Origin of the sequence: Aeromonas sp. 600774, from assembly GCF_049175075.1 — a bacterium.
Taxonomy (GTDB): Bacteria; Pseudomonadota; Gammaproteobacteria; order Enterobacterales; family Aeromonadaceae; genus Aeromonas; species Aeromonas veronii_A.
Window position 1 is genome coordinate 114,942 of sequence record NZ_JAAKUJ010000013.1, and the last position, 48,837, is coordinate 163,778.

The following is a 48,837-nucleotide window of genomic DNA, read 5'->3' on the forward strand; positions in this document are numbered from 1 at the left end:
GGGGGATATGCTCGACTCCTGGCAGATCCTCGGTGTGGATGAGGGGCGCAGGCTCGATCTCTTGTTCAACATGAAGGCCCCGGGCGTCGGGCGGCTGGAGTTCAACATCCTGCCGGAGGAGTCCGGGTTGACCCGCATCCGGGTCACCGCTCACTGGCACCCGCAGGGCGCCTGGGGGCTGGCCTACTGGCTCGCCATGCTGCCGTTCCACCTCTTTATCTTTCAGGGCATGACCGAGGCCATCGCCCGTCAGGCCGAGGTGAGGGCAGGTATCCCGGTGATGGATTAACCCTCTTCACATCATTCCCGCTGATAGAGTGCCCCGTTCGGGGCACTTTTTATGCGGCGGCCATGCCCGGTTATGGCAGATAGTGGTAGTCGCCTCATGGCAAAGGCTGGCATCATGCCGCGGTCTTGTTTACCGCGGATAGATAATCAGTCAGAAAAAGAAGGAATTATGAAGAAAAAACCGTCAATTTTGGGGGGCGCCTGCATCATTGCCAGCGTCTGCGTGGGAGCCGGCATGCTCGGTCTGCCGAGTTCGGGGGCGGGGGCCTGGACCCTCTGGTCGGTGTTGGCACTGACCGTCACCATGGTGATGATGACCCTCTCAGGCTGGATGTTGCTGGAATCCTTCCAGCACCACGACATGCGGGTCTCCTTCAATACCGTGACTCGCGAGCTGCTGGGGGAGAAGCTCAATCTCCTCAACAACCTCTCGGTCTACTTTGTTGGCGGCATTCTGCTCTACGCCTATATCACCTCCTCCGGTGCCATCCTGCAGGGGATACTGGGGATCGACAGCAAGCTTGCATCCGTGCTGTTTGTGGCGCTCTTCTCTGCGGTGGTGTGGCACTCGACTCGCGCCGTTGACCGCATCTCTGTGGTGCTGATCGCCTTCATGATCCTCAGCTTCGCCCTCGGTGTGGCCGGGCTGCTCGGCAGTATCAAGCTGCCGACCCTGCTCGATCTGGCGGGCAGCGAGAGTCGCTACGCCCCCTATGCCATGGCGATGCTGCCGGTGGCGCTCACCTCGTTTGGTTATCACCACTCGGTGGCCTCCCTGCGTGCCTACTACCAGAACGAGCAGCAGGCCAGATGGGCCATTCTGGGGGGAACCCTGATCGCGCTGGCGCTCTACGTACTCTGGCTGTTGGGGATCTTCGGCAACCTGCCCCGTCAGGATTTTGCTCCCGTGATTGCCAAGGGGGGTGACGTGAGTGTGCTGCTATCCGCGCTTTCAGGGGTGATCGAATCGGAGAAGGTGGCCAGCGCCATCAACGGCTTCTCCATGGCGGCCATTCTCTCCTCCTTTATCGGGGTGGGGCTCGGGGTGTTCGACTATCTGGCTGATCTGTTCAAGTTCGACAACAGCCGCGCCGGTCGCTGCAAGACCTGGGCGGTCACCTTCCTGCCGCCGTTGGTGCTCTCCCTGCTCTTCCCGTTCGGCTTCCTGCTGGCCATCGGCTATGCCGGTGCCGCCGCCACCATCTGGACCTGCATCATCCCGGCATTGCTGGTGCTGCGCACCCGGGCGCGGGCCGAGCGGGGCGAAGTGACACCCCACTTCGTCACCCCCGGCGGCAAGCTGATGGCCTGGCTGCTGATCCTGTTCGGATTGGCGACCGCGCTGTTCCACTTCCTGTCGATGGCAAATCTGTTGCCGGTCTATCTGGGCAACTGAGTCAGGTCTACAGCACTGACAGAAAGGGCGGCAAGGCCAACTTGCCGCCCTTTTTGCTCCATTTTCATCCCATGCGGCAGAATCTATAACTAAAGTGGTATGTGTGGGTGGGGTAAGGTGCTGAAATAACTGGTCTGATCTGGCTGATGGCAGCATGATCTGCTGGGCATGCCCACCGCTTTCTTTTATGATCCCCGCCCTTCTGCGTGCCCCCTGTCGGCACCTCATTTGCACCAACCACATCGGGGTCCCCCATGTCCGATCTGCGTCAAGAAGCACTCGATTACCACGCCCAGCCCGTACCGGGCAAAATTGCCATCGCCCTGACCAAGCCTGCCGAAACCGCCCGTGATCTGGCGCTGGCCTACAGCCCGGGTGTTGCCGAGCCGGTGCGCGAGATCGCCGCCAACCCGGCCGATGCCTATCGCTATACCGGCAAGGGCAATCTGGTGGCCGTCATCTCCAACGGCACCGCTATTCTGGGGCTGGGTAATCTGGGGCCGCTGGCCTCCAAGCCGGTGATGGAGGGCAAGGCCCTGTTGTTCAAGCGCTTCGCCGGTATCGACGCCATCGACATCGAGGTGAAGCACGAGACCAGCCAGCAGTTCATCGACACGGTGGCGGCTATCGCCGATACCTTCGGCGGCATCAATCTGGAAGATATCAAGGCACCTGAGTGCTTCGAGATCGAGCAGGCGTTGATCGAGCGCTGCGATATTCCGGTGTTCCATGATGACCAGCACGGCACCGCCATCGTCACCGCCGCCGGGCTGCTCAACGCGCTGGAAGTGCAGGGCAAGCAGATCAGCGACAGCCGCATCGTCTGCATGGGAGCGGGGGCTGCCGCCACCGCCTGCATGGATCTGCTGATCAAGTGTGGCGCCAGGGCGCACAACATCTTCATGCTGGATCGTCAGGGTGTCATCCATACCGGCCGCAGCGATCTCAACAAGTACAAGCAGCGCTTCGCCAACGAGACCCCGCTGCGCACCTTGATGGATGTCATCGAAGGGGCGGATGTGTTTGTCGGTGTTTCCGGCCCCGATGTGCTGCCCGCCGAGGCGGTCGCCCTGATGGCGCCCAATCCGGTGATCTTCGCCTGCTCCAACCCGGACCCGGAGATCAAGCCGGCGCTGGCCCACGGGGTGCGCAGCGACCTCATCATGGGCACCGGTCGCTCCGACTACCCGAACCAGATCAACAACGTGCTCTGCTTCCCCTTCATCTTCCGCGGTGCCCTCGACGCCCGTGCCAGCCGCATCAACGATGCCATGAAGATTGCTGCGGTCGAGGCGATCCGCGCGCTGGCCAAGGAGCCGGTGCCAGCCGAGGTGCTGACCGCCGCCGGGGTTAGCGAGCTCGCCTTCGGCAAGGATTACGTCATTCCCAAGCCGATGGATGCCCGTCTGCTGCCGCGGGTTGCCCGCGCCGTGGCGCTGGCGGCGGTGGCCTCCGGCGTCGCCCGCATCGAGCTGCCTGCGGACTACATGCTGTAATCCGGCATTGCAAACGGCCCCTTTATCGGGGCCGTTTTTATCTCTGCTTCTGGCGACAGTCGGAGGCGTAACCCGGGTAACAGGTTGGGGCATATGGAGGCAAATCGGGTTCAAAGGTGGTCAAACAGCGCTCTCCTCTGACACAATATTGCCACTATGACGCTAACGAGAATCAAGATGCAGCAGCCTGTCAGCGGCCGTTTGGCCCACGCCCTCTCCTTCTTGCGCCATGATGGTCGCCACTTTGCCCAGTTTGTCTGGGGCCGTTTCCAGCAGGACAGATTGACGGTTACCGCCGGTTATCTGGCCTATGTCACCCTGCTTTCACTGGTGCCGATGATCGCCGTGGTCTTTGGCATGATGTCCGCCTTCCCGGTGTTCCAGAGCCTCAAGCAGGCGATGGAGCAGTTCGTCTACCACAACTTCGTGCCGACCGCGGGCGATATGCTCAAGGAGTACATCGACGGCTTCGTCGCCAATGCCACCAACACCACTGCTGTGGGGATTGGGGCGCTGGTGGTGGTGGCGTTGATGCTGATCTCCGCCATCGACAAGAACCTCAACTACATCTGGCGCTCGACCCAGGGCCGCCCGCTGGCGCAGGCCTTTGCCATGTACTGGATGATCCTGACCCTGGGGCCTGTGCTTATCGGGGCCAGTATCGCCATCTCCTCCTATATCTTCTCGCTGCGGCTGTTTGGCGCCGAGAGCCTGTTCGGCATCGGTTATCTGCTGTTGCGCGGTTTGCCGTTCCTCTTCTCGGTGCTCACCTTCCTGCTGGTCTATACCGTGGTGCCGAACTGCAAGGTGCGGCTGATCCACGCCTTTATCGGTGCGCTGGTAGCGGCGACCCTGTTCGAGCTGGCCAAGCGCGGCTTTGCCATCTATATCACCAACTTCCCCTCCTATCAGGCCATCTACGGTGCGCTGGCCACCATCCCGATTCTGTTTGTCTGGGTCTATTTAAGTTGGCTGGTGGTGCTGCTCGGTGCGGAGACCACAGCCTGCCTCGGTGAGTACGAGAAGCCGGCGAGCGAGGAGCTTGGCTAAGCCATCGCCTTGGCCACCGGTTTATTGGTAGCATCGACGACCGCCCCTGCAATCGAGCCGGGGCGGTCGTTCTGTTTTGAGAGGAGAGGGATGTGATTGCACTGATTCAGCGGGTCAGCGAGGCCAGCGTGACTGTCGAGGGGGAGGTGACCGGCGCCATCGGTCAGGGATTGCTGGTACTGCTCGGAGTAGAGCAGGGGGATGACGAGGCCAAGGCCGACAAACTGCTGCACAAGGTGAGCGGCTATCGGGTCTTCAGTGACGAGAATGGCAAGATGAACCTCAATGTCGGTCAGGTCGGCGGCAGCCTGCTGGTGGTCTCCCAGTTTACCCTGGCGGCCGATACCAAGAGCGGGATGCGCCCCAGCTTCTCCTGCGGTGCCCACCCGAGCGAGGCCGAACGCCTCTATGACTACTTCGTGGCGAAGGCTGCTGCCAGCGGCATCCCGACCGCAACCGGGCGTTTTGCCGCCGACATGAAGGTGGCGCTGGTCAACGACGGCCCGGTTACCTTCTGGCTACAGGTCTGAGGATGTCTCGTCCCGCGGTGTGACGTGGACGATCACGTTGATAAGCCCCGCAACCGGATAGGGGGTAGCGGGGCCAATCCACTGTTCTATCAGTGTCAGGGCGTGGGTTAGCTCCAGTTCTGTTCGCGGCAGCAGGTTGATCACCAGGGTGCCGCAGAGGCGGGGAGCCAGCGCCCGGTAGAGCCGCTCCTGAAACAGCAGCAGCGGGTTGCCATCCTGACTGAAGAGATCGAGCAGGATGAGGTCGTACTGCTGCTCGCTCTGCTCGAGAAAGGCGAGGGCATCGGCCTGATGGAGTGTCGGAACGGCTTGCCCATCGTGCGCCTGATGCTGGAAAAACTGCTGATAAACGGTCAGCACCTCTTCGTCGAGGTCAACGCACTCGTGGCGAGCATCGGGCCAGCGCTGACTCAGATGGCGGGTGAGATCGCCGCCACCCAGCCCCAGTTCGAGGATTTGCTCAGCCCGCTCCGGTAGCAGGCAGGCGATGACCCGCTGATGGGGCAGACAGAGGGTCGCGGGGTCGGCGAGCGACATGGCGGATTGCACCACGCCATCTATCTCCAGCCAGCGGTGCTGGTCATTTTCCTGTACCGTGAGGCGGCGCAGGGGTTTGACGCTGAGGTGCAACAAGTGATCGGCTTGGTACGCTTGCAGATTGAAGTCCATGAATTTGCACGGCAAGATGGTTTCCGACCAGTGTAACTCAAGGATGAAACTATGTACCGGGTAGTCACCCCTCAGACAGTCGCCGAGCTGGGTACTTACTGCAAGCTGCGCTGGAAACGTCTGTGTAAGCCCTTCCATCTGCTAGTCGGCGCAAACTCAAGGATCGCTTTATGTATCGGGTAGTCACCCCTCAAACGGCAGCCGAGCTGGATGCCTACTACCAGTTGCGCTGGGAGCTTCTGCGTAAGCCCTTCAATCTGCCCGTCGGTTCCGAGCGGGACGAATACGATACGGTCGCCATTCACCGTCTGATGTTGGCTCCCGATGGTACTCCCATCGCTGTGGGCCGCCTCTTTATCGGCGGCGACGAGGCGCAGATCCGCTTTATGGCGCTGCGTCCCGAATATCGCGGCCAAGGGCTGGGCGCCCGAATGGTGGAGGATCTCGAGGAGCTGGCCCGCAGCGAGAAGGTGAAGCGACTAGTGATGAACGCCCGTCAGGAGGCGGTGGAGTTCTATCGCAAGTGCGGCTTTCTCGAAGTGGGGGGCGGCCCCGTCTCCTTTGGCCGGATTCCCCATCGCCAGATGATCAAATCCCTGAGCCCGTTGCAGACTATCCAGTATCGGCCGGAGTGGTGTCAGGATCTCACCACCCGCTGGTCACGCGGGGTGCCCATCAGCGAGAAGATGGGGATGCACATCAGCCACTACGATGGCCAGACTTTCCACCTCAAGGCCAATCTGGCGGCCAACTTCAACGTGCATGGCAGCATGTTTGCCGGCAGTGTCTACAGCCAGTGCGTGCTGGCAGGCTGGGGGTTGATCTGGTTGCAGCTTAAAGAGGAGGGGCTGGTGGGCGAGCCGGTGCTGGCCGAGAGCTCCATCAAATATCATGGCCCGGTCGATGAGGAGCCCGAGGCGCGGGTGGCCCGCGAGGGGATGCCTGCCGTGCTGCAGCCGCTCAAACGGGGGGAGCCTGCCACCTTCAGCCTCAAGATCCAGCTGTTCAGTGGCAGCAAGCTGGCGGCGGAGTTCCTCGGTCACTACGTGGTGCAGCCGCCCCGCCGTCCGGGCCAGTAACCGCGCCGTTTCCCCATCAAACAACAAGGCCTCATCATGAGGCCTTGTCTGTTTTTACCCTTGCAGGCTGTCGCTTGTCTGCCCGGCTTGGGTCTGCACTTGTGCCTGGTTTTGGGCTTTCGGTGCGGGAGCCGGTCGCCAGAGCGGGGCGCTGTTGCCTTGCGGCGGATAGCGTACTCCCACTTCCCAGCCGCAGGCGTCCTGCTTCTGCGGGAAGCTCCAGGCCAGTGTGGGTTCCGTCAGCGGCCCGCGCCACTGGCCGAGCAGCTCGGCGCAGCGGTTGCCGTTGAGGATCCCCAGATCGAGCTGCCACTGCTCGTTGACCAGATCGATCCCCCCTTGCAGCGCCAGCAGATGAGTGATGGTGGAGGCGCCAGCCTGCTCGACTTGTAGTTGCCCCTTGTCGATCTTGCCCTGCAGCTTGATGCGGTAGAAGGGGGTGTCACCCTCCTGCATCGCCTGCCACAGCTGATCCGGCGTCAGGGTGGGCGGGGTCGCGCCCTTGAACCACTCATCCAGCAGCGGATCTATCTTTACTTTGTCCCAGAACGGCTCGTCGGCATCGAGGGCAAAGCTGCCCTGCAGGGTCTGGCGCCACTCGCCCGCCGTTTTGCCGTGTTCGGCTTGCAGGTCGGCGCTCACGTCCGCCTTGCCAGCGAACGAGACAGGGAAGTGGAATATCTTGCCCCATTGCTGCAGATCCAGCTTGGTCGCCTGCAGTTGGAGGCGGCTGTTCTGGCCCGGTTCGCGGCCCCACTGGCCACTCAGGCTGAGAGTGCCCTCATCCGGCAGCGAGCTGGTGAGTTTGCCCAGTTGCCATGAGCTGGGGGTCAGCTCCCCATCCAGCTCGCCGTTGCGGGCGCTGAGGCCATCCCACACCAGCTCGAACCATTTGCTCTCGATACGGGCACGGCCTAGCAGCGGGCCTGGCTGGTTATCGCGCAGGGCGAGATCGCTCAGATAGAGCTGCCAGCCGGTCAGCGACAGGGGCAGGGTATCGTCGAAGGAGAGCACCTTGAGCTTGTCGAACGCCAGCTTGCGGATATCGACCTGCTGCGGGCGCCAGCTCTGCCAATCCTGCCACCAACCCTGCGGCAGGCTGATATCCATGCCGCTTAGCGCCACGTCTTTCAGGGTCAGCTTCTGCTGCTGGGTATCGAGGGAGAGCTCGACATTGAACTCCCCTTCATAGGCCTTGCCCTGCAGTTCGCCGTCGATCTGCTGGGGCGAGAAGGCGAGCTTGCCCTTGATCTCCTCCAGCTGGAACAGGCCACGGCCCATGTCCCCCAGGGTGCCGCTCAGATAGCCGGTGGGCTGGTTGCCCGCCTGCCAGTTGAAGGCGGTGAGCTGGCCGCTGAAGTTGTTGAAGGAGAGCTCCTGATTGATGTCGTTGAGGCTGACGCCGTCCAGCTGGCCGCGATCCAGCGACACGCTTTGCAGCGGGAAGCGCTGCGGGAAGCCTTGTTGTGTCAGATCCCCCAGCTCCACCCGCATGCCGCGCGCCTTGAGGTCATGCAGTTGCAGGGTGCGGGCGGGCCAGTCCAGCACCATGCCGGTCTCCAGCAGACCGTCGAACAGGTTGGTCACCAGCTTGTCGGTGCGCAGCACTTCTCCTTCCAGCCGTCCTTGCAGGTTGAGACGGGCGAAGGTGAACTGCGGAGTCTCCAGCTGGCCGATATTGAGGCTCAGGTTAGCCTGTGGCTGCCGTTTCGGGTCGATCAGCTCCCAGTCACTCAGGGTGGCGTTGAGACCGCGCAGGGTCAGCTCGGGGCTTTCCAGACTGAGCCTGTCTATGGTGCTGTCACTGATGGTGAGGGAGTGCACCGGCAGGCTTGGCAGCTGGTTGGGCAGCGGCAGCTTGATGGCGGGACGAATGAGATCGAGATGGGCGATGCGCACGTCGCGGCTCAGCCAGTCGATGCTCTCGATCTCCAGATAGATCTTGTCGAGGGAGACCGCATCGCCGTAGCGTACCTGCTCTGCCAGCAGGGTGTAGGGGTGAAGTGGGTTGAATACCAGCCGTCCTATGGTGACCGGCACGCCGGTCTGCTGGCTGATCCAGCTGGCGATGGGGCCTTTGGCGCGCTCGGCGTCGAACAGGCCGAGGGCAACCCAGACAAACAGCAGCAGGAAGGCGAAGGTGTAGAGCAGGCCGCGTAGCCAGGAATTCATGGTTGCTTTCCTCCTGTTTTGGGGTGTGTTGTCAGGCGTTTGAGTAGTGGTCTCGCAGACCGAGCCAACGCCGAATCAAGGGTTGGACATGACTCGGGTGCCTATCCATAAGGAGATGTGCCCATCTTCTGCATCTACCTCGATCAGGCATTGGAATAGTGATCCCGTAAGCCGAGCCAGCGTCGTATCAAGGGTTCGACATGGCTTGGGTGCCTATCCATCAGGAAGCGCGCCATTTTTTGTACCTGCGGAATAAGCGGCTGATCCCGCACCAGATCGGCGATCTTGAGATCGGCCAGACCGGTCTGGCGGGTGCCGAGCAGTTCCCCCGGGCCGCGCAGTTCCAGATCGCGCTGGGCGATGAGGAAGCCATCGTTGGTCTCCCGCAGCACCCCGAGCCGGCTCTGGGCCGTCTTGGACAAGGGGGCATGATAGAGCAGCACGCAGTGAGAGGCTACCGCGCCCCGGCCAACCCGGCCGCGCAGCTGGTGCAGCTGCGCCAGCCCGAGACGTTCCGGGTTCTCGATGATCATCAGGCTGGCGTTGGGCACGTCCACCCCCACCTCGATGACGGTGGTGGCGACCAGCAGTTGCAGTATGCCTGCCTTGAACTCCTCCATCACCCGCTGTTTCTCGACCGGGCGCATCCGGCCGTGCACCAGCCCGATATGCAGCCCCGGCAGCAGGTTTTGCAGTTCGGCGGCTGTATCCTCGGCGGCCTGGCACTCCAGCACCTCCGACTCCTCGATCAGGGTGCAGACCCAGTAGGCCTGCTTGCCCTCGGTGCAGGCGAGCTTGACCCGCTCGATCACGTCGCCGCGACGGCTGTCGGGCAGCGCCACTGTGGTGATGGGGGTTCGGCCCGGCGGCAGTTCGTCGATGACCGAGGTGTCGAGGTCGGCATAGGCGGTCATCGCCAGGGTGCGGGGGATGGGGGTAGCGGTCATGATGAGCTGATGGGGATGCACCCCTTCCCGCTCCCCTTTCTCGCGCAGGGCGAGGCGCTGATGCACCCCGAATCTGTGCTGTTCATCGATGATGACCAGCGCCAGACGCTGGAACACCACCTGCTCCTGAAAGATGGCGTGGGTGCCCACCACCATCTTGACGCTGCCATCTTTGATCGCGGCCAGCGACTCTTCCCGCGCCTTGCCTTTCTGTTTGCCCGCCAGCCAGCCGACTCCGATGCCGAGCGGCTCCAGCCACTTGGCAAAGTTGATGGCGTGCTGTTCCGCCAGCAGCTCGGTCGGCGCCATCAGCCCCACCTGACAGCCGTTGCCGATTGCCTGCAGGGCGGCCAGCGCCGCGACCAAGGTCTTGCCGGAGCCCACATCCCCCTGTACCAGCCGCATCATGGGGTGGCTCTGTTGCAGATCCTTGCTTATCTCGGCCACCACCCGGCTCTGGGCGCCGGTGGGCTTGAACGGCAGAGCGCCGAGCAGTTGTTCAACCAGCGCGGGCGCCGGTTTGAGGGCGCGGGCCAGCTGGGTTTGTGCCTGAGCACGCACCTTCAAGACCGAGAGGTTGTGCGCCAGTAGCTCCTCCAGTACCAGTCGCTGCTGGGCCGGATGTTGGCCGCTTTCCAGCAGTGGCAGTGCCACTGAGGGGGGCGGGCGGTGCAGCAGCTTCAGGGCGGCGGACAGCTCAATCTGCTGGGGATAGAGGCCGGCGGGCAGCAGCTCCTCCACGCCATAGAGGTCAAGCTGGGCCAGCGCCTGATCGGTGAGGTTGCGCAGGGTGAGCTGGCGCAGCCCTTCGGTAGTCGGGTAGACGGGGGTGAGCGCCTCTTCGGTCTGGCCGGCCTGCTCCTCGCCGAGCAGCTTGTACTCGGGATGGGCCATCTCCAGCCCGTATTTGCCGGGGCGAACCTCGCCAAAGCAGCGGAGCAGACGGCCCGCCGCCAGACTGTTTTTCTGGGCGGCGGTGAAGTTGAAGAAGCGCAGGGTGAGGGTGCCGGTACCATCGCTGATGCGACAGACCATCATGCGGCGGCGCCCCATCACCAGCTGAGTGTCCTGGATTTCGCCCTCGACGGCGCCGTGCAGGCCGGGCGGCAGATCGCCGATGGGCCACACCTGGGTGCGGTCCTCGTAGCGCAGGGGAAGGTGGAACAGCAGATCCTGTACCGTGGCCAGCCCCAGCCGCTCGAGCTTCTCCAGCATCTTGCTGCCGACACCCTTGAGGCTATCGAGAGGAATTTTATCCAATTTCATCAATTAGATGCCCGAAAACACTGTAAATATGTCCAGATGATAGGGGTTGTTGAGGGGCCGATGCAAGCCGAGTTGCTGCTGGCAGGGCCGCCAAGGCGGGGGAAACGGCGGATATAACAAAGGCCTGCCGAAAACGGGAGGCCTTTGTGTGGCTGCCAACAGGCAAGGTGCGGGCGCATGGCGCCCAGGGTCAGATGATGCGCTTGAGCAGCAGGTGGGCCTTAACCCGGTGGATCCGTCCCAGCAGCTTGCGCACCTGTTCCGGGTAGTCCTGGATCTGTTCCACCTGATCGAAGTGGCTGATCCGCTTGGTGTTGGTCAGGATGTTATCCCGCTCCGCGTTGAACTGAGGGCGCAGCAGGTGGCGACGATCGTGTACCAGCAGGCCGTTCTCCAGATCCAGCGCCCAGGCGCGGGGGTTGAGGTTGTTGCCGGTGAGCAGGGCCCACTCGTCATCCACGAAGATCCCCTTGAGATGGTAGGAGTTGCGCTCGCAACACCAGAGCATCAGGTTGAGGCAACCGTCGTCGATGTGGCGCTGGTTGCGCTCGGCAAACTTGCGCAGGTTGGTCTCGTAGAGATAGGGCAGGCCACCGATGGTGGAGAACTTCTCTTCCGGCGGAATGAAGAAGTCGTTGGCGGTCTTGTCGCCCACTACGATGGTCACCTTGCAGCCGCGCTGCAGCAGATCCTCGATATCCTTGCTCAACTCCTTGGGCGGGTTGAAGTAAGGGGTGCAGATGAAGATCTCCCGCTCGGTGGCGCGCACCAGATTGCGGATCATCAGGTTGAGCTGATTGTTGCGCTTGCCCAGACCCACCATGGGGGTGACAGCCACTTCCTGAGTGTTGACCGGCATGGTGCTGAAGCGGTACTGGCTCTGGCGCAGGTTCTGCTTGAAGCGGCGGATCGGCCCCTTCAGCTGTTTGGCGCTGGGGATATCGCTGTGATCCAGTCGCTGCACCGCGTCGCTCTTCACGAACAGGTCATCCACATAGTTGACCATGCTGCGGGCCAGCTCCGGGCTGGTGATCTGGTGATAGCGATCGAAGCGGTAGCGATCCTGCTGGTGCAGGTAGATGTCGTTGAGGCTGGCACCGGAGTAGAGCACCACATCATCAAAGATGAAGCCCTTGAGGTGCAGCACGCCGAGCAGCTCGCGCCCTTTGACCGGCACGCCGTAGATTTCGATCTGGTGCTCGTGTTCGGCAGCCACGGCCTGATACATCAGGTGGTTGCCGCCCTGCTTGCCTTTGCCGATCAGGCCGCGCTGGGCACGGTGGAAGTCGACAAACAGCTTGATGTCGAGGGCCGGATTGCGCTGCTTGGCGGCGTAGAGGGCGGAGAGGATCTCCCGGCCTGCTTCGTCATCCTGCAGATAGAGCGCGACCAGATAGATGCGCCGGGTGGCACTGGCGATAAGCGCAAGAATGCGGCGTTTGAAATCCTGGGCGCTGTAGAGCACTTCAAACTGATCCGCTGCGACGGCGATCTGGGGCAGGCGCGCCAGCAGTTGTCGATAATGGGCCGATGAATGCATAGATAAACCTGAAATCACGGGGTTAAGCGTTCCACTCGGAGCGATGAATAGGCGATTCTAGCAATCTCGCCCTCTCAGCCAAAGAAAGAATCATCAGAAAGATGAAAAAGGCCTCACGAGTGAGGCCTTTTTGTCAGCATTTAGCCCTTGTCAGAGGAAGCTGTAGATGATCATCGCCATCACGCCGCCAGTGGTGCCGATGATGGTTTCCATCACGGTCCAGGTCTGCAGGGTCTGCTTCTCGGTCAGGCCGAGGTAGCGGTTCGCCAGCCAGAAACCGGAGTCGTTGACGTGGGAGAGCACGATGGCACCGCCGCCGATGGCGATGGTGACGGCAGCCAGTTGGGCACCGTTCAGGCCGAGCGGCTCCAGCATCGGCAGCACCAGACCGCAGGCGGTCAGCATGGCGACGGTGGCAGAGCCCTGAATCACCCGCACCGCAGCGGCCAGAATGAAGGCCAGCGCGACTATGGGTAGACCGGAATCGGCCAGCATGTTGCCAAGGGCAGCACCCACACCGGAATCAACCAGTACCTGCTTGAAGACGCCACCGGCACCGGTCACCAGAATGATGACACCGGCAGGCTGGATGGCGCTGTTGCAGACGCTCATCACCTCGTCACGGGACATGCCGCGGCGAATACCCAGCAGATAGAAGGCGGCCAGACAGGCGACCATGATGGCGGTGAAGGGGTGACCGATGAACTCCAGCCAGTTGTGCAGGGTGGAGCCCGCCTCGACGAAGCGACCGACGATGGTCTTGAGGCCGATCAGCAGCAGAGGCAAACCGATGAGGCCCATGGCCAGCCCGAAGGAAGGCAGGGATTTGCTGTCATCGTGGACACTGTTCTGGGCATCGGCAGGCAGCGGCACATCGACGATCTTGCTGATGAAGTCACCGAACAGCGGGCCCGCCAGGATCAGCGCCGGCACGGCGGCGATCAGGCCGAACAGGATCATGTAGCCGAAGTCGGCACCCAGCTGGGAAGCCACCAGAATCGGGCCCGGCGCCGGAATAAGGAAGGCCTGGCAAGTGGCGATACCCGCCAGCAGGGCGATACCAATCTTCACCACGCTGCCGCCACCACGACGGACGATGGCGAAGGCGACGCCGATCAGCAGCACCACGGCCACGTCAAAGAAGAGCGGCAGGGCGCAGACAAAGCCGGTCAGTGCCATGGCCCAGTTGGCGCGCTTTACGCCGAACTTGCCGAGCAGGGTGTGGGCTACCCGGTCGAGGGCACCGGTCACTTCCATCACCTTGCCGAACATGGCGCCCAGCGCCACCACCACGGCGACGAAACCGAGGGTGCCACCCATCCCTTTCTGGATGGTGTTGGCGATATCGGCCGGGTTCATGCCAGCGGCGAGACCCGCCACCATGGAGACCAGGATCAGGGCTACCACGGCGTGGAGCCGGGCCTTCATCACCAGGAAGAGCAGCAGCACAATCGAGCCGGCGGCTGTCATGATCAGGGAGAGGTCAGACATTGTTATGCGTTCCTTTTTCCAAGTTCAGTCGTGACACCTTGCCGATCCGTCGGCAAACCATATCTTTATGATTTATTTAGATTTATGGCAAGGGCTCAACATCATATGCCCAGGTGACTATGGGTTTGCTCAGTCTGTGGCAGACTTCACATTTTCAATCGTTACCGGTAACATGTTACCGGTAACGTGTTAGATTAGAACCCATCAACAGCTGGTTTTTTGAAAAGTGGGACAGAGGTCAAATTATGGCGGGTAAGTGCATTATCGTGATGGGTGTGTGTGGTAGCGGCAAATCCAGCGTGGGTCTGAAAGTGGCCGAAGCGCTGGGCGCCAAGTTTATCGATGGTGATGACCTGCACCCCAAGGCCAACATCCAGAAGATGGCTGGCGGCAACCCCCTCAACGATGAGGATCGTGCCCCCTGGCTGGAGCGGATCCGCGACGCCGCCTACAGTCTCGAGCAGAAGAACGAGACCGGCATCATTGTCTGTTCCGCCCTCAAAAAGAAGTACCGCGACCAGATCCGCGAAGGCAACGAGTCGGTCAGCTTCATTTTCCTCGATGGCAGCCAGCCGCTGATCCTCGAGCGGATGCGTGCCCGCAAGGGCCACTTCATGCGTGAAAGCATGGTACAAAGTCAGTTCGATACTCTGGAGCGCCCGGATGGCGAAGCCGGTGTATTCCACATTGATATAGACGGCACCTTCGAACAGGTGGTTGACCGCGCCGTCACAGCATTGGAGCAAGCCCAATGATTCATAAGGTAATTTCCGACGTCACTGCCCGCATCCGCGAGCGCAGTGCCGCCCGCCGTCAGGCCTTTATGGCCCGCATCCAGCGTCAGGCCGAGCAAGGCAAGACCCGCGCCGCACTGGCCTGCGGCAACCTGGCCCACGCCGTGGCCGCCTGCAGCAGTGACGAGAAGGGTCGCATCCTCGACATGACCCGTGCCAACGTCGGTATCGTCACCGCCTACAACGACATGCTGAGTGCCCATCAGCCCTATCAGGGCTATCCGGATATCATCAAGGGCGCGCTGGCCGAACTGGGCCACAGTGCTCAGGTCGCCGGCGGCGTGCCCGCCATGTGCGATGGCGTAACCCAGGGGCAGCCGGGGATGGACATGTCCCTCTTCTCCCGCGACCTGATCGCCCAGGCGACCGCGCTGTCGCTCTCTCACAACACCTTCGACGCCACCCTGCTGCTCGGCATCTGCGACAAGATCGCTCCGGGCCAGATCATGGGGGCCCTCTCCCACGCTCACCTGCCGACTGCATTTGTGCCTGCCGGCCCGATGGCGAGCGGCATCAGCAACGACGAGAAGGTGAAGGTGCGTCAGAAGTACGCCGCCGGTGAAGTGGGTCGCGATGCCCTGCTGGAGATGGAGTGCGGCGCCTACCATGCGGCGGGCACCTGCACCTTCTACGGCACCGCCAACACCAACCAGCTGGTATTCGAGGCCATGGGCCTGATGCTGCCGGGCTCCGCCTTTGTGCACCCGCATAGCGAGCTGCGCCATGCCCTGACCATTGAGGCGGCCCGCCGTATCAGCGCCATGATCCCGGGTTCCCCGGCCTATCGCCCCCTGAGCGAGGTGCTGGACGAGCGCTCGCTGGTCAACGGACTGGTGGCCCTGCTCGCCTCCGGCGGCAGTACCAACCACAGCATCCACATGGTGGCGCTGGCCCGCGCCGCCGGTCTGGTGCTGACCTGGGATGACATCAGCGATCTCTCCGATGTGGTGCCGCTGCTGGTTCGCATGTATCCGAACGGCCCGGCCGACGTGAACGCCTTCGAACAAGCAGGCGGCGTGCCCGGCCTGATGCGCCGTCTGGCGCAAGAGGGGCTGATCCACATGGACGCCACTCCAGTCTTTGGCGAGATGCAGGATTACCTCAGCCGTCCGGCACTGGTCGATGGCCAGCTGGTATGGCAGCCGGTGGGCGAGAGCGGCGATGCGAGCGTGCTTTCACCTTCCGGCAGCGTGTTCCAGGCCACCGGCGGCACCAAGCTGCTGGCGGGCAATCTGGGCCGCGCCGTGGTCAAGGTCTCCGCCGTGGCTCCCGAGTATCGGGTGATTGAAGCCCCAGCGCGGGTCTTCTCCTCCCAGCATGCGGTGGAAGCGGCCTACAAGGCGGGCGATCTCAATCAGGATGCCGTGATCGTGGTGCGCCACAATGGACCGGCCGCCAACGGTATGCCGGAGCTGCACAAGCTGATGCCGGTGCTCGGCAACCTGCAGAAGGCGGGTTACAAGGTGGCGCTGGTCACCGATGGCCGTCTCTCCGGTGCCTCCGGCAAGATCCCAGCCGCCATCCACGTCACCCCGGAAGCGCTGCACGGCGGGGCCATTGGCCTGCTGGCCGACGGCGATCTGCTGCGGGTTGATGCGGTAAACGGCAGCCTCGACTGCCTGACCGATTTGAGTGGCCGTACCCAGGCCGAGATTGACCTCACTCTGGAACAAGAGGGGTGGGGCCGTGAACTGTTCAGCGTGATGCGTCGCGCGGTATCGAGCGCCGAGTGTGGCGCCACCATCTTTGACTAAGGAAGAGCTATGCAGAACTGGAAAGTGACCCCGGCCGAGGTGTTTGCCGCCTCCCCGCTGGTACCCGTGATGGTTATCAACGAGCTGGATCAAGCCCTGCCGATGGCCAAGGCGCTGCTCGACGGCGGCATCTCTGTCTTCGAAATCACCCTGCGCACCCCGGTGGCGCTCGATGCCATCGCCCTCATTGCCAAGGCGATGCCGGATGCCATGGTCGGTGCTGGTACCGTGCTCAACTGCGAGCAGTTTGACGCAGCCGTTGCCGCCGGTGCCCGCTTCGTCATCTCCCCGGGGATGACGCCGGCCCTGCTGGCTCACGCGGCCAAGAGCACCGCGCCGCTGATCCCGGGTGTGGCAACTCCGTCTGAAGTGATGCAGGCGCTGGAAGCGGGCTATGACCACCTGAAGTTCTTCCCGGCCGAAGCGAACGGCGGCACCAAGGCGCTCTCCGCCATTGCCGCGCCGCTGCCCCAGGTGAAGTTCTGCCCGACCGGCGGTATCGGCCCGAAAAACGTGGCCGACTATCTGGCGCTCAAATGCGTGGCCACTGTCGGCGGCTCCTGGATGCTGCCGGCCGATGCGGTCAAGAGCGGCAACTGGGAAGAGGTGACCCGCCTCTCCCGCGAAGCGGTTGAGCTGGTAAAACGCTAAGCATCAGTTGTGCCGAAAACCAAACAGGCCACCCTCGGGTGGCCTGTTTGCTATCAGCGTGACTTAAGTGGGTGAGGGAAGGGATTACCCCAGACTCTCCCCGACATAGAGGGAGAAGCCGATATCCTTGCGGGTGTCGGGTTGGGATTGGCCGCTGAGACGAGCCAGCAGCATGGTGGCCGCCTCCCGACCGATCGCTTCCCGCGGGGTGGCGATACTGGCCAGTTTGGGGGTCATGGCGTGGCCGATGTCGAGAGCGTTGCAACCGGCGATGGCGATCTGCTGGGGCACCGGGATCCACTTGGCCTGACACTGCAGCAGAGCACCCACCGCCAGGTCATCGTTGGTGCAGAACAGGCCGTCGAGGTCGGGATAGCGTACCAGCGCCTGATCCAGCAGCTCGCCCCCCAGAGTGAAGCTGGAGGATTGTTCGGTCAGCAGATGCTGGCCGGTGAGGCCGAAGTCGGTCATCGCCTGATAGTAACCCTCCATCCGCAGCTGGGTGCGCACGTCGAGCCGCGCCCCCAGATAGACCACCTTGCGTCGGCCCCGGCGCAGCATCTCTGTTACCATGGCCCGGGCCGCGGCTCTATGGTCCATGCCGACCACCATATCGATGGGGGTTTGCGGCAGATCCATGGTCTCCACCACCGGAATGCCGGCGGTGGCGATCATCTTGCGAGTGCGCTCTGTGTGCTGGCTGTCGGAGAGGATGAGGCCATCCACATGGTAGGAGAGTAGGGACGCGACCTGCTCCTCCTCCCGCTCCGGACTGTAGCCGTAGTGGGCCAGCAGGGTCTGGTAGCCGGCCGGTCGGGTCACCGACTCGATGCCGTGGATCACCGCCGAGAATACTTGGTTGGAAAGTGAGGGGATCAGGATGCCGATCGCCTTGCTGGTCGCGTTGGAGAGAATATCCGGCGCCCGATTGGGGATATAACCCAGCTCTTCCACTACAGCTGCGATCCGCTCGCGGGTCCCCTCCGCCACGGTCTGCGGGTCGCGCAGATAGCGGCTGACAGTCATCTTGGTCACGCCGGTCTGGTCGGCGATATCTTGCAGGGTGGGGCGGCGCTTGCGGGTGGGGCTCATAGGGGTGTCCAGCGTGGATGTTACATGTAACATTACCGTTTTTGGCGGATAAAGTCAGCATATGAAGCCGTTTTGGCAGGAGTTTTCCGATGATCAGAGGCAAGCAGTTTGTGGATGTCCGGTTCGAGCAACAGGATGTGGAGGGGGAGCAGTTCTCGGAGTGCCGCTTTATCGGCTGCAACTTCTCCTGGCTGGATCTGAGCGATAGCCGCTTCATCGACTGCAGCTTCTACGATCGGGAGAGCGAACGGGGCTGCCTGTTGCAGGGTTGCGATCTGCGCGAGGCCAGCTTTCTACGCTGCGATCTCACCATGGCCGATTGCAGCCGCAGCCAGTGTCTGGGGTTGGAGATGCGCGACTGTCAGGCGGTCGGTATTAACTTCAGCCATGCCAGCTTCGCCAACCAGATCACCGCCAAAAGCTACTTCTGCGAGGCCCATCTGACCGGCAACAACTTCAGCTATGCCAGCTTCGAGGGCTGCCTGCTGGAGAAGTGCGAGCTGACCGGCAACCGTTGGCAGGGGGCCAACCTGTTTGGTGCCTCGCTGGCGGGTTCCGATCTCAGCGGCTCCGAGTTTGGCCAGATTGACTGGACCAGCTTCAAGCTGCAGGGCTGCGATCTGCGCCAGTGCGATCTGCCAGGGCTGGATCTGCGCCGGGTCGATCTGCAGGGAGTACAGATCAACGAGGATCAGCAGCAGACATTGCTGGAGCAGATAGGTCTGGTTGTCTTCCCCTGAGTCGAGCAAAAAAATAGGTAATTTTTCATCAAATGGGAGTGACAGCGGGTTGCTGTACTCCTGAAACGACAAAAGCCTGCGTGATGCAGGCTTTTGCTAGTGAGCGTGTGATGCGTTTGTCGGCCGGGTTGACTCAACCCTTGGCCAGCCATTTGGTCGGGTTGATGGCCTCGCCCTGATAGCGAATTTCGAAGTAGAGGCCCGGTCTGTCCTGGCCACCACTGTCACCGACCAGTGCCACTGGTTCACCCTGTTCCACATTCTGGCCAACCTGACGCAGCAGCGACTGATTGTGACCGTAGAGGCTCATGTAGCCCTTACCGTGATCGATTACCAGCAGCATACCGAAGCCGTCGAGCCAGTCGGCGTAAACCACTTGTCCCGGTGCGACCGCCTTTACCTGGGTTCCTTCGCTGGCGCCGATCAGGGTTCCTTTCCACTTGAGCTGGGCGGTGCGCGGCGAGCCGTAGGCGATGAGGATCGGCCCCTGTACCGGCCAGCGCAGGCTGCCATTGGTCTTGAGCCCGCTGTAGTAACCTGCGGTCCCAATCCCAGAGCCTCGCTCCGGTTTGGTACTGGACATCTCTTCGACCGGTTCTGCCGGTTTGACGGTTTTGTTCTGCTGGGCGGCAAGTCGTTGTTGCTCGGCGCGGCGCTGCTCGGCCAGCTTGCGCTGACGTTCCTGTTCCGCTTTCAGCTTGGCCAGCCGTTCCCGTTCGGCCCGTTCGCGGCGCTCCTGCTCTTCCCGCTGGCGGCGCAGCTCCTCCAGCCGCGCTTTCAGCGCCTTCTCCGCCTTGACCAGCTTGGAGAGCTTCTGCTCGTCATCCTGTACCGACTGCTGCAACTGGTTGCGCACCTTGGCCCGGCTCTGCTGGCTGGCCAGCAGGGCCTGGTGATGCTCCTGCTGTTCGGCAAGCAGGGTCTGCAGTCTGGTTTCGGTCTCTTTGGTTGCTTGCTGGTTTTTCGCCAGCTTGTCACGGGTGGCGCGCAGGGCGTCGATGGCCTCGATGCGGGCCTTGTTGAGGTAGTCGTAGTAGTCGAGCGAGCGGCTCAGTTTGGCCGGATCTTGCTGATTTAGCAGCAGTTTGAGGTAGTCGTGGTTGCCCGCCTGAAAGGCGCTTTCCGCCTGCTTGGCCAGCAACTGCTTTTGATGTTTGGCTTGAGCTTCCAGCGCCAGCTTGTCTTTTTGCAGGGTCGCCAGCTTCTGCTGGTTCTGCTTCAACTGCTGCTTGGTCTGGTTGAGTTTGGCGGCGGCGGCCGAGATGGCCTGCTCGTCAGCCTTGAGCTGGGTATTGAGCTTGGCAAGCTCCTGCTTGCTGAGCTTGATGGTCTTCTGTTGCTCTTTGATCTGGGACTGCATGGTGCCCAGCTGCTGATTGGCGGCCAAAGCCGATTTGCTGGCGCCAAACAACAGGCAAAAAAACAGCGCGCCGGCCAACAGGCCGACGCGACTGGTTTTCTGTGAAATAACTTCGCATCCCCGCATGGGGAAGGATTATTTCAGAATCATCAGGGGCTTGCCAGTCATTTCCGGCGGCACCGGCAGACCCATCAGGGTCAGCATGGTGGGGGCCAGATCGGACAGTTTGCCACCTTCAACTACCTCGGCTTTGCGACCGAAATAGATGAGAGGAACCGGCAGATTGGTGTGGGCGGTGTGGGCCTGACCAGTCTCTTCGTCCAGCATCTTCTCGGCGTTGCCGTGGTCGGCAGTGATCAGGCACTCGCCACCCACTTCGGCTAGGGCGTCGGTCACACGGCCGATGCAGTGGTCAACGGCTTCACAGGCTTTGACGGCGGCATCGAACACACCGGTGTGGCCAACCATGTCGCCATTCGGGTAGTTACAGATGATGACGTCGTACTTGCCGCTCTTGATGGCAGCAACCAGCTTGTCGGTCAGCTCTTCGGAGCTCATCTCCGGCTGCAGGTCATAGGTAGCCACTTTCGGGCTGGCGACGATTTCGCGATCTTCGCCGGTGAAGCAGGACTCTTCGCCACCGTTGAAGAAGAAGGTGACGTGAGCGTACTTCTCAGTTTCGGAGATGCGCAGCTGGGTCTTGCCCTGCTTGGCCAGCCACTCACCCAGGGTGTTGACCAGAGCGGTCGGCGGGTAGGCACAGGCAGTTTTGATGTCGGCCGCGTATTCGGTCAGCATCACGAAGTTCAGCTTCGGCTCGACTGCACGGGCGAAGCCGGTGAAGTCGGTGTCAACGAAGGCGCGGGTGATTTCACGGGCACGGTCGGCACGGAAGTTCATGAAAATCAGTGCATCACCATCTTCCATCGGTGCAGCTTCGCCGATGCGGGTGGCTTTGACGAACTCGTCGTTCTCGTCGCGGGCATAGGCGGCAGCCAGTGCGTCGGTGGCGCTCTCGGCGGTGAATTCGCCCTTGCCCTGAGTCATCAGGTCATAGGCCTGCTGCACGCGATCCCAGCGGTTGTCACGGTCCATGGCGAAGTAACGACCGATCATGGAGGCGAAACGACCCTTGCCCAGCTTGGCGAAGAGGGCGTCGAACAGCTCGATGGAGGACTGGGCGGAGCGCGGCGGAACGTCACGGCCATCCAGGAAGGCGTGCAGGTAGATCTTCTCGGCGCCACGCTTGGCCGCCATTTCGATCATGCCCATGATGTGCTCTTCGTGGCTGTGTACGCCACCTGGGGACATCAGGCCCATGATGTGAACGGCTTTGCCGTTGGTGACGGCAGCGTCAACTGCCTTGGCCAGCTCGACGTTCTGGAAGAATTCGCCGTCCTGGATGTCTTTGGAGATGCGGGTCAGCTCCTGATAGACGATGCGACCGGCACCGATGTTGACGTGACCCACTTCGGAGTTGCCCATCTGGCCATCCGGCAGACCGACGTCCAGGCCGGAGCCGGAGATCAGGGTGCTGGTGTAGTCACGGGCCAGACGATCGAGGTTGGGAGTCTTGGCGGCAGCGACGGCGTTGTGCTCTTGCTTGGTGCTGTAGCCCCAACCGTCCATGATGACCAGAACCAAAGGTTTCTTAGCTGTTGACATAAGACTATGTCCTCTCGGATTGGAAAAAATGCGGGAAATGAAACTAGCGTAATATTACTACATCTGCCGAAATAGTCACCTGATAGCCAAGGGGCGCTCCCGCGGCCCCGCAAGCCATGCCCTTCCTGCCATGCTCGCTGCCCAAAGATGATGGGAGCCTGCTCGCGCTTTGCCGCCAAGATGGCTGATCTTATCAATACCCCCATGTATACTCGGGCCCTTGTCTTGGTCCCTGGATAGTAGAAGATGCAAGAGTATTTGGATTTTGCGGCCCGTAACCCGCTGCTGACCGCAGCCTGGTTGGGCCTGGCTGGCACCCTGGTTTACACCACTGTGCGTGCCCGTTTTTCTCCGGTAAAAACCGTCAACAATCACACCGCCACCCTGCTGATCAACCGCGAGAATGCCACCGTGGTGGATATTCGCAGTCAGGAAGAGTACGCCAAGGGCCATCTGGCCGGTGCCCAGCACCTGCCGCTGACCCAGATCCAGAGCAATAATCTGGGCCCGGTTGAAAAGCATAAAGATGCCCCCATCATAGTGGTGTGCGAGTCGGGAATGACTGCGGGCGGCGCGGGCCGTCAGCTGAGCAAAGCTGGCTTCAAGCAGGTTTATGTGCTCGGCGGTGGCATGGCCCAATGGCGTGCAGAAAATCTGCCGGTAACCAAGAAACGCTGATTTAAGCAGGGCCTGAGCCCACTTATCCATATAACAAGGAATCAAACGAAATGGCTGACGAGATCAACAACCAGGAAGTACAACCGGAATTCCACATCCAGCGTGTTTACACCAAGGATGTCTCTTTCGAAGCGCCGAACACCCCGCACATCTTCCAGAAAGAGTGGCAGCCGGACGTCAAGCTGGATATGGATACCAAGACCAACATCCTAGCTGAGAGCGTGTACGAGGTTGTCCTGACCCTGACCGTGACTTGCAAACTGGAAACCGAAACTGCCTTCCTGTGCGAAGTACAGCAAGCCGGTATCTTCACCATCGGCAACCTGCCGGAGCCGCAACTGGCTCACTGCCTGGCTGCCTTCTGCCCGAACATCCTGTTCCCGTATGCCCGCGAAGCCGTGGCCAACATGGTGAGCAAGGGGTCCTTCCCGCAGCTGAACCTGGCACCGGTCAACTTCGATGCCCTGTTTGCCCAGCACATGGCGCAAGCACAGGCCCAGCAGGCGACTGCGGAAGCCTGATAATGGCTGACCAGATCGCTATCTCGGTCTTGGGGGCGGGGTCTTATGGCTCCGCCCTTGCCATTTCTCTGGCGCGCAACGGTCATCCGACCCTGCTGTGGGGTCACGACCCCGCCCATGTCGCCGAGCTGGAACAAGACCGCTGCAACAAGGCGTTTTTGCCTGATGTCCCTTTTCCTGCCGATCTGCAGCTGACTGCGGATCTGCAACGTGCGGTACAAGCTGCTCCCGTGCTGCTGCTGGTCGTGCCAAGCCATGTCTTTGGTGATGTGCTGACCCGGATCAAACCCTTCCTGCGCCCCGATACCCGTATCGCCTGGGCCACCAAGGGTCTGGAGCCGGACAGTGGCCGTCTGCTGCAGGACGTGGCCCGTGAAGTGCTGGGTGACGAGATACCGCTGGCGGTGATCTCCGGTCCCACCTTCGCCAAGGAGCTGGCTGCCGGTCTGCCGACCGCCATCTCGGTCGCCTCGACTCACGATGAGTTCGCCGACGATCTCTCCCATCTGCTGCACTGTGGCCGCTCGTTCCGGGTCTATACCAATCCGGACTTCGTCGGTCTGCAGCTGGGCGGGGCGGTGAAGAACGTCATCGCCATCGGTGCCGGTCTTTCCGATGGGCTAGGGTTTGGTGCCAATGCCAGAACCGCGCTCATCACCCGGGGTCTGGTGGAGATGCAGCGTCTGGGCGCGGCGCTGGGTGCCGATGCCAAAACCTTTATGGGGATGGCGGGGCTCGGGGATCTGGTGCTCACCTGTACCGACAACCAGTCGCGCAACCGTCGCTTCGGGCTGGCCCTCGGGGCAGGCAAGGATGTGAACACCGCCATGACCGAGATCGGTCAGGTGGTGGAGGGGTATCGCAACACCAAAGAGGTGCATCTGCTGGCGGCCCGCTGCGGCGTCGAGATGCCCATCTGCGAGCAGATCTTCAAGGTGCTCTACGAGGGTAAGAACCCGAAAGAGGCGGCCATCGCCCTGCTGTCGCGAGACAAGAAGGACGAGTAATCTGCCGATTGTCCATGCAAAAGGCCCCGCCAGATGGCGGGGCCTTTTCTTTGCTGCAAGGGCTGCAAATCAGTAGTAGGAGTGGTCGCCGCGCTGGTGCTCGGTGGCGTCTTTCACACCGTTGAGCTCACCCGGGAACTTCTCTAGCAGCTGCTTCTCGATCCCCTCTTTCAGGGTGTAATCGACCATGGAGCAACCGTTGCAACCACCGCCAAACTGCAGGATGGCCAGTTTGTCTTCAGTCAGCTCGACCAGGGTGACTTTGCCACCGTGACCGGCCAGCATGGGGTTCACTTCGGACATCAACACGTACTCGATGCGCTCGATCAGCGGCGCGTCATCGGCCACTTTACGCATCTTGGCGTTCGGTGCTTTCAGGGTGAGCTGGGAGCCCATCTGATCGGTCACGAAGTCGATGGTGGCATCCACCAGGAAGGGGGCGCTCAGGGGATCGACCATGCAGTCGAAGCCGCTGAAGGGCAGGTGTTGATCTTCCGGGTCCACGGCATCGGGCGGGCAATACGATACGCCACACTCGGCATTCTGGGTTCCCGGATTGACCACAAACACCCGGATATTGGTGCCATCAGGCTGTTTTTCCAGCAGTTTACGGAAATGGGCCTGGGCGGCGTCGGAAATGCTGATCATCACTATCCTCATAAACCTGAGTGTACGACTAGGGTATTCATGATAACGCGGTTATTAATGCTTGGGTAGCATGCCGATGGCTACTTGCTGTGCCGAAGGGTACGACAGATTGCCCACACTTCTACCTTTGTGATGCCGCTCTCATGGAGCAAACGGCTGAGCTGACCGGCGGTGGCGCCTGTGGTCACAACGTCATCGAGCAGGGCAACATGGCGATAGTGGTGGGGGCGGATCCGGAATGCCCCGCGCAGATTGCGCCGTCGCAGCCCGGCGCTGAGAGTTGTTTGCTGTGGGGTTGCCTTAATGCGCTGCAACAGGGTGTTGTCGCAGGGAATGCCGGTGAGCTCGCCAAGGGTGTGCGCGATCTCCTCCGCCTGATTGAAACCGCGCCGCCACTGTCGCCACCAGTGCAGGGGAACAGGAATGATCGCCTCCGGCGGCTCGCGGCCATCCAGATGATCGGCCAAGAGGCGTGCCAGTAGCGGCGCCAGCAGGATCTGGCCGGAATATTTGAGCCGGGGGATCAGCATGGGGTAGGGGGTTTGGTAGTCGCCGATCACCTGCAGCCGCTCCCAGGGGGGAGGTCTGCGCTGGCAGCGGCCGCAGACCGGTATGCTCTCTTTTATATAGTCAGCCAGCGGTGCGGCGCAGAGGCGGCATCTTGGCTCTGATTGGTGCAACGCCTGCCGACACCAGCTGCAGAGCAGGGGCTCGTTGTCACAAGGCTGATGACAGAGCAGGCAGCTCCCTTGCCAGTCGGCGTGGCTGCCGAGCAGTGGGCTTGCTTTAGCGAGCAGTCGCTTTAACATGCTGATCCCAAGAGCATGAACAGGGATCTTTAGTCTAGATGAGCATATCGGTAGAGCAGTTTGGCCAGGGGCCCGATCTGGTGCTGTTGCACGGTTGGGGGATGAATGGTGCGGTCTGGCATGGCATTGCCCAACAGTTGGCGTCCCACTATCGGGTTCATCTGGTGGATTTGCCCGGTTTTGGCAACAGCCCGCTGGCAGACGAGGTGGATTACAGCCTGCCCTGGCTTGCCGAGCAGGTGGCTGCCATCATGCCGCAGAAGTGCCATCTGCTTGGTTGGTCGCTCGGGGGGCTGGTGGCAAGCCAGTTGGCGCTGATGCATCCCGATCGGCTGCACTCCCTGATCACCGTGGCCAGCTCCCCTTGTTTTATGGCCCGCGACGAGTGGCCGGGTATCGCCCCCAAGGTACTGACCGGCTTCAACCAGATGCTGGCGGGGGATTTTCGCCAGACCATAGAGCGCTTTCTGGCGATCCAGGCGATGGGCAGCGAACATGCCCGGGACGATATCCGTCAGTTGCGCCACTGGCTGGCCGAGCGGCCGGCGCCCGAGTTTGCCGCACTCGAGGCTGGACTGACACTGTTGGCCGAGATTGACCTGCGCGAACCGCTGCAGGAGCTCGATCTGCCCTGGTTGCGGATCTATGGGCGACTGGATTCATTGGTACCCAAGGCGGCCATTCCCCTGCTGGATGATCTCTACCCTGCCAGCCGCAGCGTGACCCTCAATAAGGCCTCACACGCACCTTTTATCTCCCACCCTGACGAATTCATTGAAATCGTTCGAGATTTTGTTGGATAAAAAATAGTCAATAAGCTTCATTAATCCTCTGGTCTGGCGGATAATTAAGCTGTGACCAGAGGAGTAACATCATGCGTATTGATTCTGCTTTCAACAGCGGGGTACAGGGATTTCAGCGAGCCGAGCAGATTGCCGACAAGGCATCCAATCAGATCGCCCGTCTCAACACCCCCAGCGGGGATCAGGTGCAAGTGACCGATGAGCTCGTCAATCTCAAGGTGGCCGAGCTGCAGGCTGGCGCTTCCGCCAAGGTAGTGCAGACCGCCAGCGATATGATGGGAACCCTGATCGACATCCGAGTGTGAGATGAACATCAATGTCAGTCTGCCCCCCCTTATTCCGACACAGCTGCAACCTCAGGTGGAAGCAGCGAGGACGGATAATCGCCGGGCAGAACTGATCCCGCAGGCCCGGGCGGGCCAAGCCTCCGTTGCCGAATCTGAAGTCGGCTCCCAGAAAGAGAAATCCAAAGCCGGTCAGGCCTCCAGCAATCAGAGCTCCCAGAACAGCCGTGAAACCGGGCAACCGGCGCCGACGACACTGCCAGACAATCGCTTTGTCGAGGCCACCGGTGAGGATGGGCAGCGCAAGCAGCAAGATCCCAAACAGCAGGAGCAGCAACAGCGGCAAGAGCAGCAGGTTCAGGATCTTGTCGAGCGTGACAAGGAGGTGCGCACTCACGAGCAGGCTCACCAGTCTGCGGGTGGAGAGTACGCCAGCTCGCCCACCTATCAGTTTACGCAAGGGCCGGATGGCAAGCGTTATGCTACGGGTGGCGAAGTCCAGATCGATACCAGTGTCGTACCCGGTGACCCTGCGGCTACCATCGCCAAGATGCAGCAGATCCGCTCTGCAGCGCTGGCGCCTGCCGAGCCTTCCGCGCAGGATTTGGCCGTTGCACGCAGCGCCGCCGCGAGTGAAGCCAAGGCGCGCAAAGAGCTGATGGCCGAGCAGAGCGCGAAATCGGGCGGTGTGCTGAGTGCCTATATGGACAAGCGCAACAGCGTCATCGCGGGCCACTATCAACAGGCTGTCAGCCCGGCCTCGACCCAGTCCCTCAGTCTGCATATCTGAATCCCCCCTCACCAAACTTTCAGCTGCTTTGCCTGTTTTGCAACTAACCTGAAGATCAGGCCCATTCCAATTTCACAGGAGCTGTCATGCATTTCGATGAAGTCAAAGCGGAAGATTTCGCCACCTTCTCCCGTGTACCGCCCCCCCACCTGCAGATGGAGCAGTTTCTGATGCAGCTCGGGGGAGGGGGAACTGAAGGAACCAGTTTCAAGAAGAAAGTGATGCTGGCGGCTGGCTGGAGCCACACCGGTGTCGTCTCTTACGGCAAATATCCGCAAGAGGCCTGCAAGGCATTCAACCGACTGCGGGAGGTGCTGGCCCAGCATGGAGAGCCCGAGAGCATTCTTGCTGCCCTGACGCAGTGATCCTGAGCTTCGCGTGTAAAAAAGCCCCTTGCGGGGCTTTTTGCATTCAGAGGACTTCTGGAAGGCTTCGCTACTTTTTCGCTTTGGAGAGCGCTGCCGCGAAGGCGTTGCCCATGGCACCACCCATAGGGGGGCTTTGGCGCGGCTCATTTCTTGGTTTGGTGTTGCCAGCACTGCTGTTGCGCGCTTCAGCCGGCTTGCGGGCGGGTTGCCCTGCCTTTTCGTCGAGGCGCATGGTCAGACTGATCCGCTTGCGCGGGGCGTCCACTTCCAGCACCTTGACCCGCACAATGTCGCCCGCCTTGACCACCTCACGGGGATCCTTGACGAAACGGTCGGTCAGGGAGGAGATGTGCACCAGACCGTCCTGATGAACACCGATATCGACGAAGGCGCCGAAGTTGGTGACGTTGGTGACTACACCTTCCAGTACCATCTCTGGCACCAGGTCGCTGATCTGCTCCACCCCTTCCTTGAAGGTCGCGGTTATGAACTCGGGGCGCGGGTCGCGGCCCGGCTTGTCCAGCTCGCCGATGATGTCGGTGACGGTGGGCACACCGAATTGCTCATCGGTGTAATCGGCCGGTTTCAGGCTGCGCAGCAGGCTGCTGTTGCCGAGCAGGCTCTCCACTGTCTGCTCCAGCTTGGCGAGGATCCGCTCCACCACCGGATAGGACTCGGGGTGCACCGCCGAGCTGTCGAGGGGATTGCTGCCGCCGCGAATGCGCAGGAAGCCGGCGCACTGTTCGAAGGCTTTGGGGCCGAGTCGGCTCACTTTCAGCAACTGCTGACGGCTCTTGAAAGCGCCGTGCTCATCCCGATAGGCGACGATGTTCTGGGCCAGCGTCTGGGAGAGGCCGGAAACCCGGTTGAGCAGGGCGACCGAGGCGGTGTTCACATCGACCCCGACCGCGTTCACGCAATCCTCAACCACGGCATCCAGCCGACGGGCCAGCTGGCTCTGGCCGACGTCGTGCTGATACTGGCCGACCCCGATACTCTTGGGATCGATCTTGACCAGTTCGGCCAGCGGGTCTTGCAGGCGGCGGGCGATGGAGACGGCGCCACGGATCGAGACGTCGAGATCCGGGAACTCCTGAGAGGCGAGCTCGGAGGCGGAGTAGACAGAGGCCCCTGCTTCGCTGACTACTATCTTCTGCGCCTTGGCGGCGGGGTAGCGCTCGAACAGGTCGCTGACCAGCCGGTCGGTCTCCCGCGAAGCGGTACCGTTGCCGATGCTGATGAGCTCGACCTTGTGTTTCTGGCACAACTCGCTCAGGGTCTTGAGGCTCTGATCAATCTGGCGTTTCGGTTCGAACGGATAGATGGTGGCGTGATCGACCAGCTTGCCGGTGGCATCCACCACGGCAACCTTGACCCCGGTGCGGATGCCCGGATCCAGCCCCATGGTGCAGCGCATGCCGGCCGGGGCCGCCATCAGCAGATCCTTGAGGTTCATGGCGAACACCTTGATTGCCTCCTCCTCTGCCGATTCGCGGATGCGACCGATCAGCTCTGTCTCCATCTGAAGCGACAACTTGATCTTCCAGGTCCAGCTCACCACCCCTTGCAGCCACTTGTCGGCCGGGCGGTTCTGCAGATTGAGCTTGAGGTGGTGGGCAATGATCCCTTCGCAGGGGCTGGCACTCTCGTCGTCACCGGTGACCAGCGCCAGATTGAGGAGCCCCTCATTGCGGCCGCGCAACATGGCCAGCACCCGGTGGGAGGGGGCCTTGTGCAGTGGTTCGTCGTGTTCGAAGTAATCCTTGAACTTTGCCCCTTCCTGCTCCTTGCCTGCCACCACGCGGGCGCGCAGGGTGGCATTCTGCCACAGGTAGTCCCGCAGCTTCTCCAGCAGGTCGGCCTGCTCGGCGAAGCGCTCCATCAGGATATAGCGGGCGCCGTCGAGGGCCGCTTTGCTGTCGGCAATGCCCTGTTCGGGATTGAGGAAGGTGGCTGCAGCTTGCTCGGGATCCTGCATCGGGTCGCTGAGCAGCAGGTTGGCAAGCGGCTCCAACCCGGCTTCGATCGCCATCTGCCCCTTGGTGCGGCGCTTGGGCTTGTAGGGGAGGTAGAGGTCTTCCAGTCGGGTCTTGCTGTCGGCGCCGTTCAACTCGCGGGCCAACTCGGGGGTCAGCTTGCCCTGCTCTTCGATGGAGCGAATGATCACCTGACGGCGATCTTCCAGTTCACGCAGATAGCCGAGGCGGCTCTCCAGAGTACGTAGCTGGCTGTCGTCCAGACCGCCGGTCACCTCTTTACGGTAACGGGCGATAAAGGGCACGGTCGAGCCTTCATCCAGCAGGCGCACTGCGGCCTGCACCTGCTCCGGGCGAGCATTGAGCTCACCGGCAATCTGTCTCTCTATGGTTTGCATCATGATGTTGTTGAGGGCCTCTGTGGTCGAGTCCGCGCCATCAGGCGCCAAGTGTGAGCACTATATGGGGTCGTGTTGCGGGATGCCACCCTGCGCCGGGGTCTGCACCAGTCAGACTGATAAAGTCGCAGGGGAGGGCGTTTATCTTGCCATTGCACCTGTGACTCAGGATGTGCCTGTGGCAAGCAGGTCGCCAGCAGTCCGACTATTTGGGGTAGCTGATCTCGTTGATATACCAGCAGACGTCACCAACTGGCGTATGGACTATGGCTTCATCCCCGACCTCTTTCTTGAGCAGGGCGCGGGCCATGGGGGAGTCGATGGAGATGTAATCCTTGCGCTCGAAGATCTCGTCATAGCCGACGATGCGAAAGCGTTTGGTCTCGCCCTCTTCGTTTTCCACCTCGACCCAGGCGCCGAAGAAGACCTTGCCCTCCTGCGCGGGGGCATAGTCGACGATCCCCAGCTCTTCGAGGCATTTGCGCAGGTAGCGCACCCGCCGGTCGATCTCCCGCAGCCGCTTCTTGTTGTACTGGTAGTCGGCATTTTCGCTGCGATCCCCCAGACTGGCGGCCCATGCCACCTTCCTGGTGACCTCGGGGCGCTCCTGGCGCCAGAGGAAATCGAGCTCTTCTTTCAGCTTGTTGTAGCCTTCGCGGGTGATCAGCTTTGTCTTCATGGTGATGCGGACCTGTCAAAGAGGGGTATTCATCGCTAACTGCTCGGGAATATTAGCTTTTGTCCTCTTGCTGTCGAGGGAAATCGTGATGGCTCGGCTGGCGCCATTCAGGGAGTCGCTGGCCAGCGCAGTGACTTGATGGCCGTCACGCTCTCGGGACGGGTAATAACCGGTAACATATTTGTGCTTTGCTCCCGCTATATCCCCCCCTAGTATTGGGGGCAGCTAAAGAATGAAGAGGCAAAGCAATGAGTCAGCAGCAATACAAGGTCCTGGTCGTGGACGATGACCTGAAATTACGTTCCCTGTTGGAGCGCTATCTCACCGAGCAGGGCTTCGTAGTGCGCGGTGTGGCCAATGGCGAGCAGGCCGATCGCTTGCTGACTCGTGAAAACTTCAGCCTGATGGTGCTCGACCTGATGTTGCCGGGGGAGGATGGGCTCTCCATCTGCCGCCGTCTGCGGGAAGCGGGTAACCAGATCCCGGTGCTGATGCTCACCGCCAAGGGGGATGAAGTGGATCGCATCGTCGGGCTCGAGATGGGGGCCGATGACTATCTGCCCAAGCCGTTCAACCCCCGCGAACTGCTAGCGCGGATCCGTGCCGTGCTGCGCCGTCATACCGTCGAGTTGCCCGGGGCCCCCTCGGCTGCAGAGAAGGTGGTCAACTTCGGGGCCTTCCAGCTCAATCTCGCGACCCGCGAGCTGAGCCGGGATGGCGAGCCTATGGCGCTCACCAGCGGTGAGTTTGCGGTGCTCAAGGTGCTGGTCAGCCATCCGCGTGAACCGCTCTCCCGCGACAAGCTGATGAATCTGGCCCGTGGCCGCGAATACACCGCCACCGAGCGCAGCATCGACGTGCAGGTCTCTCGTCTGCGCCGCCTGCTGGAGCAGGATCCGGCCCAGCCCCGCTACCTGCAGACCGTCTGGGGTCTGGGGTATGTGTTCGTGCCAGATGGTGACGGTGCATGAAAAAGGTCGGCAGCATGTTCTCGCGCATGCTCTGGTTTCTGGCCGCCGTTCTGGTGGTCTATCAAGCAGTCTCCTACGTCACCTTCTACAACTATCTGCTGGCGCCAACCGTCAAGCAGATCAGTCACTTGCTGGCCAATCAGGTCAAGCTGATCTTTCCGGTCAACACTGAACAACTGGCGCTGAGCGAAGATGCCGAGGCGCTGGTCTATGTGACAACCGGTACCGACATCTATACCCAGAGCGAGGCGGTGCAGCATGGCTTCAACGATGCCAAGCCGTACCCCTATCTGGAGGAGAACATCAGTCGCGAACTGGGTGGCCCGGCCAAGGTGCGGGTCGAGATCCAGGATCACTACATCATCTGGATCCAGCCGCCGCAGGCCAGCAAAATCTGGGTGCGGATCCCGCTGACCGAGATTGAAGATGACGATATCGAACCCCTCATTATCTATCTGAGCGTGCTGCTGGTGATCACCCTGTTTGCGGCCTGGCGCTTTGCCCGCCAGCTGGTGCGCCCGCTCGAGGATCTCGAGGCTGGCGCGGTTGCCGTGGCCAAGGGACATTTCCCCGAGGCGCTGGGAGAGTTGGGGTCTCGGGAGGTACGGCGGCTGACCCGCACCTTCAACCATATGTCCCACTCCATCAAGAGCCTGATCGAAGAGCGTAACCTGATGATGGCGGGGGTTTCCCATGACCTGCGCACCCCGCTGACCCGTATCCGGCTGGCTACCGAGATGATGTCCTCCGGTGACGAATATCTCAAGGAGAGCATCAACTCAGATATTGATGAGTCCAATGCCATCATCGATCAGTTCATCGACTACATCCGCCCGGATGAGGGGCAGGCTCCGGTACCTGTCGATCTGACCCAGCTGGTGCACGATACCCTGTTGATCTATTCGGAGCAGGGGCTGGACGTCGATCTAGCGCTGCCACAAGAGGCAGTGCGGGTGGCTTGCAATCCGGTCAGCATCCGGCGGGTGCTGAACAACCTCTCAAGCAACTCGCTACGCTATGGGGCGAGCAGGTTGCATGCCGAATTGAAGGACGATGGGCACTGGGTGCGTCTGCGCCTCTCCGATGATGGCCCCGGCATCCCCGAGCAGGACTATTCCCGGGTACTGAAACCATTTACTCAGGGGAATATCGCCCGCACTGTCGGTGGCAGTGGCTTGGGGTTGGCAATTGTGGCCAAAATTGTCGCCCAGCACCACGGTACTATCCGGTTGGGGAGCTCGGAGCTCGGCGGCTTGCTGGTCGAGATGCGGCTGCCGAAACATCAGCCACAGGAGTGGATGGATTGAGAGAAGGGCGTATCCGTGGATACGCCCTTCTGCATGGTCAGCTCTTTGTCTCGGCTGATGCACGATAGCGTTTGCCGTACTTGAGCTGCTGGATCAGCAGGGCGGCAACGATGAGCGCCAACCCGATGGGGGTGGCCGGATGGATGGCTTCGCCGATCAACAGGTTGAGCAGCACCAGTGAGGCAAACGGCGAGATGAAGATGAGGTTGCTGATGGGGGCCGTGTTGGTGGCATGGCGCAGGGCCATCAGCCAGAGCACGAAACCGAAACCCATCTCGAACAGTCCCACATAGATGGCACCAGCCCATCCCTGCCAGGCGGTCATGGCAAAATCGGAGAGCAACCAGGTCGCCACGACGATAAAAGGCAGGCTGATCATAAAGCCGAGCAACAGGCTGACGATGGGATCCCCCTGATTGCGGGTGTTGAGGATCCAGTAGCTGGCCCAGATGAGGGTCGAGACCAGCGCTAACGTTACGCCGAGGGGGCTGTCGAACTGCAGGCCGAATACATCCCCTCTGGTGGCGATCACCAGTGCGCCAAAGTAGCCGAGCACGATGGCGACGCCATCACGCCGACGCAGCTTCTGGCCGAGGAAGGGGACGGCCAGCAGAGTGAGGGTGATGGCCCAGGTGTAGTTGAGGGTCTGTGCCTGCTGGGCAGGCAGCAGGTCATAGGCTTTGAACAGCAACAGGTAATAGAGAAAGGGGTTCAGCACACCCAGAGTCAAGTAGTAGAAAGGACGGGCCTTGATGTAGCTCCCCAGCAGCGGCAGTTTGCCCTGTTTGGCGACGACGGCTGTCAGCGTGAGAGTTGAGGTGAAGGCGGCCACAAGCAACAGTTGCACGGGTTCGAAATAGGCGAGGGAGATCTTGAAGGCTGTGGCGACCGTCGACCAGAGGGCAACGGCGCAAAGGCCATACTGATAGGCTTTCTTTTGATCTTGGAGCATGGGATGTCGTTCCACTGACGGAGGCAAGCGCACAGTCTACCAGTCTGCTTGTAACATTGTCGTTACCTGGGTGTTGGTAGCAGAGTGCGTTGCCGCAGGCGAGATCCATCTGTTACATAAAACTGCGCATAATCTGTTCGCTCTCCCTTGCGCAAATTTGAAAAATCCGTATAATCCCCTCCGCTTACCCATGAGGTAAGCCAGACGATATGTCTGTTGCTGAGTTTACTGCTTGCAGAGACCAGCCATACAGTCCTCCCGATATGGGGGGAAACGTGAAAAATCGCACCTCTGGCGGGAGAAATCTCGGTCGGGCGGTGTTGATTTATGTTCTTTTATCTATTGGAGCTCTGTCAATGCAGAACCAAAGAATCCGTATCCGCCTGAAGGCTTTTGATCATCGCCTGATTGATCAATCCACTGCGGAAATCGTTGAAACTGCAAAGCGCACTGGCGCGCAGGTTCGTGGTCCTATTCCGCTGCCGACTCGCAAAGAGCGCTTCACCGTCCTGATCTCCCCGCACGTCAACAAAGATGCGCGTGATCAGTACGAGATCCGCACTCACAAGCGTCTGGTAGACATCGTTGAGCCGACTGACAAGACCGTAGACGCCCTGATGCGTCTGGATCTGGCAGCTGGTGTAGACGTCCAGATCAGCCTGGGTTAATTACGGAAAGAGGTTGATAACAATGACAATCGGTCTTGTAGGTCGCAAAGTGGGTATGACTCGCATCTTCACTGAAGATGGCGTTTCTATCCCGGTGACTGTTATCGAAGTTGAAGCTAACCGTGTAACTCAGGTCAAATCTGTAGAAACCGACGGCTACAACGCTATTCAGGTTACCACTGGCGCCAAGAAAGCCAGCCGTGTAACCAAGCCGGAAGCTGGCCACTTCGCCAAAGCTGGTGTAGAAGCCGGTCGCGGTCTGTGGGAATTCCGCCTGAACAACGGTGAAACTTTCACTGTTGGTAGCGAGCTGAAAGTAGATCTTCTCGCTGACGTTAAGCTGGTAGACGTTACCGGCACATCCAAAGGTAAGGGCTTTGCTGGTACTGTTAAGCGCCACAACTTCCGCACCCAGGATATGACCCACGGTAACTCCTTGTCTCACCGTGTTCCGGGTTCTATCGGTCAGAACCAGACTCCGGGTCGTGTATTCAAGGGCAAAAAGATGGCTGGTCACATGGGTGCTGAGCGTGTAACGACTCAGAACCTGGAACTGGTTCGTGTTGACGCTGAACGCAACCTGCTGCTCATCAAAGGTGCAGTACCGGGTGCAACCAACGGCAACGTGATCGTTAAACCTGCCGTCAAAGCGTAACGTCTGAGGAGATAGTAATGGAATTGGTAATGAAAGACGCCAAGAGCGCTCTTGAAGTTTCCGAGACTACCTTCGGGCGCGAATTCAACGAAGCTCTGGTTCACCAGGTTGTCGTTGCTTATGCCGCTGGTGCCCGTCAGGGTACTCGTGCGCAGCTGACTCGCTCTGAAGTGTCTGGTGGCGGCAAAAAGCCGTGGCGTCAGAAGGGTACTGGTCGTGCCCGTGCTGGCTCCATCCGTTCGCCCATTTGGCGTTCCGGTGGTGTGACTTTTGCTGCTAAGCCGCAAGATCACAGCCAGAAAGTAAACAAGAAGATGTACCGCGGCGCTATCCGTAGCATTCTGTCCGAGCTGGTACGTCAAGAGCGCCTGATCGTTGTTGAGAAGTTCGGCATCGAAGCTCCGAAGACCAAAGAACTGATCGCCAAGCTGAAAGAAATGGAACTGACTGACGTTCTGATCGTGACTGCTGAAGTCGATGAGAACCTGTTCCTGGCTGCTCGCAACCTGTACAAAGTTGACGTGCGTGACGTTGCCGGTATCGACCCGGTCAGCCTGATCGCTTTCGACAAGGTTCTGATGACTGCTGACGCAGTTAAGCAAATCGAGGAGATGCTGGCATGATCCGTGAAGAGCGTCTGCTGAAAGTTCTGAAGGCTCCGCACATCTCTGAAAAGAGCACCATGGTCGCAGAAAAGCAGAACACTATCGTGTTCAAAGTTGCTGTTGATGCCACCAAGGCGGAAGTCAAAGCTGCAGTTGCGAAACTGTTCGAGGTCGAAGTTGAGACCGTCCGTACCCTGAACATGAAGGGTAAGACCAAGCGCGCAGGTGCACGCGTAGGCCGTCGTTCCGATTGGAAAAAGGCCTATGTGACCCTGAAAGCTGGTCAGGACATCGACTTCATGGGCGCAGCCGAGTAAGAGGAGTTCTCAAAAATGGCAATCGTTAAGTGCAAGCCTACTTCTCCGGGCCGCCGCCACGTCGTCAAGATCGTCAATCAAGAGCTGTACAAGGGCAAGCCCTTCGCCGCTCTGCTGGACAGCAAAAGCAAGTCCGGTGGTCGTAACAACAACGGCCGCATCACTACCCGTCATATCGGTGGTGGTCACAAGCAGCACTACCGTATCGTCGACTTCAAGCGCGACAAAGACGGTATTCCGGCTAAAGTAGAGCGTCTGGAATACGATCCGAACCGTACCGCTAACATCGCTCTGGTGGTGTATGCAGACGGTGAGCGTCGTTACATCCTAGCTCCGAAAGGCCTGAAAGCTGGTGATGCGATCGCTTCTGGTGCTGATGCAGCCATCAAGGTAGGTAACGCCCTGCCGATGCGCAACATCCCGGTTGGTTCTACCGTTCACGCTGTAGAGATGAAGCCTGGCAAAGGTGCCCAGCTGGCTCGTTCCGCTGGTACTTTCATCCAGATCCTGGCTCGTGAAGGTAACTATGTAACTCTGCGTCTGCGTTCCGGCGAAGTACGTAAAGTTCTGGCCGAGTGCCGCGCTACCATCGGTGAAGTCGGTAACTCCGAGCACATGTTGCGTCAACTGGGTAAAGCCGGTGCAAACCGCTGGCGTGGTATTCGTCCGACCGTTCGCGGTATGGCGATGAACCCGGTTGATCACCCGCACGGTGGTGGTGAGGGTCGTAACAAGGGCATGCAGCCTGTGTCCCCATGGGGCCAGAAGGCTAAAGGCTTCAAGACCCGTAAGAACAAGCGTACCGACAAGTACATCGTACGTCGTCGTAACAAGTAATTGTTAACATAGAGGAATCACCATGCCACGTTCTCTCAAGAAGGGTCCATTTATTGACCTGCACTTGCTGAAGAAGGTAGAGAAAGCGGTGGAAAGCGGGGATAAAAAGCCGGTTAAAACCTGGTCCCGTCGTTCAATGATCATCCCGAACATGATCGGTTTGACCATCGCTGTCCATAATGGTCGTCAGCACGTTCCGGTTTTCGTTACCGAAGAAATGATCGGTCACAAACTGGGTGAATTCGCACCGACTCGTACTTATCGCGGCCATGCTGCTGATAAGAAGGCTAAGAAGCGCTAAGGGATAAATGATGGAAGCTATCGCTAAACACCGTTATGCCCGTACTTCTGCCCAGAAAGCTCGTCTGGTAGCCGATCAAGTACGTGGTCTGTCCGTAGACAAGGCTCTGAATATCCTGACCTTCAGCCCGAAAAAGGCTGCAGTGCTGGTTAAGAAAGTGCTGGAATCTGCCATTGCAAACGCTGAGCACAACGAAGGCGCCGATATCGACGCGCTGCGTGTTGCTACTATCATGGTCGACGAAGGTCCCTCCATGAAGCGCATCCGTCCGCGTGCCAAAGGTCGTGCGGATCGTATCCTCAAGCGTACCGCTCACATCACTGTAGTGGTATCCGACGCTAAGGCTGGGAGATAAGCAATGGGTCAGAAAGTACATCCTAATGGCATTCGCCTGGGTATTACCAAGCCTTGGAATTCTACCTGGTTCGCGAACACCAAAGACTTCGCTGACAACCTGTACAGCGATTTTCAAGTACGCCAGTTCCTGACCAAGGAACTGAAAAACGCGTCCTTGTCCAAGATCACCATTGAGCGTCCGGCCAAGAGCATCCGTGTGACCATTCACACCGCTCGTCCGGGTGTTGTAATCGGTAAGAAAGGCGAAGACGTTGAGAAGCTGCGCAAAGCTGTAGCCACTATTGCTGGCGTGCCTGCTCAGATCAACATTTCCGAAGTCCGCAAGCCGGAGCTGGATGGCAAACTCGTTGCCGACAGCATCACTTCCCAGCTGGAGCGTCGTGTAATGTTCCGTCGTGCTATGAAGCGCGCCGTACAGAACGCAATGCGCCTGGGTGCCAAGGGCATCAAAGTGGAAGTTTCCGGTCGTCTGGGCGGCGCTGAAATTGCGCGTACCGAATGGTACCGTGAAGGTCGTGTGCCGTTGCACACCCTGCGTGCCGACATCGACTACGCAACTTCTGAAGCCCACACCACTTACGGTGTGATCGGCGTTAAAGTTTGGATCTTCAAGGGCGAAGTTCTGGGCGGTCTGGCTGCTGTTAACGCTGCCGCTGCTCAAGAGCAAGCTCCTGCAAAGCCCAAGCGTGACAACAAGCGCCGCGCTGCTAAGTAAGGAGATTCGGTAAATGTTGCAACCTAAGCGTACTAAATTCCGCAAGACCCACAAGGGTCGTAACCGCGGTCTGGCCACCTCTGGTAACGAAGTATCCTTCGGTACCTTTGGCCTGAAGGCGACATCCCGTGGTCAACTGACTGCTCGTCAAATCGAAGCAGCCCGTCGTGCCATGACCCGTCACGTTAAGCGTCAAGGTAAGATCTGGATCCGTGTGTTCCCGGACAAGCCCATCACCGAAAAGCCCCTCGAAGTTCGTATGGGTAAAGGTAAGGGTAACGTGGAATACTGGGTTTGCCCGATCCAGCCTGGCAAGGTTCTGTACGAGATGGACGGTGTACCTGAGGCTCTGGCGCGTGAAGCGTTTGCCCTGGCCGCAGCTAAGCTGTCTGTTCAGACCACTTTCGTAATTAAGACGGTGATGTGATGAAAGCCCAAGATCTGCGTCAAAAGAGCGTCGAAGAACTGAACCAGGAGCTGCTGGGCCTGCTGCGTGAGCAATTCAACATGCGCATGCAAGCGTCCACCGGCCAGCTGGCTCAGACTCACACTCTGAAACAAGTGCGTCGTGACGTCGCACGTATCAAGACTGTACTGACTGAGAAGGCAGGTGCGTAATGACTGACAAGATCCGTACTCTGCAAGGTCGTGTAATCAGCGACAAGATGGACAAGTCCATCACTGTTGCTATCGAGCGCAAGGTAAAGCACCCGATCTACGGTAAGATCATCAAGCGCACTACCAAGCTGCACGTGCATGACGAAAACAACGAATGCAAAGCTGGCGACCTCGTGGAAATCCGCGAATGCCGCCCGCTGTCCAAGACCAAGTCCTGGACCCTGGTTGCCGTTGTAGAAAAGGCCTAATCGGTACTTTGTAGTCCAAGCGGCCCCTTTCAGGGGCCGTTTGTTTTTTAGGCTACCTTTTCTGAAAATCCTGTGTTATAGTTTCGCGCCTTTTGAAGGCAGCCAGATCCCATTAGGGATAAGAAGTAAACAAAGCGGAGCACTAAGATGATCCAGATGCAAAGTATGCTGGGTGTTGCCGACAACTCCGGCGCTCGCAGTGTAATGTGTATTAAGGTTCTGGGTGGCTCGCACCGCCGTTACGCCGGCATCGGCGACATCATCAAGGTTTCCATCAAGGAAGCCATTCCTCGCGGTAAAGTGAAGAAAGGTGATGTGTATAACGCGGTGGTCGTACGCACCCGTAAAGGCGTTCGTCGTCCGGACGGCTCTGTCATCCGTTTCGACAACAATGCGGCTGTGTTGCTTAACAACAACCAACAGCCAATCGGTACTCGTATTTTTGGCCCGGTGACCCGTGAACTGCGTAATGAGAAGTTCATGAAGATTGTGTCCCTGGCACCCGAAGTACTGTAAGGAGTCGAACGATGGCAGCTAAAATCCGTCGCGAAGACGAAGTGATTGTTCTTACCGGCAAAGACAAGGGCAAGCGTGGCAAAGTCACTCAGGTTCTGATTGCTAAAGGTAAGGTAATCGTGGAAGGCATCAATCAGGTGAAGAAACACCAGAAGCCGGTACCCGCACTGGGTCAGGCTGGCGGTATCGTCACCAAAGAAGCCCCCATCGATGTATCAAACGTAGCGCTGTTCAACTCTGCCACTGGCAAAGCTGACCGCGTTGGTTTCCGGATTGAAGACGGCAAAAAAGTTCGTTTCTTCAAATCCACCGGCGAACTTGTGAAGTAATTGGAGTTTAACGATGGCGAAACTGCATGATTACTACAAATCCGATGTAGTAAATGAACTGTCAAAGCAGTTCGGTTACAAGACTATCATGCAAGTCCCTCGGATCGAGAAAATCACCCTGAACATGGGTGTTGGTGAAGCGATCTCTGACAAGAAGTTGCTGGAAAATGCTGCTGCCGATATGGCTGCCATTTCCGGTCAGAAGCCGCTGATCACCAAAGCTCGCAAATCTGTTGCGGGCTTCAAGATTCGTGAAGGCTACCCGATAGGTTGTAAAGTAACCCTGCGTGGCGAGCGTATGTGGGAGTTCCTGGAACGGCTGATCTGCATCTCCGTACCGCGTATCCGTGACTTCCGTGGCCTGAACGCTAAAGCGTTCGACGGTCGTGGTAACTACTCCATGGGCGTGCGTGAGCAGATCATCTTCCCGGAAATCGACTATGACAAAGTCGATCGCGTCCGTGGTCTGGATATCACCATCACCACTTCCGCGAATACCGATGAAGAAGGCCGTGCTCTGCTGGCTGCCTTTAACTTCCCATTCCGCAAGTAAGGTTAGGGTTATGGCTAAAACATCCATGAAAGCGCGCGAAGCAAAGCGTGCCAAGCTGGTAGCCAAGTACGCGACCAAGCGTGCCGAGCTGAAAGCTATCATCGTTGACATGAACGCTTCTGAAGAAGCGCGTTGGGATGCTGTACTGCAACTGCAACAGCTGCCCCGTGATTCCAGTCCGTCCCGCCAGCGTAACCGTTGCAATATTACTGGTCGTCCGCACGGTTTCCTGCGCAAGTTTGGCCTGTCTCGCATCAAGGTGCGTGAGCATGCCATGAAGGGCGAAATTCCGGGCCTGAAGAAGGCTTCTTGGTAACGAATCTCGGGAGTTAGACTTATGAGCATGCAAGATCCGATCGCGGACATGCTGACCCGCATCCGTAACGGTCAGGCGGCGAGCAAAGTTGCGGTTTCCATGCCTTCTTCCAAGCTGAAAGTGGCTATCGCCAAAGTGCTGAAAGAAGAAGGTTACATCGCTGGCTACTCCGTAGCTGGTGAGGTGAAGCCGGAACTGGAAATTGAACTGAAATATTTCCAGGGCAAGCCAGTTGTAGAACTGATCCAACGCGTGAGCCGTCCCGGCCTGCGTATTTACAAGCGCACTACTGATCTGCCGAAAGTTATGGGCGGTCTCGGTGTTGCTATCGTGTCCACGTCTAAAGGTGTGATGACTGACCGTGCTGCCCGTAAAGCAAGCATGGGCGGTGAGATCATCTGCTACGTCGCTTAATAGGAGGTAGGAAATGTCTCGTGTTGCTAAGGCACCCGTCACTATTCCTGCTGGCGTAGAGGTGACTCTGAACGGCCAGGAACTGTCCATCAAAGGTGGTAAAGGTTCCCTGGTTCGCTCTATTCACGCCGGTGTAGAAGTGACCAAAGAAGACAATGTACTGAAGTTCGCCCCGCGCGACGGCATCGCTGGTGCTGACGCTCAGGCCGGTACTGCCCGTGCATTGGTCAACAACATGGTAATCGGTGTTACCCAAGGCTTCGAGCGCAAGCTGCAGCTGGTTGGTGTAGGTTATAAAGCCTCCATCAAGGGCAATGCTGTTGCGCTGGCTCTGGGCTTCTCTCACCCGGTAGAGCATGCGCTGCCGGCTGGTGTGACCGCTGAGTGCCCGACTGCCACAGAAATCGTTCTGCGTGGTGTCGACAAGCAGCTGGTTGGCCAAGTCGCCGCCGATATCCGTGCTTACCGCGCTCCGGAGCCCTACAAGGGCAAGGGTGTACGCTATGCCAACGAGCAAGTGCGTACTAAAGAAGCTAAGAAGAAGTAAGGTAACACTATGGACAAGAAAGCAGCTCGTCTCCGTCGTGCTACTCGTGCTCGGAAAAAGATGCAGGAACTGGGAGCTACCCGTCTGGTTGTTCACCGTACCCCGCGTCATATCTATGCGCAGGTTATTGCAGCCAACGGTTCCGAAGTTCTGGCCTCTGCTTCCACAGTAGAGAAAGCCATCAGTGAAGCTCTGAAATACACCGGTAACGCAGATGCGGCTACCGCTGTAGGTAAAGCTATCGCTGAGCGTGCTATTGCCAAAGGCGTTCAGAACGTATCTTTCGATCGTTCCGGTTTCAAGTATCACGGTCGCATCGCTGCCCTGGCAGCTGCCGCACGTGACGCTGGTCTTCAGTTCTAAGCTAGGAGTCGAAGATGGCTAAAGTCGAATCTCAAGCCGGCGAACTGCAAGAAAAGCTCATTGCAGTAAACCGTGTTTCGAAAACTGTTAAAGGTGGTCGTATCATGTCCTTCACCGCGTTGACCGTGGTGGGTGATGGTAACGGCCGTGTAGGTTACGGTTACGGTAAAGCCCGTGAAGTTCCGGCTGCTATTCAAAAAGCAATGGAACAGGCCAAGCGTAACCTGAACAAGGTTGAACTGAACAACGGCACCCTGCACCACCCGGTGAAAGGTGTTCACTCCGGTTCCACCGTGTTCATGAAGCCGGCCTCTCAAGGTACTGGTATCATCGCAGGCGGCGCCATGCGTGCCGTTCTGGAAGTTGCTGGTATCCACAACGTGCTGGCTAAGACCTACGGTTCCACCAACCCAATCAACGTTGTTCGCGCAACTGTAGACGCTCTGGTTCACGGTCAGTCACCGGAACAGATCGCTGCCAAGCGTGGTCTGCGCGTTGAAGAAATTCTGGGGTAATGCGACATGGCTAACACTGTAAAAGTAACTCAAACTCGCAGCTCTATCGGCCGTCTGCCAAAGCACAAGGCGACTCTGCGTGGTCTGGGTCTGCGTCGCATTGGTCACACCGTTGAGCTGGAAGATACTCCTTGCGTACGTGGTATGATCAACCAGGTTTATTACATGGTTAAGGTGGAGGGCTAAGCATGCGTCTGAATACTCTGTCTCCGGCCGCTGGTTCCAAGCGCGTTAAGCACCGTCCGGGCCGTGGTATCGGTTCTGGTCTGGGCAAGACCGGTGGTCGTGGTGTTAAAGGTCAAACCTCTCGTTCCGGTGGCGGTAAAGTCCGCAACGGTTTCGAAGGCGGCCAGATGCCTTTGAAAATCCGTCTGCCGAAGTTCGGTTTCTTCTCTCGCAAATCTTTGGTATCTGCCGAAGTGCGCCTGAACGAAATCGCCCTGGTAGAAGGTGATGTAGTCGACGTGAGCACTCTGAAGCAAGCCGGCGTTCTGACCAAGAACATCGTGTTCGCTAAAGTTGTTCTGTCTGGCAACATTGACCGTGCTGTGACCGTTCGTGGTCTGTCCGTCACCAAAGGTGCACGTGCAGCCATCGAGGCCGCTGGCGGTAAAATCGAGGAATAATCAGTACAATGGCTAAGAAACCAGGATTGGATGTTAAAGCACAGGGTGGTCTGAGTGAACTAAAGAGCCGTCTGCTCTTCGTTCTCGGGGCGATTATCGTTTTCCGTGCAGGCTCTTATGTGCCGATTCCTGGTATTGACGCCGCCGTACTGGCCGAGTTGTTCCAGCAACAGAAGGGCACCATCATTGAGATGTTCAACATGTTCAGTGGTGGTGCACTATCGCGTGCTTCTATTCTTGCGTTGGGGATCATGCCGTACATTTCGGCGTCGATCATTATCCAGCTGCTGACAGTGGTTCATCCTGCTCTTGCTGAACTCAAGAAAGAGGGTGAATCCGGCCGTCGCAAGATTAGCCAATATACCCGTTGGGGCACGCTGGTTTTGGGAACTTTCCAGGCCATTGGTATTGCAACCGGTCTGCCGAATATGATGCAAGGACTCGTGACTCATCCGGGTTTGGGCTTCTATTTCACAGCGGTTGTGAGTCTGGTCACCGGTACCATGTTCTTGATGTGGTTGGGTGAGCAGATTACCGAGCGTGGGATTGGTAATGGTATCTCGTTGATTATTTTCACAGGTATCGTTGCTGGTCTGCCGCATGCCATTGGCGCTACGGCCGAACAGGCACGTCAAGGGGAATTGCACATCCTGCTGTTGTTGTTGCTGGGCTTGATTGTTTTCGCAGTGACTTACTTTGTGGTGTTCGTGGAGCGTGGTCAGCGTCGTATCGTCGTTAACTATGCCAAGCGTCAACAAGGCCGCCAGGTATTTGCTGCGCAAAGCACACACCTGCCGTTGAAAGTGAATATGGCTGGTGTGATTCCTGCGATTTTCGCATCCAGTATCATCCTCTTCCCGGGGACCATTACCTCCTGGTTTGGTCAGGGTGAGGGTAAAGTCGCTGATATCCTGCAACAGGTCTCTATGGTCCTGCAGCCGGGTCAGCCGCTTTACGAGATGCTGTATGCAGCAGCCATTATCTTTTTCTGTTTCTTCTATACCGCGCTGGTGTTCAACCCCCGCGAGACAGCAGATAACCTGAAGAAGAGTGGAGCCTTTATCCCGGGGATCCGCCCGGGCGAGCAGACAGCACGTTATATCGATAAGGTTATGACTCGCCTGACATTGGCAGGTGCGCTCTATATAACCTTTATCTGTCTGGTACCCCAGTTCCTGATGACTGCCTGGAACGTACAGTTCTACTTCGGTGGCACTTCGCTGCTGATTATTGTGGTGGTTATCATGGACTTCATGGCTCAGGTACAAACCCATATGATGTCTCATCAATATGGTGACGTCCTGAGGAAGGCCAACCTGAAGGGCTACGGCCGCTAAAGGTCGGCGTAGTTACGGAGTTAAGCAATGAAAGTTCGTGCTTCCGTTAAGGCAATCTGCCGTAACTGCAAAATCATCAAGCGTCACGGTGTGGTGCGTGTGATTTGCAGCGAGCCAAAGCATAAACAGCGCCAAGGCTAATTTTTTACGGTTAGTACTTGCAACAAATAGTTGTGCTGGCTACTATAGCCAGCCAACTTTTGTTGTGTATTGGTTGACCGCCACGTATCCGCTCACGGGCTTTGTGGTGGTCGTAATCTACTATATGTAGGAGTGAATAGTGGCCCGTATCGCTGGCATTAACATTCCTGACCATAAGCATGCAGTCATCGCTTTGACTGCTATTTATGGCGTCGGTCGTACCCGCTCCAAGGCCATCTGTGCCGCAGCCGGTATCGCTGAGAATGTGAAAATTAAAGACCTGGACGAAGCTCAGATCGAGAGTCTGCGTGAACAAGTAGGTAAATTCACCGTTGAAGGTGACCTGCGTCGTCAGATTTCCATGAACATCAAGCGTTTGATGGATCTGGGTTGCTACCGTGGTTTGCGTCACCGTCGTAGCCTGCCTGTTCGTGGTCAACGTACCAAGACCAACGCTCGTACCCGTAAGGGTCCGCGCAAGGCTATCAAGAAGTAACGGGAAGGTAGAAAATGGCTAAAACTCCGACTCGTGCTCGCAAGCGCGTTAAAAAGCAAGTGAGCGACGGTATTGCGCACGTTCATGCATCTTTCAACAACACAATCGTGACCATTACTGACCGTCAGGGCAACGCTCTGTCTTGGGCTACTTCTGGTGGTTCCGGTTTCCGTGGTTCTCGTAAGTCCACCCCGTTCGCTGCTCAGGTAGCTGCTGAACGCGCTGGTGAGATGGCCAAAGAATATGGCGTCAAGAACCTGGAAGTCATGGTCAAAGGTCCGGGTCCCGGTCGTGAGTCTTCCATCCGCGCCCTGAACGCGGCTGGTTTCCGCATCACTAACATTACTGATGTGACTCCGATCCCGCACAACGGTTGTCGTCCTCCCAAGAAGCGCCGCGTGTAACGCTGGTAGCTACTTGGTCTAGGATTGTTGGAGAAAGAAGATGGCAAGATATATCGGTCCTAAGCTTAAGCTTAGCCGTCGTGAGGGCACAGACCTCTTCCTGAAGTCTGGTGTTCGCGCGATTGATTCTAAGTGCAAGATTGACACCGCTCCTGGTCAGCACGGCGCTCGTAAGCCCCGCCTGTCCGACTACGGTGTACAACTGCGCGAGAAACAAAAAGTTCGTCGTATTTACGGCGTATTGGAAAAACAGTTCCGCAACTACTACCGCGACGCTGCCCGTCAAAAGGGTAACACCGGTGAAAACCTGTTGCAGCTGCTGGAAGGTCGTCTGGACAACGTCGTATACCGCATGGGCTTCGGTGCTACCCGCGCTGAATCTCGTCAGCTGGTGAGCCATAAGGCCATCATGGTAAACGGCCGCGTTGTGAACATTCCTTCTTTCCAGGTTTCCCCTGAGGACGTGATCTGCGTTCGTGAGAAGGCTAAGAAGCAAGCGCGTATCAAAGCTGCCCTTGAGGTTGCTGGTCAGCGCGAGAAGCCGACTTGGGTAGAGGTTGATGCCGCTAAAATGGAAGGTGCCTTCAAGCGCCTGCCGGAGCGTTCCGACCTGTCTGCCGACATTAACGAACAGCTGATCGTCGAGCTTTACTCCAAGTAAAGCTAGCTTCTAAAGAGAGGACACAATGCTGGGTTCTGTAACAGATTTTCTTAAACCGCGGCTAGTTGACATCGAGCAAGTTAGCCCGACTCATGCGAAAGTGACTCTTGAGCCACTTGAGCGTGGCTTTGGTCACACGCTGGGTAACGCCCTGCGTCGTATTTTGCTGTCTTCTATGCCCGGTTGTGCAGTTACTGAAGTCGAAATTGACGGTGTACTGCATGAGTACAGCAGCAAAGAAGGTGTACAGGAAGACATTCTTGAAATCCTGCTCAACCTGAAAGGTATCGCTGTGAAGCTGGAAGGCAAGGACGAGGTAACTCTGTCCCTGACCAAGTCTGGAACAGGCCCCGTTACCGCAGGTGATATCACTCACGGTGATGAAGTCGAGATCGTAAACCCGGAGCACGTAATCTGCCACCTGACTGGTGCCAATGCTGAAATCAGCATGCGCCTGAAAGTTCAGCGCGGTCGTGGTTATGTGCCTGCTTCTGCTCGTGTTCACAACGATGATGAAGAGCGTCCTATTGGTCGCCTGCTGCTGGACTCTGCGTTCAGCCCCATCGTTCGTATTGCCTACAATGTTGAGGCAGCACGTGTGGAACAGCGTACCGACTTGGACAAGCTGGTTATCGACATGGAGACCAATGGTACTCTGGATCCTGAAGAAGCCATCCGTCGTTCTGCCACTATCTTGGCTGAGCAACTGGAAGCCTTCGTGGATCTGCGCGATGTCAGCGTGCCCGAGAAGAAAGAAGAGAAACCCGAGTTTGATCCGATTCTGCTGCGTCCTGTCGATGATTTGGAGCTGACAGTTCGTTCTGCGAACTGTCTGAAGGCAGAAGCTATCCACTATATTGGTGATCTGGTACAGCGTACCGAAGTTGAGTTGCTTAAAACTCCTAACCTCGGTAAGAAGTCCCTGACTGAGATCAAGGACGTGTTGGCCTCCCGTGGTCTGTCTCTTGGCATGCGCCTTGAGAACTGGCCGCCCGCCAGCATCGCTGACGAGTAATCCAGATTACGGGTTTCACAGATTTAGTTAGAAGGATAAGGTCATGCGCCATCGTTTGAGTGGTCGTCAACTGAACCGGAACAGCAGCCATCGTCAGGCTATGTTCCGCAACATGGCCAGCTCCCTGGTTCGTCATGAGATCATCAAGACGACTCTGCCTAAGGCAAAAGAGCTGCGTCGTGTAGTTGAACCGCTGATCACCCTTGCCAAGACTGATAGCGTTGCTAATCGTCGTCTGGCATTTGCCCGCACTCGCGATAACGCGATCGTGGCTAAGCTGTTCAATGAACTGGGCCCGCGCTACCTGGAGCGCGCCGGCGGTTATACTCGCATTCTGAAATGCGGTTTCCGTGCTGGCGACAACGCCCCTATGGCTTATATTGAGCTGGTAGACCGCCCGGCCGCTGCTGAAGCAGCTGCTGAGTGATAAAGAAAAAGCCGGGCTTGTCCCGGCTTTTCTTTTAAGAGATTTTGATACTGCCTCAACTGCCTCAACTGCCTCAACTGCCTCAACTGCCTCAACTGCCTCAACTGCCTCAACTGCCTCAACTGCCTCAACTCATTATTCAACTTCTTCTATGTAGGAAGTAAGAGTTGTTCCTGAACCTGGCGAAATGGTGAATTGTCTGTTCATTTCATTCGAGTATCGTCGGCTAGCTCGATATCGCCCACCAATGTCGCGCAGGGGTCTACATATACCCGCTTGCCCAATTGCGGGCGTTTTCCCTTGTAAGGTCTCAGTCGTAAGTCCATCTTGGCCTCCTTGTTTTCGGCCATTCTAACAACCGGAAGGCTATTTCTGTGGATAAGTTTGTATAAAAGCTGTGGCTGGAGATGAATAACTAAAAAAGTGCCCTTTTTTGCAATTTTATTGCAGGAGAGGGGTTGCCAGAACGAATTCACTCCCTATAATGCGCCTCCATCGACACGGCAAGCGGCAACGCAAACAACCGGGTCGGTAACCTCGAAAAGCCTTTGCAAATAAGGCTTGACTCGAGAAGGCGGTTGAGTAGAATTCCACTCCCGCAGCAACACACTGTTGCGTCGCTCTTTAACAATTTGAATCAAGCAATCTGTGTGGGCACTCACAGCATCGAGCATCAAAAACAATT

61 protein-coding genes and 1 pseudogene (1 of these 62 cut by a window edge) are annotated in these 48,837 nt (G+C 58.8%); 47 read left to right on the forward strand and 15 right to left on the reverse strand.

Annotated elements, in window-relative coordinates; genetic code table 11:
• The 5 genes from G5171_RS15260 to dtd form a co-directional block, all read left to right on the forward strand.
• On the forward strand, positions 1-289 hold the 3' end of the coding sequence (locus G5171_RS15260; RefSeq protein WP_421260393.1) for a DUF2867 domain-containing protein. 1,145 nt of this gene lie to the left of the window's left edge; the window shows 289 of its 1,434 coding nt (coding positions 1,146-1,434); its start codon lies beyond the left edge, outside the window; its stop codon occupies positions 287-289.
• A 168-nt stretch (positions 290-457) separates the two neighbouring features.
• Entirely contained in the window at positions 458-1,684 is a 1,227-nt protein-coding gene (locus G5171_RS15265) for an aromatic amino acid transporter (RefSeq protein ID WP_005355439.1), read from the forward strand.
• A 254-nt stretch (positions 1,685-1,938) separates the two neighbouring features.
• A complete protein-coding gene (locus G5171_RS15270) occupies positions 1,939-3,180 on the forward strand; it encodes a malic enzyme-like NAD(P)-binding protein (RefSeq protein WP_113740155.1) in 1,242 nt (413 codons plus the stop codon).
• A gap of 177 nt (positions 3,181-3,357) precedes the next feature.
• Entirely contained in the window at positions 3,358-4,230 is an 873-nt protein-coding gene (locus G5171_RS15275) for a virulence factor BrkB family protein (RefSeq protein ID WP_005340664.1), read from the forward strand.
• A gap of 92 nt (positions 4,231-4,322) precedes the next feature.
• Positions 4,323-4,760, forward strand: a complete 438-nt coding sequence (gene dtd / locus G5171_RS15280) for a D-aminoacyl-tRNA deacylase (protein ID WP_113740154.1) — start codon at positions 4,323-4,325, stop codon at positions 4,758-4,760.
• Here the strand turns inward: dtd and G5171_RS15285 are convergent.
• Positions 4,749-5,429, reverse strand: a complete 681-nt coding sequence (locus tag G5171_RS15285; RefSeq protein WP_421260399.1) for a spermidine synthase — start codon at positions 5,427-5,429, stop codon at positions 4,749-4,751. The two genes, dtd and G5171_RS15285, sit on opposite strands and share 12 nt — an antisense overlap.
• Positions 5,430-5,599: 170 nt before the next feature.
• Between G5171_RS15285 and G5171_RS15290 the strand changes: the two genes are divergently transcribed.
• A complete protein-coding gene (locus G5171_RS15290) occupies positions 5,600-6,508 on the forward strand; it encodes a YiiD C-terminal domain-containing protein (protein WP_421260394.1) in 909 nt (302 codons plus the stop codon).
• Positions 6,509-6,562: 54 nt separating this feature from the next.
• On the opposite strand, the gene G5171_RS15295 is transcribed toward G5171_RS15290, so the two are convergent.
• The 4 genes from G5171_RS15295 to gntU form a co-directional block, all read right to left on the reverse strand.
• Entirely contained in the window at positions 6,563-8,680 is a 2,118-nt protein-coding gene (locus tag G5171_RS15295; protein WP_421260395.1) for an AsmA-like C-terminal region-containing protein, read from the reverse strand.
• Positions 8,681-8,823: 143 nt separating this feature from the next.
• Positions 8,824-10,893: an ATP-dependent DNA helicase RecG gene (gene recG, locus G5171_RS15300; protein WP_421251045.1), complete on the reverse strand. Its 2,070-nt coding sequence runs from the start codon at positions 10,891-10,893 to the stop codon at positions 8,824-8,826.
• 190 nt (positions 10,894-11,083) lie between these two features.
• Entirely contained in the window at positions 11,084-12,433 is a 1,350-nt protein-coding gene (gene pssA / locus G5171_RS15305) for a CDP-diacylglycerol--serine O-phosphatidyltransferase (protein ID WP_421251046.1), read from the reverse strand.
• Positions 12,434-12,583: 150 nt separating this feature from the next.
• Positions 12,584-13,924, reverse strand: a complete 1,341-nt coding sequence (gene gntU, locus G5171_RS15310) for a gluconate transporter (RefSeq protein ID WP_005355418.1) — start codon at positions 13,922-13,924, stop codon at positions 12,584-12,586.
• A gap of 245 nt (positions 13,925-14,169) precedes the next feature.
• Between gntU and G5171_RS15315 the strand changes: the two genes are divergently transcribed.
• From G5171_RS15315 to G5171_RS15325, 3 genes are read left to right on the forward strand one after another with little or no spacing between them, the layout of a single operon-like run.
• On the forward strand, positions 14,170-14,679 hold the full coding sequence (locus G5171_RS15315) for a gluconokinase (RefSeq protein ID WP_005340649.1): 510 nt from the start codon (positions 14,170-14,172) through the stop codon (positions 14,677-14,679).
• Positions 14,676-16,472 (forward strand): phosphogluconate dehydratase, encoded by a 1,797-nt coding sequence (gene edd, locus G5171_RS15320; protein WP_421251047.1) that lies wholly within the window; start codon positions 14,676-14,678, stop codon positions 16,470-16,472. Before G5171_RS15315 ends, edd begins: the two co-directional genes overlap by 4 nt.
• Positions 16,473-16,481: 9 nt before the next feature.
• Positions 16,482-17,123, forward strand: a complete 642-nt coding sequence (locus tag G5171_RS15325; RefSeq protein ID WP_005342660.1) for a bifunctional 4-hydroxy-2-oxoglutarate aldolase/2-dehydro-3-deoxy-phosphogluconate aldolase — start codon at positions 16,482-16,484, stop codon at positions 17,121-17,123.
• 84 nt (positions 17,124-17,207) lie between these two features.
• On the opposite strand, the gene G5171_RS15330 is transcribed toward G5171_RS15325, so the two are convergent.
• On the reverse strand, positions 17,208-18,215 hold the full coding sequence (locus G5171_RS15330) for a substrate-binding domain-containing protein (protein WP_043821541.1): 1,008 nt from the start codon (positions 18,213-18,215) through the stop codon (positions 17,208-17,210).
• 89 nt (positions 18,216-18,304) lie between these two features.
• Here G5171_RS15330 and G5171_RS15335 point away from each other — a divergent pair, with 89 nt between their 5' ends.
• Complete coding sequence (locus G5171_RS15335; protein WP_005340643.1) at positions 18,305-18,955, forward strand: Qnr family pentapeptide repeat protein; 651 nt, start codon at positions 18,305-18,307, stop codon at positions 18,953-18,955.
• A gap of 133 nt (positions 18,956-19,088) precedes the next feature.
• Here G5171_RS15335 and envC read toward each other — a convergent pair whose 3' ends face one another.
• Together envC and gpmM are read right to left on the reverse strand one after the other, a co-directional pair.
• A complete protein-coding gene (gene envC / locus G5171_RS15340; RefSeq protein WP_421251048.1) occupies positions 19,089-20,441 on the reverse strand; it encodes a murein hydrolase activator EnvC in 1,353 nt (450 codons plus the stop codon).
• Positions 20,442-20,450: 9 nt separating this feature from the next.
• Positions 20,451-21,980 (reverse strand): 2,3-bisphosphoglycerate-independent phosphoglycerate mutase, encoded by a 1,530-nt coding sequence (gene gpmM, locus G5171_RS15345; RefSeq protein WP_421251049.1) that lies wholly within the window; start codon positions 21,978-21,980, stop codon positions 20,451-20,453.
• A 246-nt stretch (positions 21,981-22,226) separates the two neighbouring features.
• On the opposite strand from gpmM, the gene G5171_RS15350 reads away from it, so the two are divergent.
• From G5171_RS15350 to gpsA, 3 genes are read left to right on the forward strand one after another with little or no spacing between them, the layout of a single operon-like run.
• Complete coding sequence (locus G5171_RS15350) at positions 22,227-22,658, forward strand: rhodanese-like domain-containing protein (RefSeq protein ID WP_139473071.1); 432 nt, start codon at positions 22,227-22,229, stop codon at positions 22,656-22,658.
• Positions 22,659-22,708: 50 nt separating this feature from the next.
• Entirely contained in the window at positions 22,709-23,179 is a 471-nt protein-coding gene (secB, locus tag G5171_RS15355; protein ID WP_042054222.1) for a protein-export chaperone SecB, read from the forward strand.
• A 2-nt stretch (positions 23,180-23,181) separates the two neighbouring features.
• Positions 23,182-24,186, forward strand: a complete 1,005-nt coding sequence (gene gpsA, locus G5171_RS15360; protein ID WP_005356865.1) for an NAD(P)H-dependent glycerol-3-phosphate dehydrogenase — start codon at positions 23,182-23,184, stop codon at positions 24,184-24,186.
• 69 nt (positions 24,187-24,255) lie between these two features.
• On the opposite strand, the gene nfuA is transcribed toward gpsA, so the two are convergent.
• On the reverse strand, positions 24,256-24,834 hold the full coding sequence (nfuA, locus tag G5171_RS15365) for a Fe-S biogenesis protein NfuA (RefSeq protein WP_005340636.1): 579 nt from the start codon (positions 24,832-24,834) through the stop codon (positions 24,256-24,258).
• 80 nt (positions 24,835-24,914) lie between these two features.
• A complete protein-coding gene (locus tag G5171_RS15370; protein WP_042054221.1) occupies positions 24,915-25,643 on the reverse strand; it encodes a ComF family protein in 729 nt (242 codons plus the stop codon).
• A gap of 38 nt (positions 25,644-25,681) precedes the next feature.
• Here G5171_RS15370 and bioH point away from each other — a divergent pair, with 38 nt between their 5' ends.
• The 4 genes from bioH (at position 25,682) to G5171_RS15390 (ending at position 27,885) form a co-directional block, all read left to right on the forward strand.
• Complete coding sequence (gene bioH, locus G5171_RS15375; RefSeq protein ID WP_042054220.1) at positions 25,682-26,446, forward strand: pimeloyl-ACP methyl ester esterase BioH; 765 nt, start codon at positions 25,682-25,684, stop codon at positions 26,444-26,446.
• A 71-nt stretch (positions 26,447-26,517) separates the two neighbouring features.
• Positions 26,518-26,751, forward strand: coding sequence for a flagellar hook protein FlgE (locus G5171_RS15380; protein WP_042054219.1), 234 nt, complete (start codon positions 26,518-26,520; stop codon positions 26,749-26,751).
• Position 26,752: 1 nt separating this feature from the next.
• Positions 26,753-27,520 (forward strand): putative metalloprotease CJM1_0395 family protein, encoded by a 768-nt coding sequence (locus G5171_RS15385; protein ID WP_204384907.1) that lies wholly within the window; start codon positions 26,753-26,755, stop codon positions 27,518-27,520.
• Between the two features lie 86 nt (positions 27,521-27,606).
• Positions 27,607-27,885 (forward strand): hypothetical protein, encoded by a 279-nt coding sequence (locus G5171_RS15390; RefSeq protein WP_204384908.1) that lies wholly within the window; start codon positions 27,607-27,609, stop codon positions 27,883-27,885.
• 70 nt (positions 27,886-27,955) lie between these two features.
• Here the strand turns inward: G5171_RS15390 and G5171_RS15395 are convergent, their stop codons facing one another.
• Both G5171_RS15395 and greB read right to left on the reverse strand, forming a co-directional pair.
• On the reverse strand, positions 27,956-30,265 hold the full coding sequence (locus G5171_RS15395) for a Tex family protein (protein WP_421260396.1): 2,310 nt from the start codon (positions 30,263-30,265) through the stop codon (positions 27,956-27,958).
• A 202-nt stretch (positions 30,266-30,467) separates the two neighbouring features.
• On the reverse strand, positions 30,468-30,941 hold the full coding sequence (gene greB / locus G5171_RS15400; RefSeq protein ID WP_164535835.1) for a transcription elongation factor GreB: 474 nt from the start codon (positions 30,939-30,941) through the stop codon (positions 30,468-30,470).
• A gap of 248 nt (positions 30,942-31,189) precedes the next feature.
• On the opposite strand from greB, the gene ompR reads away from it, so the two are divergent.
• Positions 31,190-31,912 (forward strand): two-component system response regulator OmpR, encoded by a 723-nt coding sequence (gene ompR / locus G5171_RS15405; protein WP_005340625.1) that lies wholly within the window; start codon positions 31,190-31,192, stop codon positions 31,910-31,912.
• A complete protein-coding gene (gene envZ, locus G5171_RS15410) occupies positions 31,909-33,219 on the forward strand; it encodes a two-component system sensor histidine kinase EnvZ (protein ID WP_216979699.1) in 1,311 nt (436 codons plus the stop codon). The genes ompR and envZ overlap by 4 nt, the downstream gene beginning before the upstream one ends.
• A gap of 37 nt (positions 33,220-33,256) precedes the next feature.
• Here envZ and G5171_RS15415 read toward each other — a convergent pair whose 3' ends face one another.
• Positions 33,257-34,171: a DMT family transporter gene (locus G5171_RS15415; RefSeq protein WP_421251051.1), complete on the reverse strand. Its 915-nt coding sequence runs from the start codon at positions 34,169-34,171 to the stop codon at positions 33,257-33,259.
• Between the two features lie 356 nt (positions 34,172-34,527).
• On the opposite strand from G5171_RS15415, the gene rpsJ reads away from it, so the two are divergent.
• From rpsJ to rplQ, 28 genes are all read left to right on the forward strand, one after another.
• Entirely contained in the window at positions 34,528-34,839 is a 312-nt protein-coding gene (gene rpsJ, locus G5171_RS15420; RefSeq protein WP_005307944.1) for a 30S ribosomal protein S10, read from the forward strand.
• A 22-nt stretch (positions 34,840-34,861) separates the two neighbouring features.
• A complete protein-coding gene (rplC, locus tag G5171_RS15425; RefSeq protein WP_005340620.1) occupies positions 34,862-35,494 on the forward strand; it encodes a 50S ribosomal protein L3 in 633 nt (210 codons plus the stop codon).
• 17 nt (positions 35,495-35,511) lie between these two features.
• A complete protein-coding gene (gene rplD / locus G5171_RS15430) occupies positions 35,512-36,117 on the forward strand; it encodes a 50S ribosomal protein L4 (RefSeq protein ID WP_005340616.1) in 606 nt (201 codons plus the stop codon).
• Positions 36,114-36,416 (forward strand): 50S ribosomal protein L23, encoded by a 303-nt coding sequence (rplW, locus tag G5171_RS15435; protein WP_005307955.1) that lies wholly within the window; start codon positions 36,114-36,116, stop codon positions 36,414-36,416. The genes rplD and rplW overlap by 4 nt, the downstream gene beginning before the upstream one ends.
• Positions 36,417-36,431: 15 nt before the next feature.
• A complete protein-coding gene (gene rplB, locus G5171_RS15440) occupies positions 36,432-37,253 on the forward strand; it encodes a 50S ribosomal protein L2 (protein ID WP_005342685.1) in 822 nt (273 codons plus the stop codon).
• Between the two features lie 22 nt (positions 37,254-37,275).
• On the forward strand, positions 37,276-37,554 hold the full coding sequence (rpsS, locus tag G5171_RS15445; protein ID WP_005307960.1) for a 30S ribosomal protein S19: 279 nt from the start codon (positions 37,276-37,278) through the stop codon (positions 37,552-37,554).
• 10 nt (positions 37,555-37,564) lie between these two features.
• A complete protein-coding gene (gene rplV, locus G5171_RS15450; protein ID WP_005319741.1) occupies positions 37,565-37,909 on the forward strand; it encodes a 50S ribosomal protein L22 in 345 nt (114 codons plus the stop codon).
• A gap of 3 nt (positions 37,910-37,912) precedes the next feature.
• Entirely contained in the window at positions 37,913-38,626 is a 714-nt protein-coding gene (gene rpsC, locus G5171_RS15455) for a 30S ribosomal protein S3 (protein ID WP_005307962.1), read from the forward strand.
• Between the two features lie 13 nt (positions 38,627-38,639).
• On the forward strand, positions 38,640-39,053 hold the full coding sequence (rplP, locus tag G5171_RS15460; RefSeq protein ID WP_005340612.1) for a 50S ribosomal protein L16: 414 nt from the start codon (positions 38,640-38,642) through the stop codon (positions 39,051-39,053).
• A complete protein-coding gene (rpmC, locus tag G5171_RS15465; protein WP_005307965.1) occupies positions 39,053-39,244 on the forward strand; it encodes a 50S ribosomal protein L29 in 192 nt (63 codons plus the stop codon). Before rplP ends, rpmC begins: the two co-directional genes overlap by 1 nt.
• On the forward strand, positions 39,244-39,492 hold the full coding sequence (rpsQ, locus tag G5171_RS15470) for a 30S ribosomal protein S17 (RefSeq protein WP_005307966.1): 249 nt from the start codon (positions 39,244-39,246) through the stop codon (positions 39,490-39,492). The genes rpmC and rpsQ overlap by 1 nt, the downstream gene beginning before the upstream one ends.
• Before the next feature lie 147 nt (positions 39,493-39,639).
• Positions 39,640-40,008 (forward strand): 50S ribosomal protein L14, encoded by a 369-nt coding sequence (rplN, locus tag G5171_RS15475; protein ID WP_005307975.1) that lies wholly within the window; start codon positions 39,640-39,642, stop codon positions 40,006-40,008.
• An 11-nt stretch (positions 40,009-40,019) separates the two neighbouring features.
• Complete coding sequence (gene rplX, locus G5171_RS15480; protein WP_005307977.1) at positions 40,020-40,337, forward strand: 50S ribosomal protein L24; 318 nt, start codon at positions 40,020-40,022, stop codon at positions 40,335-40,337.
• Positions 40,338-40,350: 13 nt separating this feature from the next.
• Positions 40,351-40,890, forward strand: a complete 540-nt coding sequence (gene rplE, locus G5171_RS15485; protein WP_005331162.1) for a 50S ribosomal protein L5 — start codon at positions 40,351-40,353, stop codon at positions 40,888-40,890.
• Positions 40,891-40,900: 10 nt separating this feature from the next.
• Positions 40,901-41,206: a 30S ribosomal protein S14 gene (rpsN, locus tag G5171_RS15490; RefSeq protein WP_005340609.1), complete on the forward strand. Its 306-nt coding sequence runs from the start codon at positions 40,901-40,903 to the stop codon at positions 41,204-41,206.
• A 21-nt stretch (positions 41,207-41,227) separates the two neighbouring features.
• On the forward strand, positions 41,228-41,620 hold the full coding sequence (rpsH, locus tag G5171_RS15495) for a 30S ribosomal protein S8 (RefSeq protein ID WP_421260397.1): 393 nt from the start codon (positions 41,228-41,230) through the stop codon (positions 41,618-41,620).
• Positions 41,621-41,633: 13 nt separating this feature from the next.
• Positions 41,634-42,167, forward strand: a complete 534-nt coding sequence (rplF, locus tag G5171_RS15500; RefSeq protein ID WP_005307981.1) for a 50S ribosomal protein L6 — start codon at positions 41,634-41,636, stop codon at positions 42,165-42,167.
• A 9-nt stretch (positions 42,168-42,176) separates the two neighbouring features.
• Entirely contained in the window at positions 42,177-42,530 is a 354-nt protein-coding gene (rplR, locus tag G5171_RS15505) for a 50S ribosomal protein L18 (protein WP_005340606.1), read from the forward strand.
• A gap of 14 nt (positions 42,531-42,544) precedes the next feature.
• Positions 42,545-43,045: a 30S ribosomal protein S5 gene (gene rpsE / locus G5171_RS15510; RefSeq protein WP_005342686.1), complete on the forward strand. Its 501-nt coding sequence runs from the start codon at positions 42,545-42,547 to the stop codon at positions 43,043-43,045.
• Positions 43,046-43,051: 6 nt separating this feature from the next.
• Complete coding sequence (gene rpmD / locus G5171_RS15515; RefSeq protein WP_005307985.1) at positions 43,052-43,231, forward strand: 50S ribosomal protein L30; 180 nt, start codon at positions 43,052-43,054, stop codon at positions 43,229-43,231.
• A 2-nt stretch (positions 43,232-43,233) separates the two neighbouring features.
• Positions 43,234-43,671, forward strand: a complete 438-nt coding sequence (gene rplO / locus G5171_RS15520; protein ID WP_005342691.1) for a 50S ribosomal protein L15 — start codon at positions 43,234-43,236, stop codon at positions 43,669-43,671.
• Positions 43,672-43,679: 8 nt separating this feature from the next.
• Positions 43,680-45,008: a preprotein translocase subunit SecY gene (gene secY, locus G5171_RS15525; RefSeq protein WP_005307989.1), complete on the forward strand. Its 1,329-nt coding sequence runs from the start codon at positions 43,680-43,682 to the stop codon at positions 45,006-45,008.
• Between the two features lie 27 nt (positions 45,009-45,035).
• Positions 45,036-45,149: a 50S ribosomal protein L36 gene (gene rpmJ / locus G5171_RS15530; protein WP_005319705.1), complete on the forward strand. Its 114-nt coding sequence runs from the start codon at positions 45,036-45,038 to the stop codon at positions 45,147-45,149.
• A gap of 139 nt (positions 45,150-45,288) precedes the next feature.
• A complete protein-coding gene (rpsM, locus tag G5171_RS15535) occupies positions 45,289-45,645 on the forward strand; it encodes a 30S ribosomal protein S13 (protein ID WP_005307991.1) in 357 nt (118 codons plus the stop codon).
• Between the two features lie 14 nt (positions 45,646-45,659).
• A complete protein-coding gene (gene rpsK / locus G5171_RS15540) occupies positions 45,660-46,049 on the forward strand; it encodes a 30S ribosomal protein S11 (protein ID WP_005307993.1) in 390 nt (129 codons plus the stop codon).
• 40 nt (positions 46,050-46,089) lie between these two features.
• Positions 46,090-46,710 carry a 30S ribosomal protein S4 gene (rpsD, locus tag G5171_RS15545; RefSeq protein ID WP_005342696.1) on the forward strand — a complete coding sequence of 207 codons (621 nt, stop codon included), beginning with the start codon at positions 46,090-46,092 and terminating at the stop codon, positions 46,708-46,710.
• 25 nt (positions 46,711-46,735) lie between these two features.
• A complete protein-coding gene (locus G5171_RS15550; RefSeq protein ID WP_005307997.1) occupies positions 46,736-47,725 on the forward strand; it encodes a DNA-directed RNA polymerase subunit alpha in 990 nt (329 codons plus the stop codon).
• 43 nt (positions 47,726-47,768) lie between these two features.
• Positions 47,769-48,152 (forward strand): 50S ribosomal protein L17, encoded by a 384-nt coding sequence (gene rplQ, locus G5171_RS15555; RefSeq protein ID WP_005307999.1) that lies wholly within the window; start codon positions 47,769-47,771, stop codon positions 48,150-48,152.
• Positions 48,153-48,370: 218 nt separating this feature from the next.
• On the opposite strand, the pseudogene G5171_RS15560 reads toward rplQ, so the two are convergent.
• A pseudogene (locus tag G5171_RS15560) lies at positions 48,371-48,478 on the reverse strand (gamma carbonic anhydrase family protein); the annotation flags it as partial.
• Between the two features lie 153 nt (positions 48,479-48,631).
• On the reverse strand, positions 48,632-48,837 hold a 206-nt coding region (locus G5171_RS15565), incomplete at its 5' end, for a hypothetical protein (RefSeq protein WP_421260398.1).

Bases quoted from the DNA above. Each gene is read 5' to 3' on its own strand.
- G5171_RS15415 (WP_421251051.1), bottom strand. From the start codon at position 34,171: ATGCTCCAAGATCAAAAGAAAGCCTATCAGTATGGCCTTTGCGCCGTT.
- rpsD (WP_005342696.1), top strand. From the start codon at position 46,090: ATGGCAAGATATATCGGTCCTAAGCTTAAGCTTAGCCGTCGTGAGGGC.
- gpmM (WP_421251049.1), bottom strand. From the start codon at position 21,980: ATGTCAACAGCTAAGAAACCTTTGGTTCTGGTCATCATGGACGGTTGG.
- G5171_RS15325 (WP_005342660.1), top strand. From the start codon at position 16,482: ATGCAGAACTGGAAAGTGACCCCGGCCGAGGTGTTTGCCGCCTCCCCG.
- rpsN (WP_005340609.1), top strand. From the start codon at position 40,901: ATGGCTAAAACATCCATGAAAGCGCGCGAAGCAAAGCGTGCCAAGCTG.
- envC (WP_421251048.1), bottom strand. From the start codon at position 20,441: ATGCGGGGATGCGAAGTTATTTCACAGAAAACCAGTCGCGTCGGCCTG.
- rplN (WP_005307975.1), top strand. From the start codon at position 39,640: ATGATCCAGATGCAAAGTATGCTGGGTGTTGCCGACAACTCCGGCGCT.
- edd (WP_421251047.1), top strand. From the start codon at position 14,676: ATGATTCATAAGGTAATTTCCGACGTCACTGCCCGCATCCGCGAGCGC.
- G5171_RS15275 (WP_005340664.1), top strand. From the start codon at position 3,358: ATGCAGCAGCCTGTCAGCGGCCGTTTGGCCCACGCCCTCTCCTTCTTG.
- rpsS (WP_005307960.1), top strand. From the start codon at position 37,276: ATGCCACGTTCTCTCAAGAAGGGTCCATTTATTGACCTGCACTTGCTG.
- rplE (WP_005331162.1), top strand. From the start codon at position 40,351: ATGGCGAAACTGCATGATTACTACAAATCCGATGTAGTAAATGAACTG.
- G5171_RS15330 (WP_043821541.1), bottom strand. From the start codon at position 18,215: ATGAGCCCCACCCGCAAGCGCCGCCCCACCCTGCAAGATATCGCCGAC.
- rplF (WP_005307981.1), top strand. From the start codon at position 41,634: ATGTCTCGTGTTGCTAAGGCACCCGTCACTATTCCTGCTGGCGTAGAG.
- G5171_RS15385 (WP_204384907.1), top strand. From the start codon at position 26,753: ATGAACATCAATGTCAGTCTGCCCCCCCTTATTCCGACACAGCTGCAA.
- rplW (WP_005307955.1), top strand. From the start codon at position 36,114: ATGATCCGTGAAGAGCGTCTGCTGAAAGTTCTGAAGGCTCCGCACATC.
- envZ (WP_216979699.1), top strand. From the start codon at position 31,909: ATGAAAAAGGTCGGCAGCATGTTCTCGCGCATGCTCTGGTTTCTGGCC.
- rpmC (WP_005307965.1), top strand. From the start codon at position 39,053: ATGAAAGCCCAAGATCTGCGTCAAAAGAGCGTCGAAGAACTGAACCAG.
- G5171_RS15335 (WP_005340643.1), top strand. From the start codon at position 18,305: ATGATCAGAGGCAAGCAGTTTGTGGATGTCCGGTTCGAGCAACAGGAT.
- gntU (WP_005355418.1), bottom strand. From the start codon at position 13,924: ATGTCTGACCTCTCCCTGATCATGACAGCCGCCGGCTCGATTGTGCTG.
- G5171_RS15380 (WP_042054219.1), top strand. From the start codon at position 26,518: ATGCGTATTGATTCTGCTTTCAACAGCGGGGTACAGGGATTTCAGCGA.
- G5171_RS15270 (WP_113740155.1), top strand. From the start codon at position 1,939: ATGTCCGATCTGCGTCAAGAAGCACTCGATTACCACGCCCAGCCCGTA.
- rplB (WP_005342685.1), top strand. From the start codon at position 36,432: ATGGCAATCGTTAAGTGCAAGCCTACTTCTCCGGGCCGCCGCCACGTC.
- G5171_RS15350 (WP_139473071.1), top strand. From the start codon at position 22,227: ATGCAAGAGTATTTGGATTTTGCGGCCCGTAACCCGCTGCTGACCGCA.
- pssA (WP_421251046.1), bottom strand. From the start codon at position 12,433: ATGCATTCATCGGCCCATTATCGACAACTGCTGGCGCGCCTGCCCCAG.
- rpsC (WP_005307962.1), top strand. From the start codon at position 37,913: ATGGGTCAGAAAGTACATCCTAATGGCATTCGCCTGGGTATTACCAAG.
- nfuA (WP_005340636.1), bottom strand. From the start codon at position 24,834: ATGATCAGCATTTCCGACGCCGCCCAGGCCCATTTCCGTAAACTGCTG.
- secB (WP_042054222.1), top strand. From the start codon at position 22,709: ATGGCTGACGAGATCAACAACCAGGAAGTACAACCGGAATTCCACATC.
- gpsA (WP_005356865.1), top strand. From the start codon at position 23,182: ATGGCTGACCAGATCGCTATCTCGGTCTTGGGGGCGGGGTCTTATGGC.
- G5171_RS15285 (WP_421260399.1), bottom strand. From the start codon at position 5,429: ATGGACTTCAATCTGCAAGCGTACCAAGCCGATCACTTGTTGCACCTC.
- rplO (WP_005342691.1), top strand. From the start codon at position 43,234: ATGCGTCTGAATACTCTGTCTCCGGCCGCTGGTTCCAAGCGCGTTAAG.
- rpmJ (WP_005319705.1), top strand. From the start codon at position 45,036: ATGAAAGTTCGTGCTTCCGTTAAGGCAATCTGCCGTAACTGCAAAATC.
- G5171_RS15370 (WP_042054221.1), bottom strand. From the start codon at position 25,643: ATGTTAAAGCGACTGCTCGCTAAAGCAAGCCCACTGCTCGGCAGCCAC.
- rplX (WP_005307977.1), top strand. From the start codon at position 40,020: ATGGCAGCTAAAATCCGTCGCGAAGACGAAGTGATTGTTCTTACCGGC.
- rplV (WP_005319741.1), top strand. From the start codon at position 37,565: ATGGAAGCTATCGCTAAACACCGTTATGCCCGTACTTCTGCCCAGAAA.
- rpsJ (WP_005307944.1), top strand. From the start codon at position 34,528: ATGCAGAACCAAAGAATCCGTATCCGCCTGAAGGCTTTTGATCATCGC.
- G5171_RS15265 (WP_005355439.1), top strand. From the start codon at position 458: ATGAAGAAAAAACCGTCAATTTTGGGGGGCGCCTGCATCATTGCCAGC.
- G5171_RS15550 (WP_005307997.1), top strand. From the start codon at position 46,736: ATGCTGGGTTCTGTAACAGATTTTCTTAAACCGCGGCTAGTTGACATC.
- G5171_RS15390 (WP_204384908.1), top strand. From the start codon at position 27,607: ATGCATTTCGATGAAGTCAAAGCGGAAGATTTCGCCACCTTCTCCCGT.
- rpsH (WP_421260397.1), top strand. From the start codon at position 41,228: ATGAGCATGCAAGATCCGATCGCGGACATGCTGACCCGCATCCGTAAC.
- greB (WP_164535835.1), bottom strand. From the start codon at position 30,941: ATGAAGACAAAGCTGATCACCCGCGAAGGCTACAACAAGCTGAAAGAA.
- secY (WP_005307989.1), top strand. From the start codon at position 43,680: ATGGCTAAGAAACCAGGATTGGATGTTAAAGCACAGGGTGGTCTGAGT.
- rpsK (WP_005307993.1), top strand. From the start codon at position 45,660: ATGGCTAAAACTCCGACTCGTGCTCGCAAGCGCGTTAAAAAGCAAGTG.
- rpmD (WP_005307985.1), top strand. From the start codon at position 43,052: ATGGCTAACACTGTAAAAGTAACTCAAACTCGCAGCTCTATCGGCCGT.
- G5171_RS15290 (WP_421260394.1), top strand. From the start codon at position 5,600: ATGTATCGGGTAGTCACCCCTCAAACGGCAGCCGAGCTGGATGCCTAC.
- recG (WP_421251045.1), bottom strand. From the start codon at position 10,893: ATGAAATTGGATAAAATTCCTCTCGATAGCCTCAAGGGTGTCGGCAGC.
- G5171_RS15395 (WP_421260396.1), bottom strand. From the start codon at position 30,265: ATGATGCAAACCATAGAGAGACAGATTGCCGGTGAGCTCAATGCTCGC.
- G5171_RS15315 (WP_005340649.1), top strand. From the start codon at position 14,170: ATGGCGGGTAAGTGCATTATCGTGATGGGTGTGTGTGGTAGCGGCAAA.
- ompR (WP_005340625.1), top strand. From the start codon at position 31,190: ATGAGTCAGCAGCAATACAAGGTCCTGGTCGTGGACGATGACCTGAAA.
- rplR (WP_005340606.1), top strand. From the start codon at position 42,177: ATGGACAAGAAAGCAGCTCGTCTCCGTCGTGCTACTCGTGCTCGGAAA.
- rplC (WP_005340620.1), top strand. From the start codon at position 34,862: ATGACAATCGGTCTTGTAGGTCGCAAAGTGGGTATGACTCGCATCTTC.
- rplD (WP_005340616.1), top strand. From the start codon at position 35,512: ATGGAATTGGTAATGAAAGACGCCAAGAGCGCTCTTGAAGTTTCCGAG.
- rplP (WP_005340612.1), top strand. From the start codon at position 38,640: ATGTTGCAACCTAAGCGTACTAAATTCCGCAAGACCCACAAGGGTCGT.
- rpsE (WP_005342686.1), top strand. From the start codon at position 42,545: ATGGCTAAAGTCGAATCTCAAGCCGGCGAACTGCAAGAAAAGCTCATT.
- bioH (WP_042054220.1), top strand. From the start codon at position 25,682: ATGAGCATATCGGTAGAGCAGTTTGGCCAGGGGCCCGATCTGGTGCTG.
- rpsQ (WP_005307966.1), top strand. From the start codon at position 39,244: ATGACTGACAAGATCCGTACTCTGCAAGGTCGTGTAATCAGCGACAAG.
- rplQ (WP_005307999.1), top strand. From the start codon at position 47,769: ATGCGCCATCGTTTGAGTGGTCGTCAACTGAACCGGAACAGCAGCCAT.
- G5171_RS15295 (WP_421260395.1), bottom strand. From the start codon at position 8,680: ATGAATTCCTGGCTACGCGGCCTGCTCTACACCTTCGCCTTCCTGCTG.